Here is a 57,415-nt window from a genome sequence, read left to right as displayed (position 1 = left end):
AGCCTCGCTGAACAAGATTCGCGGCGACCGCATCGGCATGATCTTTCAGGACCCGATGACCTCGCTCAATCCGTTCCTGACGATCGAACGGCAGATGACCGAGACGCTGCAACTGCATCGCAAGATGTCGCGCCGCGAAGCGCGCCGCCGCGCCATTGAAACGCTCGAATCGGTGCGTATTCCCGACGCCGCGCGCCGCATCGGCATGTACCCGCACGAGTTTTCGGGCGGCATGCGCCAGCGCGTGATGATCGCGATGGCGTTGCTTTCGGAGCCGGAAATCCTGATCGCCGACGAGCCCACCACTGCGCTCGACGTCACCGTGCAGGCGCAGATCATCGAGTTGCTGCGCGAACTGAATCGCGAACGCGGCACGGCGATCATTCTGATCACGCACGACATGGGCGTGGTGGCCGGCCTATGCGACGACGTGATGGTGATGTACGCGGGCCAGACCGTCGAGCAGGCGAACGCCGCCGCGCTATTCGCCGCGCCGACGCATCCGTACACGCTCGGCCTGCTGAACGCGCTGCCGCGTCTCACCGACGATGACGACGAGCGTCCGCTGCAAACCATTCCGGGCAATCCTCCGTTGCCCGGCGAAGTCGGCGCGGGTTGTGCATTCGCGCCGCGCTGTGGGTATTGCACCGATCGTTGCCGTGAATCGCGGCCACCACTTGCCGCCTCCGCTGATCACGTCGACGCGCTGCGCGCGTGCCATCGCCCGGTGGTTGAAATTCTCGAGGCACAACACGTATGAACACCACTCCGTTTGCAAATCAGGACGCGGCAACGTTGTTGCGCGTCGACAATCTCAAGGTGCAATTCGGCGTGCCGCGCGGCGGCTATCCGTGGTCCGGCAAAGCGACGCTGCGCGCGGTGGACGGCGTGTCGTTCAACGTGCGGCGCGGCGAAACCGTGGGACTCGTCGGTGAATCGGGTTGCGGCAAGTCGACGCTTGCGCGCGCGATCATCGGACTCGCGCCGGTGGCGAGCGGCAGCGTGCGCTGGCTTGGCGACGAAACCGTGCTGCCCGCCGCACGCCGCGATACCTCGCGTTTGCGCCGCGACGTGCAGATGATTTTCCAGGACCCGCTCGCCTCGCTCGATCCGCGCATGACGATCGAGCAGATCGTTTCCGAACCGTTGACGACGCACGGCCAGGATGTCGCCCGTGCCGATGTACAGCGGCGCGTGCTGACCATGCTCGAACGTGTCGGCCTCAACGCGCAGCATCTGCGCCGCTATCCGCACGAGTTTTCCGGCGGCCAGTGTCAGCGCGTCGGCATTGCGCGCGCGCTGATCGGCGAACCGCAACTGGTGATCTGTGACGAGCCGGTGTCCGCGCTCGACGTGTCGATTCAGGCGCAAATCGTCAACCTGTTGCGCGATCTGCAACGCGAACTCTCGCTCTCGCTGCTGTTCGTCGCGCACGATCTGGCCGTGGTGAAAGCAATCAGCCACCGCGTGCTGGTGATGTATCTGGGTCGCGTGATGGAATTCGGCGACAAGCGCGAGGTGTACGGCACGCCGCGCCATCCGTATACGCGGGCGTTGCTCTCGGCCGTGCCGGTGCCCGATCCGGTGGTGGAGCGCGCGCGCCGTCATCTGCTGTTGCGCGGCGAAATTGCCTCACCGCTCAATCCACCTTCCGGCTGCGCGTTTCGCACGCGCTGCCCGGATGCAATCGACGCCTGTGCCCGGGAAATTCCGCAGCCCGTCACGCACGGCGCGAGGGCGACACGGGTCGCGTGTATTCGCGTGGAAGACACCGTGAGGTAAGTGCCGCCGGCGCACCGCCAGCACACCGAAGAAGCTGAAAGATTAAACCGTATTCCCGGCGCGGCGGGCCGTCGCGCCGCTGGATTCGTTCGTCCTGCCAACCGCGGAACGAGCGATAGGCATGGACTGGCTAACCGCCAGCCAAAGATTCACCACAATAATCAGAGACGTACTCAATGAAAGATACCCGATCAAAAAACCGGTCGAAAAAAACCGGAGCAGCAACGTTCTTTTACTGCGCATTCACGCTTCCCGCACTGACCTTTGCCGCAAACGCGTATGCCGACGACGGCGTCACGGAGCCCACCTCCGAGGCGTCTAAAACTCAAACGGTCGCGCAAACGTTGTCGTCCCCCGCGCAACTCGCGCAGACCGCGCAAAGCACAACGACGCAGCAAAACAACTCGTCCGGCAAGCGTCGCGCTGAACAAGGCGGCCAGGTGCGTAACGACCAGCCCGACACCACCAACGCCATCGTCAACGCCGAGGCCAGTCAGACAGTCACGCCGCCCGCGCCGCCGTCGAGCCAGGCGGCAAGCAAGGGTTTCATCGCGGACAGCCATCTGAATCTGCAGTTTCGCAACTATTCCGACTACTTCCAGGCGCCCAACACGATCTACCGTCACGCGTGGGTCCAGGGCGCGCAGGCCAACTTTGAATCCGGCTACACGCAAGGGCTGGTCGGCTTCGGCGTCGATGCATCGCTGTTCGGCGCGCTCAAGCTCGACGGCGGCAACGGCGCGGGCAACATGGTGCATGTGGGCAAGGACGGCGGCGGCTCGCAGCAACTCGCGTGGGCGTATCCCGGCATGTACGACATCAAGGGACGCATTTCGGAAACGGTCGTGAAGTACGGATTGCAGGACGTGACGAACCCGTTCCTCGAACCGCACGACAACCGCGCGTTGCCGCCAACCTTCCTCGGCGTCTCGCTGGTCAGCAACGATCTCGCGCACACCGAACTCCAGGCCGGCAGCTTCACCAAAGTCGACGCGCGCGGCCACACCAACCTGACCAATCTCACCACCTCGTACGGCGGCACGCGGATCGATCGCCTCACGTATGTGGGCGGCACGTGGCACTACGCAAAGAACGGCGAGATGGCGCTGTACGTCGATCAGGCCGACGATGTCTGGCGTCAGTACTACGGTTCTGTCGCCCAGTCGTTCGGCGATCCGACCACCATCAAGTGGAGCGGTCTCGCCAACATCTACTCGACGCACGACACCGGCGCGTCGCGTCAGGGGCACATCAACAGCAATGCGTACAGCGTGTCGGTCTCCGCGCAGCACGGCCCGCATGCGCTGCTGCTCGGCTACCAGCAGGTGCTCGGCGACCAGTTCTTCGACTACGTGAACGAGACCAACGGCATCTACCTGACCAACTCGATGGACGTGGACTACAACGCGCCACACGAGCAGTCACTGCAATTGCGCTATACGTTCGACGGCAAATACGCCGGCGTGCCCGGCCTCAAGGCGATGTTCTGGGGGCAATACGGCTGGGGCGCGGATGCGTCGGCGGGCGCGGCGGAGAATGCCTCGCCCTCGGCGCCGTTGCATGATCTCTACTGGAAGAACGGCGAGCCCGTGCATGGCCATCATCACGAGTTCGGTTTCATTCCGAGCTACACGCTGCAAAGCGGACGCTTCAAGGACACAAAGGTCACGTTCATCGCGATGTGGCACAACAGCCAGTATCACTACTCGGATGGCAACAACATGGAGTACCGGCTGGTCGTGAATGTGCCGGTGAAGGTGTTCTAAGCGGATCGAGGCGGCGCGGTTTGCGCACTGCCTCGTCATCGCGCACGCGCTCAGCCGGCGATCCGTTCAGTGGTTAACGCGCGCGACAAGCCATGCATCGGCCGGCGCAACGCGACATCGAACGGATTGGTTTGCGGGCCGATCGCATCGGCCTGCCGCCGCAGCAACTCGACCACCATCGGCAGACGATCGTCGCCGAGGCGCGCGGCCAGCGTGCCGACGCTCAACGCCGCCACCGCCACGCCCGTGCGGTCCAGAATCGGCACAGCCACGCCCGCCATGCCGTCGAGCACGCCGCTATTGCGGCCTGCGTAGCCCAACTGGCGCACGCGTTCGATCTCGGTGCGCAAATACACTTCGTCGAGCACGCCGTAGCCGCGAATGCGCGGGACGTTGAAGCGGATGATCTCCTCGCGCTCCGCCTCGGGCAAAAACGCGAGAATCGCCAGACTGCCCTGCCCGACACCCAAGGCGACACGCCCGCCGATATCGCCGGTGAACGAGCGGATCGGAAACGGCCCTTCGCAGATGTCGAGACATACCGCGTCGAAACTGCTTTTGACGAGCAGAAAGATCGTGTCGCCGAGACTCGCGCACAGACGCAATAACGCGGGACGGCACAGCGTGCGCATGCCGCTCGGATTGCCCGCCTGCGCCGCGAGCGCGAAAAAATCCACACTCAGCCGGTACAGCTTGGAGCTTTCGTCCTGTTCGACGATGCCCTCCGCGATCAACGCATGCAGGATGCGATGCACGGTGCCCTGGGTCAGCCCGACCGCTTTCGCGAGACGTGTGACGCGTCCGCCGTCCGGCTGCGCCTCGGACAATGCGCGGATAACCGCGAATGCGCGCTCCAGCATGCCGGGGCCGGGGGCGCTGCCTGTGTCGGCGATGTCGGGGTGAGTATCTCGTTTGGCGGCAGGATTCATTTCAATGGCTTTCAATTATTTCACTGATCGGAACACTATAAAGTGTTTTATCCGTCAGCGGAATCAGGACCGCGTTACCGAGTAGCAACGTTGTGCCGATGATTCATAGGGATTTTCCGGAGGTCATGCAGCGGAACACTTGCCATCGGTTTCAACAAATACATTTCGTTTACCGGAATTTTTTTTAATCTTATACCGGCAAACGGAATTTGAAATTGACTGACGGTAATTTGGCTAGCTAGAGTCGGCATCATCAAGGCAGTAGTCGGTTGAACCGGTGTCGAACCATCCAAAGGCCAGATCATGTCGTTCCTCACACTCACGGACGTAACGAAATCGTTCGGCGATCTGCAGGCAGTCGCCGACGTGAACCTGTCGGTGGAAAAAGGCGAGTTCGTTTCGTTGCTCGGGCCGTCCGGCTGCGGCAAGACCACCACCTTGCAGATGATCGCGGGCTTCGTCGAGACGACGCACGGACGCATCACGCTCGACGGCCACGACATCACGCACATGAAACCGAACAAGCGTGGTCTCGGCATCGTGTTCCAGAGCTACGCGCTGTTTCCGCACATGAGCGTCGCCGACAACGTCGGCTTCGGGCTGGAGATGCGCAACATCGACAAGGCCGAGCGCAGGGAGCGTATTCGCGAAGCGCTGTCGCTGGTGCGCCTCGATACGCTCGCGCATCGCTTTCCGCGCGAACTCTCCGGCGGTCAGCGTCAACGGGTGGCGCTTGCCCGCGCCATCGTGATCGCGCCGCCGGTGCTGCTGCTCGACGAACCGATGTCGAATCTCGACGCCAAATTGCGCGAAGACATGCAGTTCGAACTGCGCGGCATTCAACGCAAGATCGGCACGACCACCATCATGGTGACGCACGATCAATCCGAAGCGCTGTCGATCAGCGATCGCGTGGTGGTGATGGAAGCCGGCCGCATCACGCAGATCGACACGCCGTACGAAGCGTACGAGCGCCCGGAGAATCGCTTCGTCTCGCAGTTCATCGGCAAGGCCAACATGCTGCCGGGCACCGTGGTGGCGCGCGACGGCGACGCGATCCGCATCGACCTCGGCCACGATCTCGCCGAGACGGGACACACGGCGCAATTGCCGGCGCGCGAACGCGTGGTCGGCGTCGGCGATGCGGTGACCTTGTGCATCCGTCCGGAAAAACTGCGTCTGTGCGCACCGAACGCGGGACGTGTGCCAGCCACCGTAACGAGCCGCTTCTTTCTCGGCAGCCAGTGGCTGTACCGATTGGACAGCCGCCTGGGCGAAGTGCTGGTGTGCTGCCAGAACGAAGGCACGGAGCCGCTGCCCGAAGGCGCGACGGTCGGCGTCGACTGGAACAGCGAGGCGATCCGCTTCATTCAACGGGAAGCGCATCATGGCTAGTACGCTGCCCGCCGCCGACAACCGCGACATGAAATCCGGCAACGCCCGCCGCGCGCCGTGGCATGCATTTTTGCCGCTCTGGCTGATGTGCGCGCCGGCCTTCCTCCTGTTCGTGGCGCTCGTGCTGGTGCCGCTTCTCATGACGCTGGTGCTGACTTTCTATCGCTTCGATCCCGCCAGCGGACCGATTGCCGCGTTCCAGTTCGGCAATTACGCAGAAGTGCTGAGCTCGTCGTATTACCACACCATCTTTCTGCGCACCTTCGGCATTGCGTTTCTGGTGACGCTGCTGTGCATCGTGATCGGCACGCCGGAAGCGTACGTGCTCTCTCGAATGCGCGATCCGTATCGCTCGATGTTCCTGCTGGTGATTCTCGCGCCGCTGCTCGTTTCGGTGGTAGTGCGTGCGTTCGGCTGGAGCATGCTGCTCAATACCAACGGCCTCGTGAACCAGGCATTCGGTCTGGTCGGGCTCGGTCCGTACAAACTCGAGTACACGACCTTCGCGATCGTCATCGCACTTGTGCACGTGATGCTGCCGTTCATGGTGATTCCGGTGTGGACCGCGTTGCAGAAGCTCGACCCGCAAACGGAAAACGCCGCGCTGTCGCTGATGGCGTCGCCGGCCACCACGCTGCGCCGCATCGTCCTGCCGCAACTGACGCCGGGCATTCTGTCGGGCAGCCTGATGGTGTTCGGCTTGTCGGCGAGCGCCTTCGCGATTCCGGGCCTGCTCGGCGGACGACGCCTGAAAGTCGCCGCCACCGCCGTCTACGACGAATTCCTCGGCTCGCTGAACTGGCCGCTCGGCGCGACCATCGCGCTTCTGCTGCTGGTCGCGAATCTGATCGTGATGCTCACGTACTACCGGGTTCTGGAACGCAAGTACACCAGAAGCCTCGGTTAATTCATCGGCGCTCTCATCGGCACATTCAGTGAAAACATCATGAGAAAAAACGGCCCCATCGCGCTGATTTTCCACACGCTCGTGATTGCGTTCGTGCTCGCGCCGCTCGTGATCGTCGTGCTGGTCGCCTTCACGCCCGACGAAACGCTCACGCTACCCACGCACGGCGTCTCGTTGCGCTGGTTCCGCGCGATCCTCAACTACCCGGATTTCATCGGCGCGTTTTTCAACAGCCTGAAACTGGCATTCGCTTCGGCGACGCTGTCGCTGATCGTGGCGCTGCCCGCCGCGCTCGCCATCGGCCGCGCGCGTTTTCCGGGGCGCGGCTTTCTCAATGGCCTGTTGCTGTCGCCGCTCGTGATTCCCGGCCTCGTACTCGGTATCGCGCTGCTGCGCTTCTTCGCGTTGATCGGCGCGACCGGCTCGTTCGCGTGGCTCGTGCTCGCGCACATGATCATCATCACGCCGTTCGTGATGCGGCTCGTGCTGGCTTCCGTGAGCGGACTCGACCGCAGCATCGAGCATGCCGCGCACTCGCTCGGCGCCGACCCATGGACCACGTTTCGCCGCATCACCTTTCCGATGATTCTGCCGGGGATTACCGGCGGCTGGCTGCTGGCCTTCATCAACAGCTTCGACGAATTGACGATGTCGATCTTCGTCACCTCGCCGCAAACCGTCACGCTGCCGGTGCGTATGTACATGTACGCGACCGAATCGATCGATCCGATGATGGCCTCCGTCTCCGCGCTGGTGATCTTCATCACCGGTGGCGCGATGCTGCTGCTCGACCGCGTATATGGCCTGAACCGCATTCTGATCGGCCAGCACTGATGCCTTCTTCCGACCACACTTTCATGCCGTCCACGTTGCCGCCCACTCAAATCGCCGCATCGCAGTTCATCCGTTTGGCGGAAACGCGGCGTGAACCGTTGCACTTCTTTATCGACGGCCAGCAAGTCGCCGCACTGCAAGGCGATACGCTGCTGACAGCCGTGCTGATGCAGCAACGCCGTGTGCGCGAAAGCGAATTCAGCGGCGCGCCGCGCGCCGGCTTCTGCCTAATCGGCGCATGCCAGGACTGCTGGATGCGCACCGAAGACGGCAAACGTGTGCGCGCGTGCTCGACGCTCGTGACCGAAGGCATGCGCGTGCTCACCCGGCTCGCTGCTGTGGAAACCAGCGCCGGCGCCGCGAATGAAACCGGAGACGCCCGATGAGCGACGAACGCCGCATCGTGATCGTCGGCGCCGGGCCCGCAGGCGTACGCGCCGCCGAGACGCTGGTCGCGGCTGGCGTGAAGCCGATCGTGATCGATGAGAACGCGCGCTGGGGCGGTCAGATTTATCGGCAACCGCCGGTGAACGGCGGCTTTGAGCGCTCGAAAAAAACACTCTACGGTTTCGAAGCGCACAAGGCCGAAGCCGTGCATTCGACCATGGCCGCGCTTCTGCCTCATCTCGACTATCGCCTCGACACGCTCGCGTGGGCCTGCGAAGCCGGTCGCCTCGATACCTTGCATGCGGGACGCGAGCTGCGCGTGCCGTTCTCGCATCTGATCATTGCCAGCGGCGCGACCGACCGCGTGCTGCCCATACCGGGCTGGACCTTGCCCGGCGTCTACACACTCGGCGCGGCCCAGGTCGCGCTGAAGGCGCAAGGCTGCGCGATCGGCCGACGCGTCGTGCTGGCCGGCACCGGACCGCTGCTCTATCTCGTGGCGTATCAGTACGTGAAAGCCGGCGCGCAAGTCATCGCCGTACTCGACACGAGTCCGCTCTCGCAGCAGATCGCCGCGGCGCCGAAGCTCGCGCGCCTGCCGGGCACGTTCGCCAAAGGTCTGTACTACGTCGGCTGGCTAAAAACGCACGGCGTGCGGATCGAGCGCGATGTGACGCTGGTGGGAATTCGCGGCGTGGATGGTGTGCAGGCGCTCGAATGGCGCGCTTCGCGTGAAGGCTCGCCGACCGAAACCATTGCATGCGACGCGGTCGGCGTGAGCTTCGGCCTGAAACCCGAAACGCAGCTCGCCGATCTCGCGGGCTGCCGCTTCCGTTTCGATGCGACCAACCGATGCTGGCTGCCTGAAGTGGACCCGGCGGGACGCAGTTCCTTGCGCGGCCTCTATCTTGCCGGCGACGGCGCGGGCATCGCCGGTGCGGACGCCGCCGAACTGGCCGGCCGCCGCGCCGCGCTCGCCTTGCTCGACGACCTTGGCATCGCGCATCCGCGTGGTGCGGGAATGCCCGACGCGGCATCGATCGAGCGTAGCCTGAAACGTATCGCAGTGTTTCGCGAGGGCATCGAAACGGCCTTCGCGCCGCCGTCCAACTGCGCAGTGCAATGGCCCGACGACATGACCGTGTGCCGCTGCGAAGAAATCGACGCGGGTACCTTGCGGCGCTGTATTCGCAGCGGCGAAGCGAATGAAATCAACCGGCTGAAGGCGCTCACGCGCGTCGGCATGGGCCGCTGCCAAGGGCGCATGTGCGGCGAAGCTGCGCTCACTCTGCTCGCCGAAGAAACCGGCAAGCCGCTCGACGCCGTGGGCCGTTTGCGCAGCCAGCCGCCCGTCAAACCGATTCCGCTCGCGCCGGAAATGTATGCCGACGACGTCGCCGAAATTCCCGTGGAGGCGCGCGATGAGTAACACGCAGCACTACGACGTCGCGATTGCGGGCGGCGGCCTGGTCGGTTCATCGGCGGCATTGGCGCTCGCTAAGCGCGGCTTGCGCGTCGGCCTGTTCGAGCGGCGCTATTGCGGCGCGCAGGCAAGCGGCGTGAATTACGGCGGCGTGCGCTGTCAGGGGCGGCCGGTCGAACAGATGCCGCTCGCCATTCGCGCACGGCGCATCTGGGACCGCTTGCCGGAGTTGATCGGCATCGACGGCGAGTTCACGGTGTCGGGACATTTGCGCCTCGCTCGCAGCGAAAGCGATCTCGCCGCGCTGCAGACGTGGGCCGACATGGCGCGCGAGTTTGGACTGCACGCGCAACTGGTCAGCGGCGCGGCGTTCCGCCAGCGCTACCCGTGGCTCGGGCCGGCGGCCGTGGGCGGCTCGCTGTGCGCGAGCGACGGTCACGCGAACCCGCGGCTGGTGTCGCCCGCCTTCGCGCGCGCCGCGCGGGCCGCCGGTGCGGACGTGCGCGAGCAAACCGAACTCACCGGCATTCATCACGACGGCACGCGCTTTCAACTGCGCGCAGGCGACACGCGCATCAGCGCCGACTGGCTCATCAATTCGGCCGGCGCGTGGGCGAATACGGTGGCCGGTTACTTCGGCGAAACCGCGCCGATGAAACCAATCTACCCGAACATGTGGGTCACCGAACCGCTGCCGCTTTTCATCACGCACAACCTGGGCGTGTACGGCGGCGGCATCTACGCACGGCAAGTGGCGCGCGGCAATTGCGTGATCGGCGGCGGACGCGGACATGGCGACGGCGAATATGGCCAACCGTCGACGGACACCACGCGCGCCGTGATGCGCGACGCGTGCGCGCTGCTGCCCGCGCTGCGCGAGGCGCTGCTGATCCGCACGTGGAGCGGCGTGGAAGGCGAAACGCCCGACAGCAATCCGATCATCGGTGCGAGCCGGACCGTGCCGCGTCTGTTGCATGCATTCGGTTTTTCAGGCGGCGGCTTCCTGCTCGCGCCGGGCGTCGGCGAAGTGCTTGCCGATCTCGTCGTCGACGGTGCCACCGCCACGCCACTCGACGCTTTTTCGATTGGCCGCTTTGCTGCTGTCGCGACCTCACCGGTCGCTTAAGTTTTCGTATAGTGAACCTCAGGAGCCCCTCAATGAAATTGTTCAAGACGCTCGCGGCGCTGGCCGCATTGTGTGCATTCGGCGCGGCCGCGCCGGCTTGGTCGCAGACCAAGACGATCTACATCGGCATGAATGGCGGCCCGATGGAGAAAGCTTATACGAGCCAGGTGCTGCCCGACTTCGAGAAGGCCAACAATGTGAAGGTGGTCGTGGTACCGGGCACGTCGTCGGACATTCTTGCCAAGCTGCTCGCCAACAAGGCCAATCCACAGATTCACGTGGTGTTTCTCGACGATGGCGTGATGGCGCGCGCGATCAGCATGGGCGTGTGCAAGAAGCTCGACGATGCACCCGTGCTCAAGGAACTCTATCCGTTCGCGCGCATGAAGGACGACATGGGCGCGGGCGTGCAACTCGGCATGACCGGCATCGCGTACAACAAGAAGCTGTTCGCTGAAAAAGGCTGGGCGCCACCGACCTCGTGGATGGATTTCGCCGATCCGAAATACAAAGGCAAGGTGGTGTTCCAGTCGGCGTCTAGCAGCACTTTCGGCCTGCACGGCTTTCTCGCCATCAACCGCTTGATGGGCGGCAGCGAGCAGAACGTGGAGCCGGGCTTCACGAAATGGGCGAGCACGGTCGGCCCGAACGTGGTCGAGTACGTGCCGAATTCGGCGAAGATTTCCGAAATGGTCCAGACCGGCGAAGCGGGCCTGTTCCCGTTGACGCCGACCGCCGTGGGCGATCTGGCGGACAAGGGCATTCCGGTCGGCTATGTGAATCCGAAAGAAGGTCCGGTGCTGCTGCTCGTCGATCTGTGCGTAGTCAACAACAACCCCGATCCGCAACTGGCGCAGAAGCTCGCGCAATTCCTGCTGTCCGCGCCGGCGCAGACCAAGGCCGCGGAAGCCGGCCGTCAGATTCCCACCAACCGTCTCGCGAAGATGACGCCGCCGATGCAGCAAAGCCTCGGCAACATCGACGATCTGGTGCGCAAGGTGACGGTGGTGGATTGGGATACGATCAACGCACACCGCGCGCAGTGGGACACGCGCTGGAACCGGCAGATCGAACGCTAAGCGCTGACCGATTGCGCTTCAACGAAAACGCGCGCCTTGCAACTGTGCAAGGCGCGCGTTTTTTATGCGTGAGCATGGGTGTGGTTCTAGAAAATCACCGACATCGCCACCGCAAGCCAGATCCCCGCCACGCCGGCAAGAAACAGATGCCGCGCAATGCGAATCCGGCTATCGCTGCCTTCGGGTTCGACAGGACTCGTGGCGACCCACGGCACGAGCCCGAGACACCCGAAACCGATCAGCGCGAACACAAACACGAAGACGTCGGCCGCTCGCCACTGTATCGGCTCATACAAACCCCAGTAGCCGAGAAAGACGATGCCGATCGAGAAGATCGTGGCCGAAGCGGCACTGAGTGCGGGCACTGATCCGATGGGAGTCGGCATGCTTCACCTCTGAACGTTAGACTGTCCGCCATGCCCGCGAAGTCCCGATTCGTGCCCGTGGCAACGCTCAGGACGTGCGGGCCTGCCGCGCTTCATACGTCTTCAGATGACTATAGGCGATACGCAGCAACGACAGGCCGTGCTCGCCCTTTTGCGCGTCGCCGCCGCGAGAAATCAGATCGCCGAGAATATGATCCGCCTCGGTATGCGAGTGATTTTCCACGTCCCGCAACATGGACGCGGTGAGCGGCGAAGGCGTGAAGAGCGTTTGCGTGGCGCGTGCGTCGAAGTCCGGGCCCATGGTGAAGCCGTTGTGCTCGGCCACCGCGCGGCACTCGCCAAGCAAGTTCTCGATCACGCGCTTGCCGTCCGGCGCAGCCAGAATATCGCCGACCGAACCGCGCATCAAGCACGTGCCGGCCGCCAATGTGGCCAGGAACACCCACTTCTCCCACATGCGCAGCAAGATGTTGTCGCTGATCACAGCGTCGAAATTCGCATCGCTCATCGCTTCGGCGATTGCCTGAACACGTTCCGACGCGCCGCCGGCCTGCTCGCCGAAAGTGATCGCGTGGGTGTCGTTCAGATGCACGATATGCTGCTCGGCGTTGAGCGTGGCGGCGATCACACATTGGCCGCCCAGCACGCGCGCGGCGCCGAACTTTTCGTTGAGTACCTCGATATGGCGCATGCCGTTGAGCATCGGCAGAATCAACGTCGATTCGCCGACTAGCGGCGCGAAGGAATCGATCGCGTCGTCGAGACTGAAGGCCTTGCAGCTCAGCAGCACCAGATCGAACGGCTCGGCGCTGACGCCGGCGAGAATCGTTTGCGGATCGGGCAGCTTGAGATCGCCACGCACGCTGCTGATCACGAGCCCGTCACGCTTGAGCTTTTCCGCCCGGCCGGGACGCACGAGGAAGGTCACGTCCTGGCCCGCCGCTGCGAGACGCCCGCCGAAATAGCCGCCTACGGCGCCCGCCCCTACTACTAGAATTCGCATCTTTGGCCTCTTGATAGATTTCGGTCACGCGCTTGCGTCCACGAGCCGGGGTTTCAGGGGGCGCGAATGCAGTGCGTGTGCAGAATGTAGCAAAGATTGAAGATCGGCACCGGCCAGGATTACCGCGAACCGGCGTGTTGCATTGCACAGCGGCTTACCTCCGATCAAAGCAGGCAATGCCGCCAATGCGTCAGGTCAGCGTCGGCTCTTTCACAGCGTGCCGCAAATGGTGCGCTCGTAAAGCGCCAGCATACCCGGCACATCCACGCCGATACACACCGTGCAGTCCGGCCGGCTATCCCAGGCCGGCGCGGGCACGGGCATGGTCGACGGCTTCTGGATGGTCTGGCCCACCGCGATGCCGTCCGTCAAAACGCGCACGGGGCCGCTGCGCGTCGTATAGAGATGCGGCGCCAGCACATAGGCCACCGCCGACGAATCATGCACATAGATGCCCGCCAGCTGCGCGCTTTGCTCGTGAAACGCCTCGTAGTGCCGCGACACTTCCCATACGAACTGACCGGCTGCGCCGCCGCGCTCGCGCAGCGACGCCAGATACTCGCGGCTCATGATAGTGGACTGCGTGACGTCCAGCCCGACGATCGCGACCGGCCACGCCGCGCCGAGCACGATGTCGGCGGCGTGCGGGTCCGCCAGGATATTAGCCTCCGCCGCGGGCGTGACGTTGCCGAGCACGCCGTCCGTGCCGAACGCGCCGCCCATGATCACCACCTGTTTGACGAGCGTGGCGATCTGCGGATCGTCGGCGAGTGCGAGCGCAAGATTCGTGAGCGGGCCCACGGCGAGCAGCGTCACTTCGCCGGGATGCGCGCGCACCGTGTCGATGATGAAGCGGTGCGCGGGACGCGCATCGAACGGAGCCCCGTCCGTTGTATCCAACGCGATATTGCCGAGCCCGTTGTCGCCGTGAATCCATGCGAGCGGCTCGGGCGCGGTGCGCTCGAGCGGTGCCGCCGCGCCCTGCGCGACCGGCACGCCGGCGGCGAACCGCCCGGCGAGAAAGCGCGCGTTGCGTGTGGTCGTTTCGATCGCGGCGTTGCCGAATACGCTCGTCAGACCCAACAGTTCGATGTCCGGATGCAGCGCCTGAAATACGAGCGCCATGGCATCGTCCACGCCCGGGTCGGTATCGTAGATGACCTTGTGCCTGCTCATAGATAGAACGCGTCCGGCAATTGTTCGCGCGCGGTTGTGTCGCGCGTGGCGCCATGCAAGTTGCCGAGACGAATCGGCAGTTCGGGGCCGCCCAGTTCGATGATCACCTGGCGGCACGCACCGCACGGCGCGATCGGGCCGTCTGTATCGCCGATCACCGCGAGCGCGGCGAACTGGTCACGCCGATAACCCGCCGCAATGGCGCTGAAAAACGCGGTACGTTCCGCGCAATTGCACAAACCGTACGAAGCGTTCTCGACGTTGCAGCCGTCGAACACCTGGCCGTCTTTGGTCAGCAACGCCGCGCCGACCTTGAATTTCGAATAAGGCGCATAGGCCTTTTCTCGCGCGACGTCCGCGCGTTCCAACAGTTGTTCCATATTCATCCAGCAATCCTCGATTCAATTCAGCGTAATGAACATGCCCGCAATCGTGGCGCTCATCAGGTTCGAGAGCGTCGCGGCGAGCACGACACGCAGGCCGTAACGCGCGACTTCGGCACGGCGTCCCGGCGCGACGGCGCTAAAGCCGCCCGTCAGCACCGCGATCGACGAGAAGTTCGCGAAGCCGCACAACGCAAACGACAGGATAGCAATGGTACGCGGATCGAGCGCCGCCAGACCGGCGGCGGTCACGCTCGCGGCGTCTTTCAGATACGGCGACAGCGACGCATAGGCGACGAACTCGTTGAGAATGACTTTCTGGCCGAGGAAATTGCCGGCAATCGTGGCTTCGCTCCAGGGCACGCCGATCAGATAGGCGAGCGGCGCGAATATCACGCCGAGCACCGATTGCATCGACAGTTGCGGATGACCGAACCAGCCGCCCACGCCGCCGACAATTCCATTGAGCAACGCAATCAGCCCGACGAACGCGATCAGCATCGCACCGACCATCACCGCGATTTTGAGGCCGACAGTCGCGCCGGAACTCGCGGCTTCGATGATATTGGCGGGACGCTTCTCGTCGAAGTTGAGGTTCTCCAGATGCACACGGCTCGGTTCGGTGGAAGGGTGAATGATCTTCGCGAACAGCAAGCCGCCCGGCACGGCCATGAACGACGCCGCCAGCAGATACTCGATGCGTACACCGAGGCCCGCATAACCCGCCAGCACCGAACCGGCGACCGCCGCCATGCCGCTCGACATGACCGCGAACAATTCCGCGCCGGTCATCTCGGCCGTGAACGGTTTGACGACGGCGGGCATTTCGCTCTGGCCGAGAAAAATCGTGGTGACCGCGGAAAACGATTCGATCTTCGACACGCCGAGCAGCTTCTGAAATACCGTGCCGAGCACGATCACGATCCAGCGCATCACGCCGAGGTAGTACAGCACGGAGATCAATGCGGTCACGAAGATGATGGCCGGCAGCACGCGCACGGCGAATACGAAACCACCGTCGCCGAAGACCTGGAACATCTTCGCTTGCACGAGTCCGCCGAACAGGAACTCGATGCCCGCGTTGCCGTAGCCGAGCACATGATTGACACCGGACGCCGCGCCCGAGAGTATCAACTTGCCGACGGGCACGAACAGAATGAATGCGCCAATGCCTATTTGCGCCAGCAACGCGCTGATTACAGTCCGTAAGCGGATAGCGCGCCGATTAGTGGAAAAGATAAAAGCGATGAGCAGCAGTACCGCAATGCCGAGGATGTTTCTAACGATCAGTGCCATGTCTCGTGGTGTTCTTGTGAAAGTGGCAGTGATGCTAAACGAAACCGGTGCAGGAATAAAAACTTTAAATATGGGCCGGCACTCTAGTGCCCACGAATGCGCCACGGTTGATGCGCCGCGCATTTCAGGGATCGCAGTGAGGTGCATCGACATGTATTTCGCACGCCGACGCGCCCTGCCGCTATCGCTTCAAACTCACAGCATTTCCAATGCCAACGCGATGCCCTGACCGCCGCCAATGCACAACGTCACGATGCCGCGTTTGATCCCATCGCGCTGCATCGAATGAAGCAGGCGCGTGGTCAGCACGGCGCCCGTCGCGCCGATCGGATGACCATGCGCGATTGCGCCGCCTTGTACGTTGATCAACTCGTCCGCAATGCCGAGTTTGCGTGCGACCGCGATCGGCACGGCGGCAAACGCTTCGTTGATCTCGAAGCGCTCGACATCGCGCAGTTGCCAACCGGCTCGTGCCAATGCCATCTGCACCGCCGGAACGGGGCCGAGCCCGAACATGCCGGGTTCGACCGCGGCGACGCCATACGACACGAGACGCGCGAGCGGCGCGATGCCGCGTGCTTCCGCGAAACCCCGCTCGGCCACCAGCATCGCGGCTGCGCCACTGTTCAATCCGGGCGCGTTGCCCGCGGTGATCGTGCCGTCGGGGCGAAATGCCGGACGCAGTTTCGCGAGCGTTTCCACGGTCGTGTCGGGACGCGGCTGTTCATCGCGCGTGACATGCTGCGGGCCTTTGCGCCCGGCTATTTCCACGGCGACCAGTTCGGCGTCGAAATCGCCGCGCGCCTGGGCTTCGCTGAAGCGCTGCTGCGAACGCGCGGCCCAGCGGTCCTGAGTTTCACGCGTGATATCGAATTGCGCGACGAGGTCTTCCGTGTGCCAGCCGGAATGCTCGCCGGAAAACGCGTCGTTCAGGCCGTCGCGCAGCAGGCTGTCGTGGATTTGCGCGTTGCCCATGCGGTAGCCCCAGCGGCCGCCGTCGAGCAGATACGGCGCGCGGTCCATGTTTTCCATGCCGCCGGCCACGGCGGCATCGCCGAGACCCAGCAGAATTTCCTGGGCCGCCGACGCGATCGCCTGCGCGCCCGAGCCGCACACGCGATTGACCGTCAATGCCGGCACGGCCACCGGCACACCGCCGCCGATCGACGCCTGGCGCGCCGGATTCATCTTGTTGCCGGCCTGAATCACATTGCCCATCACGACCGACGCCAACTCGGCCGCGTCGAGCCCGCTGCGGCGCAACGTCTCGCGCACGGCGAGCGCGCCGAGCGCGGTCGCGGGCACGTCCTTCAATGCCCCACCGAATGCGCCGATCGGCGTTCTCACCGGATTGCAGATCACTACTTCTCGCTGATTCGCCATCGTTTCTCTCCAGTTGGTTCGACATCACATTGGCCGCGCCCGTACATCGGCCGCTCGCGTGTTCAAGTGCTCAGTTGCTCGACGACACCGCCGTGACCGCGCCGGGCGCATCCCAGCCGCCGCCGAGCGAGCGGTACAACGCGACCGCCGAGAGCGCTTGCTCGCGCCTGGCCTGGTTCAAGGACTCCGCGTCACGCAGATACGCCTCCTGCGCGGTGAGCACATCGAGAAAATCCGCCGCGCCGCCCTTGTACAGTTCGCTCGACAAATGCAGCGCCTGGTTCGACGCATCGAGCGCGCCGCCAAGACGTTGCACCTGCACCGCGCCGCTCACCAGATCGCTGCGGTTGTCCTCGATTTCCTTCAGCGCTTGCAGCATGGTTTGCTGCAAACCGAGTTGCGATTCGCGCATGCGGCTTTCGCTCGCGTCGATGTTCGCGGTGATGCGGCCCGCGTTGAAGATCGGACTCGTCGCGTTCAAGGCGGCGCTGAAGAGGTTGTCGGTCAGCGTCGGCAAGCCGAGGTACGACGAGGCCAGCAGACCGTCGGCGAGATTGAGCCGGAACTGCGGATAGCGCTGCGCTTTCGATACGCCCACTTCCGCCGCGCGCTGTTCGACCGTCGCGTACGCGGTACGCACATCGGGACGCTGCAGCAGCGCTTCTGAGGGCAGCATCTGCGGCACGCTTTGCGCGGGCACCGGAATATCGCGCGCATTGGCGAGCAGCAAGCTATCGACGCTTTCCGGCGTGCGCCCCGAATACACCGCGATCAGACTCAATTGATGCTGCACAGCCGATTGCACGCGCGGAATCTGCGCCTGCAAATCCTGGAGCTGGTTCTGCGCGCGCGCGACGTCGAGTTGCGTCGACAGCCCATAGTGCAGACGCTGCTGCGTGAGCTTCAACGCGCGTGCGCGGATCTGCTCGTTGTCGCTCAGAATCTGCAACTGCGCTTGCGCCCAGCGCAGATCGATATACGCTGCGGCGGTATTCGTCGCGAGCGCGAGGCGCACCTCGTTCAATGCCGACTGGCGTCCCGACACCTGCGCCTGCGCCGCCAGCACGGCAAGACGTTCGCCGCCGAATACATCGGGCGTCCAGCTCGCCGTCAAGCCGACGCCGGCCTGGCGCACATAACCGAGCGGCGGCGGCGTGTTCTGACGCGAGTCGGACGCCGTCGCGCTCGCGTTCAACTCAGGCAGCAGAGCCGCGCGATTCTGCTTCGCCAGATCCTGCGCCTGCTTGACGCGCTCCACGGCTGCCTGCACATCGAGATTGCCGGTCAACACGGTTTCGACCAGTTGATGCATGACCGGGTCGCCGAATTGGTCCCACCACGCGTTGGCGCTCACGCTGTCTTGCGGCGCGTCGACATTCCACGCGGCGGGCGCGACGCTCTTCACGGTTTGCGGCAAATCCGCGTGTGTTTCCGGTTGCACCGCGCAGGCCGCGAGCGTCAGCAAGGCGGCGCTCGCCAGGACTTTGACAAGGATCGGTTTCATGTTGAATTCCTCAATGGGCATCGGGCGGCGGTGCGGTGTTGCCGAACGGGCGCGAGAACAGCACGCTGAACAGACCGACCAGGAAACACAGCGACAAGGCGAAGAAGGTGTCGGAGAACGTGAGCACGAGCGCTTCACGCATCAGCAATGCATGAAGTTCACCGAGTCCGGCGTTGGCCGCGTTCAACACGTTGCCGCCCACTGTGGCGAAATGCGCGCTTTGCTGCTGCAGGATCGACTCGACCACCGGACGGCCCACGTTCAGATGTTCATCGAGCCGCTCGTAGTGCAGATTAAGACGGTCGTTGAGCATCGTGCTGCTTACCGCAATGCCGATCGCGCCGCCGAGGTTACGCATCAGATTGAACAGGCCGCTGGCGGAACGCAGCCTCGACATCGGCAACGAACCCAGCGCCATCGTCACGATGGGTGGAATGCAGAACTGCTGGCCGATGCCGCGCAACGCCTGCGGAATCAGCAACTCGTGCCAGCCCCATTGATTGGTCAGCGGCACATACAGATAACAGCCGACGCCGAACAGCACGAGGCCGAACACCAGCAAAATCCGCATGTCGATAAAGCGCGCGACCACCGAATACACCACCATCGCGACCAGTTGAAAACAACCGACCGACAGCAACGCCACACCGATCTGCAACGAATCGAAGCCACGCACACGAGACAGGAACACCGGCGTCAGAAACACCGCGCAGAAAATCCCGATCCCGGTGATGAACGACAGCAGACTGCCGATGCCGAAGTTGCGGATCGCCAGCGCGCGCAAATCGACGATCGGTTCTTTCGCGGTGAACGCATGCACGAGGAACAGAAACCCGCAGATCGCGGTGATCCACGCGCACGTCAGGATCACGTGATCGCCGAACCAGTTCTTGCGCGGCCCTTCCTCCAGCACGTATTCGAGGCAACCGAGAAAACCGGACATAAGAAGGATGCCCAGGTAATCGCCTTTCTTCAGCAGCGACAGATCGACGTTGTCGAAATGCACGTACTTCGGCACCAACAGCGTGACGGCGAGGCCCGGCACGAGGTTCAGATAGAACAGCCAGTGCCACGACCATTGCGACGTGATCCAGCCGCCGATCACCGGACCAATGGTCGGCGCGAGCGTGGCGAGCGCGCTGATGGTGGTGGAGGCGATCAGGCGCTGCTTGCCGGGGAACAGCACGAACGCCGTGGTGAACACCGTCGGGATCATCGCGGCGCCGAGCGCGCCCTGCAAACCGCGGAACAGGATCATCGAGTTGATGTCCCACGCGAGACCGCACAGCATGCTGGTGACCGTGAAGCCGAGCGCGGAAAACGCGAACACCCAGCGCGTGGAGAACACTCGGGTGAGCCAGCCGGACATCGGGATCACCAGAATTTCAGCGATCAGATACGAGGTCTGCACCCACGAGAGTTCGTCCTGGCTCGCGGACAAGCCACCGCCGATGTCCTTGAGCGACGACGCCACGATCTGGATATCGAGCGTCGCCATGAAAAACCCGACGCACATCAGCGTGAACGCCAGGACTTTGATTCGCGTCGGCAGGTCGGCGGGGTTGGCGAGAACTTGAGTCATGGTAGGTTCATCCGCGCGCCGGAGTGTTGCTATCGACATGCACCTTCACCGTGGCCGACAAGCCGGGGCGCAGCACGCCTTGCATGGACTTCGGCACATCCAGCCGCACACGCACCGGCACGCGCTGCACGATCTTCGTGAAGTTGCCAGTGGCGTTCTCGGCGGGCAGCACGCTGAACGTCGCGCCGGTGGCCGGCGCCAGACTTTCCACCACGCCGTGAATCGGCGTGCCCGATGCGTCGAGATCGACATCGACGCTGTCGCCCACGCGCATCTTCTTCAACTGGTCTTCCTTGAAGTTGGCGTCGATCCACAATCCGCTCGACGGCACCACGGTCAGCAGCGATACGCCGGTGTTCGCAAGCAGGCCGACACGCGCCGTGCGATTGCCGACATAGCCGTCGATCGGCGAGCGGATCGTCGTGTACTCCACGTTCAGCGCCGCGACACGCTGGGCGGCCTGCGCCGTCGCGATGCGCGCCTCGGCGTCGCCGATCTGCGCGTCGAGCACGGCGATCTGGCGTTGCGCCGCGATCAGCGCCGCGCTGCTGCGGTCGACCGCCGCGTGCGCTTTGGTCAAATCGGCGTCCGCGCGTTCGACGACCTGATTCGATACCGCGTCGTCCTTGACCAGTTCGCGGTAGCGCGTCTGGTCCGCGGCGCTGCGCGTCAATTCGGCGCCGGACGCGCGAACCTCGGCGGCCTGCTCGTTGATGGTGGCGAGCTGCAAGGACTTCTTCGCCTGCAGTTCAGTCACCGACGCTTGCGCGCTCTGCACTTCCGCCGTGGCCTGCGCGAGCCGCGCGTCGTAGTCGCGCGCATCCAGCCGGATCAGCACGTCGTTCGCGTGGACGAACTGGTTGTCGCGGACCAGCACGTCCGTCACGAAACCGTTCACCTTCGGCGCCATCACGGTGACATCGCCGCCCACGTAGGCATCGTCAGTCGTCTCGACGAAGCGGCCGACGAAGAACCAGTACGATGCCGCAAGCGCCAGCACGGCAAGGACCGTGATGACCGCGAGCAGCATCCACGGAATGCGGCGTGCCGGTTTGGCGGTCTGCGCCGCGCTCGGCGGAGCGATTGTCGATGGAGTAGTGGACATGATGTCGATATGTGCGTATGCACTCGTTGCGTTGAAAAAAAAGCGCGTGGATCGCGCCGGCCGTACGTCGCCGTATCCGCGACTTCAGATTGAATCCCGTGTGATGGCGAACAATTCGCCTCGCAACGCCGCCGCGCGCCGTTCGCCGAAACGATGCTCGAATTCGGCTTGCGCAGCATGCCAATGTTCACCGCCTGCCTTGAGACGCTCTTCGCCTGCCGGCGTGAGCGTAATGGTCAGCGCGCGCGCGTCGGCGCCGAGTGCCTCGCTCGACACGAGGCCGTTGCGGCGCAGCGGCTGGATCGTGCGGACCAGGGTGGTGCGTTCCATGCGCATGGCTTCAGCCAGTTGCTTCATCGTCATGGGGCCGGTGCGTTTGAGCCGTCCCAGCAGCGAAAACTGCGTGATGGTCAGCCCGACATTCGCCAGGTGCCGGTCGTATATCTGCGAGACATAACGCGCGGCCTGGCGGATGGCAAAGCAGTCGTCGTCGAAGAATCGTTCCATTGCTGCACTTCCTCGTTTGTGAGTGCGTATGCACACAAGCGGGCGGACCGATGCTCGCCGGAACGAGCGGGTACGCCTCAACTAGCCGGTGATGCTGAAGAGTTCGGCGCGCAGCGTTTTGGCTCGCGCAGGGCCGAACTTCTTTTCGAACTCGTCCTGCGCGGCGCGCCAGGCAATGGCGGCCTGATCGAAGGTGGCTTCGCCCTTTTTCGTCAGGCTGAACAGGAATGTGCGGCCGTCGTGCTCCGCCGCTTCGGCCGCCACCAGACCGTCGCGCTGCAACGGTTTCATGGCGCGGACCAGCGTGGTGCGCTCCATCACCATCGCGTCCGCCAGATCCACCATGGGCAGATTCGGCACGCGCGCGAGCTTGGCGAGAATCGTGAACTGCGCGGCTGTCAGGCCTACTTCGCCAAGGTGGCGTTCGTAGATTTGCGTGACGTGCCGGGCCGCCTGGCGCAGCGCGAAGCAGTTGCATTCGTCGGAGGAGATGGGGCGGTTCATGAAGTGGAGTCTATATGTGCATACGCACAGCGTCAAGGTTGGCGGGGTTGAACACAGTGTTGCTGGATCTGCTCTTACGCTCGCACCGGCGGCGCAATGTGGCCGTTCCGACACCCATTTCCGGGTTGCGGCACCCACCTAACCGCCAGTTGCCGCCATGCAGATGCTTCCTTAGAGCAGGCGGTAAGCCAATCGCGCCGCCGCCCTCGCGGTGCGCCCGTCCTGATCGAGCGACGGGTTGTACTCCGCGATGTCCGCCGCACGCAGTTTGCCCGAGCCATGGACACGTCGCACCATCTGCTCGACCACGGAGAGAGGCACGCCCAGCGTCGCAGGCGCCGAGACGCCCGGCGCGGTGGCCGCGGAAAGTACGTCGAGATCGATGGTCAGATAGACATCGTCCGCTTCGTCCAGCATCAGATCGAGTTCTTGTAAACGTAGCGGCAGTTGCGCTTCCTGCATATCGACGTCGAGTACGTAGCGAGCGCCGAGCCGCTGCGCGTGCCCGAACAGCGAAGCCGTGTTGCCCAGATCGCTGATGCCGAAGCAGACGTAATTGAATGGCAGGCCGCGCTCCGCGCAGTCGTTCGCGATCTGATCGAACGGCGTGCCTGAATTCGCGGGGCGCTTCCGGCGCAGGTCGAAGTGCGCATCGAAGTTGATGATGAGCAGTTTGCGAGGCGTAGCGGATTCGTCAGCCTCACGCCGATCTTGATGCCGATGCTGGTGCAAGCGCAAACCACAATACGTTGCCCACGCCACCTCGTGCCCGCCACCGAATACCAAGGGCCGGCTACCGCTAGCCAGCACGTCGCTGATCACGTTGGCCAATTCGGCTTGCGCGCCTTCGAGGTCGCCGTCGTCGCACGCAACGTCGCCCGCGTCGGCAAGCATCGCGATCGAATTTTTAGCGGGCAAGCCCGCCAGCGCGCGCCGCAATTCCTTTGGCGCATGCGCCGCGCCGGTGCGGCCTTGATTGCGGCGCACTCCTTCATCGGAGCCGAAGCCGACAATCACCGTCGTATCGCCATGGCCACGAAGCGAACTGTCAAACGGCACGATCTGATTGAAAACTCGCCGCGTGTCGCCGGACTCGCCGTCGTCCGAGCGGCCCGCCCACACCTTGTCATCGAACGGAACTCTCATGCGCGCGACAACACCGCCTGCAAGAAAGCTCGCGTGCGCGGCTGTGAAGGCGCGGAGAAAATCTCTGCCGGTGGACCTGCTTCGACGATCACGCCGCCGTCCATCACCACCACTACGTCGGCGACTTCTTTCGCGAAACCCATCTCGTGTGTGACGACCACCATCGTCATGCCCTCGCTCGCAAGCAGCTTCATCACCTGCAGCACTTCGCCGACCAGTTCGGGATCGAGCGCCGAAGTCGGCTCGTCGAACAGCATTACGCGCGGTTGCATGGCTAGCGCGCGGGCGATCGCAACGCGTTGCTTCTGGCCACCCGACAAGCTCGCCGGCATCACATGCGCCTTGTGCGCAAGTCCGACTTTCTCCAGCAACGCGAGCGCGACTGCTTCAGCCTCAGCCTTGCTGGCGCCGCGCAACATGCGCGGGCCGACCGTAATGTTATGGAGCACCGACAGATGCGGAAACAGATTAAACGACTGAAACACCATGCCGACTTCGGTGCGCAACTCGTTCAACGAGCGCTCCTTGAGCATCTCCCCCTGATCGACCAGCCGATGCCCGCAGATATCGATTGTGCCGCCCTCCGCCTGCTCGAGCCCGTTGCAGCAGCGCAGAAACGTGCTCTTGCCCGAGCCGCTCGGTCCGATCACCACCACAACCTGCTGCGGTTGAATATCGAAGTCAATGCCGTTGAGCACCGTATGCGAGCCGAACGACTTTGTCAGTCCGCGAATGCTGACGATAGGTTCATTGAGGTTGGTCACGGTATTCATTGCACCATCCCTCCCGCGCGCAAATGGCGCTCGACACGATGCAGCGCGTAATTGGTCGCCTGCGTCAACACCAGATACACCAGCGCGATAGCCAGATACACTTCGAGCGAGCGGTACGACACGCTGATGATCTTCTGCCCTTCATGCATCAGATCGTCGATGGTCAGCAGCGACACCAGCGCCGAGTTCTTGATCAACGCAATGAACTCGTTGCCGAGTGGCGGGATCATTCGCACGATGGCTTGCGGCAGAATGATCGCGCGCATGGCTTGTCCCGACGACATGCCGATGGAGCGCGCCGCTTCCATCTGCCCGCGGTCTACCGACTGAATCGCGCCACGCACGATCTCCGAAACGTAAGCCGCCGAATACAAGCCGAGTCCCAACATGCCGCACACAAACGCCGGCAACAGAATGCCGAATTGCGGCAAGCCGAAGAACAACAGAAAAAGCTGCACCAGCAGCGGCGTGCCGCGGAAAAACGTCAGGTACGCCGTGCAAAAGCCGTACACGATGCGCCGTTTCGGCGTGAGCCGGCCGATGCCGATCAGAAGGCCCAGCACGCAACTCAGCGCGAGCGAGGCGGCGGTCACTTCGACCGTCACCACGGCGCCGTGCAAGATGTCCGGCAAGCCGGCAATGACCGGCGAGAAATCAAGTTCCATTGGGTTCGCTTAGCCGGTTATTGCGCCGTTGCGCCGAACCACTTCTTGACGATCGCGGCATACGTGCCGTCAGCCTTGATTTTCGCGAGCGCTGTATTGAACGCGGCCTTCAGTTGCGGCTCGTCCTTGCGCACGGCAATGCCATACGCTTCGGTCGTAAGCGGTTTGTCGAGCACACGAAAACCGCCGCGCGTCTTCACGAGTTGATAGGCGGCCGGCTTGCCGGTTACGGCGGCGTCAGCGCGGCCAATGCCCACGAGGTCGAACATTTCTTGATTCTTTTCGACTTCCACGCGATTGATCTGCGGGAAGTTGTCGCGCAGGAAGTTGACCGATTTGGTGCCCACCTGGACCGAGACTTTCTTGCCGTTCAGTTCTTCCACCGACTTGATAGGCGAATTGCTCTTCACCAGCACGACGAGGCCCCCGGCATAGTAGGAGTCGGTGAAGTCGACCACCTTCGCGCGTTCGTCGGTGATGTAGATGCCGGAGATCGCCGCGTCGAAACGGTGAGCGATCAGGCCCGGAATCAGACCTTTGAAGTCGATGTCGGTCCATTGCACCTTCTTGCCCATCGCCTTGGCGAGCGCATTCAGCAGGTCCACGTCGAAGCCGGTGCGTGCGCCATTTTCGGTGTACTCCAAAGGCGGGAAGGTAGCGTCGGTGGCCACGTTCAGCACGTCCGGCGTTTGCGCCGACGCGGCGCCGGAGAAGCCGGCGAAAGTCACGGCAACCGTGACGCAGGCGAGAGACAACAGTCGTTGCAGCTTCATTGAATAGGCTCCTTGTGGTTTTTTCATTTCGTTCGGAATCCGGATTGAATTCCGGTCGCAAGCGGCTTCGTCCAGTCAATCGGTTTGCATACGCTCGGAAATGGCGCGGGCCGTACGTAGCGTCCCGTCGATGAATTGGCTTTCGCGGCCGATGGCGCGCGTGGACGGCGCCATCAGCGTGATCGACGCGCCGCTGCCGGCGCCGCGTCCGCTGCGATGAAATATCGGGGCGCTCACACCCCACACACCCGGATCCACTTCACTGTCGCTGACCGCGTAGCCTTGGGCGCGAATCTGCTCCAACCGGGCTTCGATTGCCGCGCGGCCGGCAGGGTCGTCATCGAACAGGTTGTCGAGTACTTCGGTGCGTGCCTTGTCGGCCATGAACGCGAGCAGCGACTTCGCCGACGCACCCGCCTTGAGCGCCACGGCGCGTCCTTTCTCGAACGAACAGCGCAGCGAGTGCTGGCTGTCGACCATCTCCAGACACATCACCTGATGTTTAACGGCGACCACCAGTCCAATGCTTTCCTGCGACGCTCGCGCGAGCCGCTGCATCTCGCTGCGGCTCGCTTCGACCAGCAGCGAATTGACGTCGAAGCCCAGCGCCAACTGCAAGCTAATTGGGCCCGGCGCGTAATGCCCCGCGTTCTCCGCGACGAAGCCCCAGCGCTTGAGCAAGGCGATCTGCCGGTACAAAGTGCTTTGCGCGAGTCCGGTGACAGTCAGCAGCTCTTTCACCGACATGGCCTTACCGTGACTGGCGAGCGCCGCCAGCACGAGCAGCACCCGTTCAGCACCTGTCACACCTTGTTCCGTATTCACGATGACACCGGCCCGCAACTCATCACGGACTCAGAATGCCAGAACGCTCTCAGATTGCAAAAACTCAATTCCCGCTGAGTGGGAATAAGTCACGAGGGTTTTCCCCGAACAGGGTTGGATAGTGGCCGTGGTGCCCACGATAAGTCGAGCACATTCTTTGGGACAGAAAAGGCCTTGTCAGATGATGTCAAAGCGCAAGCACCGTCACCCCCACTTCCACCCGATGCGCCCCACCACCCAGAATCATCCCGCGCAGCAACGACACATCGCTGTAATCGCGGCCGATGGCGAGCGTCACATGATCCATATCGGCGAGCACGTCGTTGGTCGGATCGAGATCGATCCAGCCGCTGCCGGGGCAATACACGGACACCCACGCGTGCGACGCATCCGCGCCAATCAGCCGCGGCTGTCCCGGCGGCGGATCGTTGCGCAGATAGCCGCTCACGTAGCGCGCCGGCAAACCCAGCGAGCGCAAGCAGCCGATCATCACCTGCGCGAAGTCCTGACACACGCCGCTTTTCAATTCGAAGGCGCGTTCGGCCGGCGTATCGAACATCGTCGCGGAAGGCTTGTAGGCGAAGTCTTCGTGAATGCGGTGCATCAGATCGATCGCGCCCGCGGCGACCGGCATGCCGGGCGGAAAACTCGGCAACGCGTAGTCGCGTAACGACGGCCGCGGCACGATATTCGGCGACGCGAAACAGAACTCCGCCTCGGGCCGGAACTGGCCGCCGACGCGAAAGCGCAGCGCATCGGCCACATCGTCCCATGCGGGCGTCGCCTCGGGATCGAGATCGGTCCAGCGCGGCATGAGCGCGACCGTGGTCTCGCTGACGAGTTGCAGGCGCTCATGCGGCGCATCCAGCGCGAAATACAGCACGTCGTTGCCGAATGCGTCGAACCGGCTATTCATATACGACGGTTCGGGTTCGATCTTTTCGCTGTGCGAGACCACACGCTGCCACGAACAGGCAATCGGCCGGATCGTCGCGAGATGCTGCGCGGTTTCCACATAGGTGGAGTAGCGATAAGTGGTGCGATGCGAAACGGACAGCACGGTCGGCGTGTGCTTCATGACCACACCTGCGAGGCAACCGTGCTGGCGTGGCTGAAATAGCGCGCGCTGATCTCATGCCCGGCCGCGCCGACGAATCCGGCGATCTGATCGCATACCGCAATCAGATTGGCGTACGTGCCGTTTTCGTCAACCTCGCATAGCGATTCCAGCGTCGGCAACACATCGGTCGGCGCCATCAATTCGGCAAACGGACGATGCCGCGTGCTGCCCGCCGCCACGGCGATCTCGTCGAGCTTCTTGCGCAGACGCTCATATACGCCATAGATGCCACGCGGATTGGTCGGCTCGATGACCAGCAAGTCGAGCAAGGCCGGCACTTCGAAACGGCCCGGATAGAGTGAGCGATACGTCAGCGTGCTGTCGAACAACTGCAGCAGCAGATCGAAACCGGCGGGCGTCGAAAGCTGGCCTTTGTCGGCGACCACGCGCACAAACGAGGTCATCGCCGACACGCGTTCGATGTGGCGGCCCACGAACAGCAGACGCCACGCTTCGTCGCGCGTCATGCGATCGCCCTGCGCGCCGCTGATCGCAGACAATTGCACCGACAGGTGTTCGAGCGCGCTCATCAGCGTGACGCGGTCGTAACGCTCGTAGCGTTCGCCGCGGCCGTTGCCGCTACCTTGTGATAAAGATGAACCATTACCGTAGCCCGGCGCAGGCATCAACATCTGCAACGCGTCGCGGAAGTCGTTGCGCGCCGCGAGAATCGTTCGCCAGTGATCATTCGACAGACGCCCGCGCACTTCGCCATTGGATCGCGCCTGCGAAGTCAGATTCTGGCCGATGCTCGCGGCGCCGGTGCTCTCGATCAGGTTAGCGACCAGCGCGCGCTCGAAAGCTTGCGGCGAATGCGGCGCGAACATGTCGCCGGACTGCACGAGCCCGCAATGCAACGCGAGTTCGACGAGAGTCGGAAACATCGCGTCGGCATCGTTGCCTTCCAGCGAACCGAGGATCAGGCGCAACAGCCGCACATTGTTCTCAGCGCGTTCGCCGTAACGTCCGGCCCAGAACAGGTTTTCCGCCGCGCGGCTCGACACGGTGCGATGCTTGCGCGCGAGGTCGGCGGGCTGCATCGGCGAGGGCAGCAGCGTGAAGGTCGAAGTCGGCTGGCTCGACAGCACCCACGTATCGACGCTGCTGCCGCCGTACTGCATGGACACCGTGGCCTGGCGTTCGGCGGCCATGCGGGTGAAGCCGCCGGGCATGACGTGCCAGCCGCCATTGACGTCCGCGATCGCATAGACGCGCAGCACCGACGGACGGCGGCCGACGGTGCCATCCTCATAGCGCGGCGTGCACGAAAAGCGCTGCGCCTGCTGGATCGTGTAGGTGTCGGGCATGGCTTCGATCCGCTCGCGCCACGTCGACAGGCGCTGGCGTCCCTGCTCCACGCCGGGCGGCGTGTCGCGCCCGGTGACTGGCCACGTCGGCACGATGAACGCCTCATCAAGCCGCCGGAATGCGTGCTCGCGCGCCGCCTCCTCGCCGCACCACCATGTCGCCACGCTTGGCAACACGAGGTCTTCGTCGAGCAGCACTTCGGCGATGCCAGGCAGAAACCCGTGCAACGCCGGCGATTCGACAAAACCCGAACCCGGCACGTTCGAGACGACCACATTGCCCGCGCGCATCACCTGCAACAAGCCGGGCACGCCGATGCTCGAATCGGCGCGCAATTCGACCGGATCGCAGAACGCATCGTCCAGACGCCGCAGCACCACGTGCACGCGTTCGAGACCTGCCAGTGTCTTCAGGTAGAGCTTGTCGTCGCGCACGGTCAGGTCTTTGCCCTCGACCAGCGTCACGCCGAGGTAGCGTGCCAGAAACACGTGCTCGAAATAGGTTTCGCTGAACGGTCCCGGCGTGAGCAAGGCGATATGCGGCGAATGGTCGGTGCCGTCGCTCTCGTGCCGCATGGTGGCCTGCGCCGCCTGCACGAGTGTCGCGATCAGCTGCGAGTAGGTCGGCGCGAGCCGGCTCACGCGCAGGGCGCGGAACGGATCGGCGAACAGCGTTGAGACGATCAGGCGGTTTTCCAGCGCGTAGCCGAGACCGGACGGCACCTCGGTGCGATGCGCCATCACGGTCCAGTCGCCGTTGGGCGTACGCGCCAGGTCGACCGCGACCACTTGCAGAAACTGGCCGCCCGGCGGCGCGTAGCCCTTCACCGAGCGCAGATAGCCGGGGTGGCCGAACACCAGTGCGGGCGGCAATTGCCCGCGCTCCAGCAAGGTTTGCGGCCCGTAAATATCGGCGACGATCGCATTGAGCAGATGCGCGCGCTGCGTCACGCCGCGCTCGATATGCGCCCACTCTTCCTCGCTGATCAGGAACGGCAGCAGGTCGAGCGCCCACGGCCGCGGCTCGCCGTTGTCCGCGTAGACGTTGTAGCTGATGTCGTTGTCGCGGATCTGCTGCGCGACCGAGGCGAGGTGATCGTCGAGCCGCGCAATGCCGTCCTCGCCGAGCCGCTCGAAGAATTGCCGCCACGGCTCACGCAGCGCGCCCGAGGCGTCGCGCAACTCGTCCCAATGTCCCTCGTGGGCCGGCAGCAGGCGCAACAGGGACGAAGCGTCCGCGCGCGCCGCAGACGTCTCGAAGGGAAAAGTCGATTGAAAGGCCAAGGTCGTGTCGTTTTAAGAGTGTGCGGGTTTCACCAGTAGCGCAGATCCAGTGTGAACGGAAACTCCAGACTGCGGTGCGGTGCATCGACCGTGAGCGGCCCCGGCGTATGTCCCGACGCGAAGAAGCGCGCGCGCCGCCGGCTTTCCGCCTCATAGGCGTTCACCGGGAAGGTCTGGTAATTGCGCCCGCCCGGATGAGCGACATGATACTGGCATCCGCCCACCGAGCGGCCGGCCCATGTGTCGACCAGATCGAAAGTGAGCGGCGCGTCCACCCCGATGGTCGGATGCAGCGCCGACGGCTGCGACCATGCGCGAAAGCGCACACCGGCCACATATTCGCTGACGCGGCCGGTCGGCTGCAACGGCACCGGCACGCCGTTGACGGTCAGCACATGGCGATTGTCGTTCAGGCCCAGCGCGCGCACTTCGAGCCGCTCCACCGACGAATCCACGTAACGCACCGTGCCGCCCGGCGAACCCTCCTCGCCCATCACGTGCCACGGTTCGAGCGCGTTGCGAATGGTCAGCGAAACGCCGTTCACCGTGGTTTCGCCGACCAGCGGGAAGCGGAACTCGAAGTGCGGCGCGAACCAGCCGCTGTCGAACGCGTAGCCCGCGCGGTTCAGCTCGCCGAGTACGTCGTCGAAATCCATCTTCACGAAGGTGCCGAGCAGGAAGCGGTCGTGCAGTTCGGTGCCCCAGCGCGTGAGCCGCTGCGTGTAAGGCGTGTGCCAGAAACGCGCCACCAATGCGCGCAACAGCAATTGCTGCACGAGACTCATGCGCGCGTGCGGCGGCATTTCGAAGCCGCGCAATTCGAGCAGGCCGAGACGGCCGGTCGGGCCATCGGGTGAATAGAGTTTGTCGATGCAGAACTCGGCGCGGTGCGTGTTGCCCGTCACGTCGATCAGGATGTTGCGCAGCGAGCGGTCGATCATCCATGCCGGCAGGCTCGCGCTGTCGCGGCCGCCGAGCATGTCGATCTGCCGCTGCAACTCGCGGAACGCCACTTCGAGTTCGTAGACCTGATCGTTGCGCGCTTCGTCGATACGCGGGGCCTGGCTGGTCGGCCCAATGAACAGCCCGGAAAACAGATACGACAGCGACGGATGGTTATGCCAGTACGCGATCAGGCTCGCGAGCAGATCGGGACGGCGCAGGAACGGACTGTCGGCGGGCGTCGCGCCGCCGAGCACGAAGTGATTGCCGCCGCCGGTGCCGGTGTGCCGGCCGTCGGTCATGAACTTCTCGCTGCTCAGATAACTTTGAGCCGCCGACTGATACAGGTACTCCGTGTGATCGACCAGTTGATCCCAGTTCGCCGCGGGATGAATGTTGACCTCGATCACGCCCGGATCCGGCGTGACCTGCAGTATTTTCAGGCGGGCATCGCGCGGCGGCGGATAGCCTTCGAGCACCACCTGCATGCGCAACTCGGCCGCCGTTGCTTCGACGGCGGCGAGCAGATCGAGATAGTCGTCCAGTTCGGTGAGCGGCGGCATGAACACATGCAGCAGCGTGCGGCCACTGCCGAATGCTTCGGTTTCGGCCTTCGGGCCGGCCGCGCGTTTCGGGTCGCGCGCCTCGACGCAAATCGCCGTGCGGAGCGTTTCTTTCGACGATTGCCCGCGTTCGGGCAGCGCCTCGTCACCCGGTTGGCGCGCATAGGCCAGCACGCCGCTGCCGGGCATGCCGCTCAGCAAGTCCGCCGCAGAGGACGACAGTGCCGCCGCGCGCCGCGCATCGGCGGGGCTCATGCTGCGCTGCTCGCCATCGTATTGCATGCGCAACTGCGCGGCCGGACGCAACGGCACGGGCGGTGCGAACGGATCGTGCGCGTGCTGGTACGGATAGTCGGTCTTCGAGACCCACGGCAGCGAATCGAGCGGCAAGCGGTAACCCATCGGCGAATCGCCGGGAATCAGAAACATGCGCTCGTCGCGGAAGAACCAGCGGCCGCTGACCCATTGCGGCGCTTCGCCGGGCACGTCGCGTTCGCGCGCGAGCGGCAGGACGTAGCCGGTCGCGCCGCCCAGGCCCGCGTCGAATACGCGGCGCAGGCGCACGCGCTCCAGTTCGTCGTCCAGCCGCGCGTCGAAGGGATCGACGTTGACCGGCAGACGCCGCTCGCGCCACAGGTAGTACCAGACGTCCTCGAAACCGGGCTGGATGCAGTCCGTGTCCAGCGAGAGCTTGTTCGCGAGATGCGCGAGGAAGCGTTGCGCGTCGGCCGCGGTGTAGGTGCCGGGCTCGCGTTCGTCGGCGAACAGAGACGGATCGTGCCAGCAGGGCTCGCCGTCGGCGCGCCAGTACAGCGACATCGCCCAGCGCGGCAATTGCTCGCCCGGATACCACTTGCCCTGGCCGATATGCAGGAAACCGTTCGCGCCGTAGCGCGCACGCAGCTTGTCTATCAGCGCGACCGCGTAGCCGCGTTTGGTCGGGCCGAGCGCGTCGGTGTTCCATTCGGCGGCGTCGCGGTCGCGCACCGAGACGAAAGTCGGCTCGCCGCCCATCGTCAGCCGCACGTCCATGTTTTGCAGTTGCTGGTCGACCTGCGCGCCCATCTTCAGCACGTCGGCCCAGACCGCTTCGCTGAACGGCTTGGTGACGCGCGGCGTCTCCAGAACCCGCTCGATCGACATCGTATGTTCGAACTCGACCTCGGATTCGTCGACGGCGCCGGAGATCGGCGCCGCGCTGCCCGGTTCGGGCGTGCAGGCGACGGGGATATGCCCCTCGCCCGCCAGCAGCCCGGAGGTCGGATCGAGACCGATCCAGCCCGCGCCCGGCAGGTAGACCTCGCACCACGCGTGCAGGTCGGTGAAGTCGACTTCGGTCCCGCTCGGGCCGTCGATCGATTTGACGTCAGGCGCGAGTTGCAGCAAGTAGCCGGACACGAAGCGCGCCGCCAGCCCTAACTGCCGCAAGGTCTCGACCAGCAGCCAGCCGGAGTCGCGGCACGAACCCGCGGCACTCACGAGCGTTTCCTCGGGCGTCTGGACGCCCGGCTCCATCCGGATCAGGTAGCGGATTTCGCGCTGCAGCCGCTGGTTCAGCCCGACGAGGAAGTCGGCGGTGGCGGCCGGCGTGCGGTCGATACTCGCGACGAACTCGGCGAAGCGCGGCGTCATCGGCCGCTTGACGCGGTAGGGCGCGAGTTCCAGCGCGAGGCCGGGCGAATACTCGAAGGGAAACTGCTCGGCCGAGGGTTCGAGAAAGAAGTCGAACGGGTTGTAGACGGCCATTTCGGCGACCAGATCGACGGTCACCTTGAATTCGCGCGTCTTCTCAGGGAAGACGAGCCGGGCCTGATAGTTGGCGAACGCGTCCTGCTGCCAGTTGATGAAGTGTTCGGCCGGCTCGACCCGCATTGAATACGACAGGATCGGGGTCCGGCAATGCGGCGCAGGCCTGAGACGCACGACCTGGGGCGACAGTGAAACCAGCCTGTCGTAACGGTAATGTGTGACATGATGCAACGCGACGCGTATGGACACACCGGACTCCTGGACGAAGGATGGCAGCCCGCCAAAAAGCAAGCTTCATGCCGTCGATTGAACGCTTGTTGCATAAGTGCGAAAAACCGCTCGCACTGCCTGTACTGCCCGGATCTTCGCCTGCCGTGAAGTTTGCCGCGCTTCGCCGAGCGTCCGGTCGATCGAACCAAGGGCCGTTTCACTACCGTTTTCAAGGCCGCGCACCAAAGCGGCGCAGCGCCGATGCACGATCATGCACGTAATGTGCGTTAAACCAGTGACGTCTGGCAAATGCGGCATAAAGATTGCGGAGTAGCGTCTTCCACAACCGCCGTTCCACCTGCCAGGCTCCGCCGATGAAAACCTTCCACTGCAACCATTGCTCGCACCTCGTCTTTTATGAAAACGTTCGCTGCGAACGTTGCGAGTCGTTGCTCGGCTATGTACCCGAAGTGGCGGAAATCAGCGCGTTCGAAGATGCCGGCGAAGGCCGCTGGCGCAGCCTGCATCCAGGCGCCGAAGGCGCGCTGTTCCGCCAATGCCACAACTATGCGGTCGAAAACGTCTGCAACTGGATGATCCCCGCCGACTCGCCGGACCAGTTATGTCGCGCCTGCCAGTTGACCCTCACCATTCCGAATCTGAGCGCGCCCGACAACCGGCTCTACTGGTATCGGCTGGAAATGGCCAAACGCCGTCTGCTCTACACGCTGGCCGAACTCGGCCTCGACGTGAAGTCGCGCCAGGCCGATCCTGAGCATGGCCTCGCGTTCGAATTCCTCGAGGACGGCGGCGACGGGTCGCGCGTCATGACGGGCCATGATAACGGGCTCATCACGCTAAACATCGCCGAAGCCGACGACGCCCACCGCGAGAAAGTGCGTACCGCGATGGGCGAGCCCTACCGGACCTTGCTCGGCCATTTCCGGCACGAGACCGGACACTACTACTTCAGCCAGCTGGTGGAGAACAACCCGCGCTGGCTCGAGCCGTTTCGCAAACTGTTCGGCGACGAAAGCGTCGACTACGGCGAGGCGCTGAACGCCTACTATCGCGACGGCGCCCCGGCCGATTGGCAGGCGTCGTTTATCAGCGCGTATGCCACGATGCATCCCTGGGAGGATTGGGCCGAAACGTGGGCGCATTACATGCTGATCGTCGACGTGCTGGATACGTCGACCTCATATGGCGTGGCGCTCCTGCCCGACGATCCGAGCGAGCCGACGCTGACGGACCGCACGCCGGTGGAGGACGCAAGCTTCGAGAATCTGATGAAGCGCTGGTTCCCGCTCACTTATGCGCTGAACAGCCTGAATCGCAGTCTCGGCATGCCGGACGGGTATCCGTTCACGCTGCCCGCGCCGGTGGTGGAGAAGCTGCGCTTCGTGCACCGGGTGATTGAAGCGGCTGGGGATAAGTCGCGGCCGAGGGAAGCGGCGGCGCCAGGTCAGGAGGTGGTGGTGCCGGTGCAGCAGCCCGTTGCGTCCGAGCCCCCGCCACTACAGCCCGCGCCCGTCACTGCTCAGACAGCCCCGGCCAAACGAGCCACGAGACGACGCTAACCGGTCCCTCGGAAACAAACCGGCGTGGTCGGGGATCGGCTCTTAAAACCGCATCCCTGACACAATCGGCGCGCGCATATCCCGGTTTTCGATTGATCTCACTCAAAAACCCTTTCTCAAAATAAGACTCTTCCTAGATGCAGCCCGGTCGAATTCTTTGACAATCGGATTCAGTTGGCGACACACGCAGCACGCGCATAACGCCTCAGTCGGCGCGCCGTGCTTTGAATCACGCGTCACAACCCGCCACGGGTTGCAAACGCCCTGCCGCCTCCCTGTCATTGAACATAACGCGCATGCGGAACATCGCAAGCCGTTCACCATCGACCCAAGCCATGAGCACCGAATTTTCCCTCGATCGATTCGAATCCCAGATCCAGTCCCGTGACTACGATGCCGCGCACGAGGAATTCTGCACGCTACTCAAGACGCTGTCCGACAAGCGCGGCAGGCTCGGCGCCGAACACTTCGCCCGCAGCACGCCGAACTCGCCCAGTGACGAAAAATCGCGGGACACTTTGCAGCGCATCGCCGACGGTTTCACCACGCTGTTTTCCGCCCCCGAGTATCCGCTCGAGGCGGAGAAGATGAATATCATGTTCTGGGGGCGCCCGTGGATCAACATGATCTTCGCCGTGACATCGTATGGATCGACGGACCACATCGTCCGCAAGCTCCTCGAAACCGTGCAGGACAACGATGATGCGCGCGCCATCTTGACCCGCAAGCAACTCGTGCTTTACACCGCAGGCTCGCAATACGATATCGATTTCGCCGACCTCCACCAGCGCGACCCGGTGCTCGCGACGAGCCTTGGCGTTTCGATGGTCAGCGCGGCCGTGCATATCTCGCCCGCCGCGCACGAAAAACGCGAACGTCTGCTCGAATGGCTGCCGGGCGCGCTCGACACGATCGAGGACCTCGACGAGTTGCCGACCGCCGCCGTCTGCGGCGCCTACATGCATTGCAGTTATTCGACATCGCCTGACCGGCATGAGATCAAACGCAGCATCAACAGGCTGGTGCGCAAGAAGCTGGACACGCTCGGCCTGCTCGGCCACGAGGCCAGCGTCGCCCGAGCAGGAATCAAAGGACGCAAGCCGCTGATGCTCGTGGTGCTCGAATGGTTCTCGGGCGGTCACTCGATCTACCGGACCCATTCGCGCACCATGCTCGCCGCGCGCGAGCATTTCGAAGTGGTCGCGTTCGGCGAGGCGCAGAACGTGGACGAAGCGGGACGCGCGATTTTCGACCGCTTCGTCGAATTCGAGCATCCGGAATATGTCGGCGACTGCATCCGCCAGATCCAGGCGTTCGCCACGCGCGAGCAACCGGACGTGCTCTATATGCCAAGCGTCGGCATGTTCTCACACACGATCTTTCTGTCGAACCTGCGCGTCGCGCCGCTGCAGATCGCAGGCCTCGGCCATCCCGCAACGATGCACGCGGAGCATATGGACTACGTGAGCGTCGAAGACGATTTCGTCGGCGACCCGGCCTGCTTCAGCGAAAAAATGCTGCGTCTGCCGAAGGACGGCCAACCGTACGTGCCGTCGAAACTGCTCACCAATGTCGTGCCGTCCGTGCCGGAGCGCGGCGACGTGGTCAACATCGGCGTAACCGCCAGCGCGATGAAAATCAATCCGCACTTTCTCGAGACCTGCCAGGCGATCGTTCACACCGCGCGCGTGCCGGTCAAATTCCATTTCATGACATGCTGGAACGAAAGCATCGATCTCGCGTACGTCAGAAAGTCGATCTACGCGACGCTGCCGGAATCGAGCGTGGACGTCTACGGCTCGCTCAGCTACCCCGAGTATCTGAGGATCCTCAACACGATGGACATGTTCCTGAGCCCGTTCCCGTTCGGCAATACCAACGGCATCGTCGATTCGTTCACGATGGGCCTGCCCGGCGTCAACCTGTGCGGACGTGAAGTGTTCGAGCATATCGACAGCGGGCTTTTCGAACGCGCTGGCCTGCCGTCCTGGCTCACAACCCACTCGACCGACGAATACGTGCGCGCCGCCGTCCGGCTCGCCGAACAGCACGGCGAGCGCGAAGCGCTGCGCCGGCGCCTGATCGACGGGAAAGCGGTCGAGCGGATCTTCGAGGGACGCCCCGAGGCGTTCGGCGAAGGCGTGTTGAAGTTGCTGAACGCTCTCGGCGAAACGTAAGCCATTCGAGCGCGTCAAAACGGACGGGCCGCGACGGAAAATATTCCGTCGCGGCCCGTTTTCACATCTGTCAGCTGCCTTGCTCAATACGCGACGTAAGGGCCCATGCCGCCGGGCGTCGGCTGCTGCTCGACGGCGGCGTACACATTGCGGCCGTAGAAAAACGGCAAACCCCAGTCGAAGATCGCGGACTGTACGAACGCCGGTCCCGCCAACAGCGGCAGCACCGAATCGCCGCTATACGTCTGGGCAATCGTCGTGGCGTTGCCGACGCTGAAATTCACCGCGCTCGTGGTGCCGTTCACGCCCTGGATCATCGCGCTCAATTGCTCGGTCGATCCCGGGCAGTAGTAGGAATTGTTCGGGCTCGCGCAGACAGGCAATGCACTGGTCTGGAAGAACAGCCCCGTCGAGCCGCTGTCCAGAATACTGCGCGAATACGTGATGCCGTTCTGCACGGTCGTGAAAGTGCCATTCGACGGACTCACGCCGATTACCTGCGCGCCGGCCAGCGTATTGTTGGTCTGCGTGCCGATGCCGAATATCAGTTGCCCGCTGACCGACTGCGCGCCGCCCGATACCGTCGGCAGACTCAGCATCGAACCGTTGTTGTCGGTGGCGAAGTACGGAACCGGATTGGCCACCTGCAGTGCTTCGGCGAGCGGAATCGACGTGCATGTCGCGCCATTGCACCCATAGTACGTGCCGGCCAGCGCCTGCTGCACGCAGTTCGCGCCGCAATCGTGCTTGAACACGCCGATGCCGAGAATGCCGTTGGCCTGCAACGTGGCCGGCGTGTTGCGCGCCGCGCCGAAGTTCGCGCAATCGGCGGGCAGCGTTGCGTAGTTCGGGTCGATCACCTGAATTGGCAGCGACGCCGCTCTTTCGCCGGCAATCTGCAAGTCGGCGAGCTTGACCGGACCCCACGTGTAGCCGTCGAAAAACTGCATGCACTCGGCGACCAGATGGCCCAATGCGTCCTTCTGTTGCGGCAGCGTCATCGAAGCAGGCAACTGTGACGCGAACAGGCGCACGCCCCACGACCCGGTATCGACCAGCACATGATCGATGGTTTGACATTGCGTCGTGCCCGGCGCGCAGATGGTGAGGCTGACGAACGGCATGTTCGGCACATCGCTCACGCCGGAATCGACCGTCACGCGCACCGCGTTCGCAGCCAGCGTTTGCGACAACGGCGAGGTGTTGGCCACTGACGGACCGGGCGAAGCACTGGTCGAACCGTTCGTGCCGGCCGCGCTGCCCGAACCGCTGGACCCGCCGCCCCCGCCGCCGCACGCACCGACGAGCAACGCGAGCAGCGCCGCGCACAGCAAAGTTTTGAACGAAGACATAAGGCGCATGGTCCGCTCCGTTATTGAATGACGCCGGCATCGACGCCCGCGGGCACCGCTTGCGGCAGATAGGCATGACCGGAGAACGCCCGCAGATGACCGCCGGAGTACACGACCAGGTCACTGTTGGAAACCGCGAGCGGCGTACCGCGGCGCGTCGTGGTGGCGGCGACATACGCGTCGAATGAAGTCCCGAGCATGGATTTCAGATCCGGCAGCGTCGGCCCTTCCCACGCGACACCGAACACGATGCCGCTACGCGCGACGTACTCGCGCACCAGCGTGCCGGAGGGCAGCGTCATCAGGTGCACTGAATACGCGTTTTGTGTAGTGGCGGTGTGAGTCACGGCGCGCAAGCGGGACTGATCGCCGTCGACGGTGCTGACGTTCTGGCCGAGCGTCGCGTGCGCGGCAAACGACAGCGCGCAGCTTGCCCCGAGCATTGCGTGAGCAATGCGGGAATAGAGCATCGGTTTCAAGTGAGTTCCTTCGAGGTGAAACGCTCGTGACCCGGCATCGAGCCGGTCACGAACGGGAAACTAGGGGAGCACGCTTCGCCGGTGGTGCCGTGTTGCATTCGCACTGGTTGGGCTGCGTGAATGCGTCTACGGAGTGGCGGCGCGAAACTTTAGGCATCGCGGCGAAACGCGCCAATCGTTTGCGGAGGGATTTAAACCTTTGTGCCGCAGAGCGTCGTTTGGGTCTGTTTGATATTTCCGGACCCGATCACCAATGGGCGGTGCTTGAGCGCGCGTTTTTGCTTCGCGGCTCGTTTAGAGCGAACAGTGAAGCGCACCGCGCAAGGTCGAAGGAGAAAAAATTCATGCGCGCGGCATTACTGCGGCGGATGTAAACGAGCGCTGAAAAACGCGAATGAAATTCAGCTTTTTGTCCGACAATACAAGGCCTTAAAAGGCTTTTTGTATGACCAGATAATCGACGCGTTAATCGTGATTTCGAGGACAAAAAAATGCCGCGGACAACTCGAGGGTTATCTGCGGCATTGGCGGTTGAAAGTAACGCGTCAGCATTCAACGCATCATCGTCTGTTACTTTTTCTGCTGTTGCAAAAGCGATTTAAGCTCCTGCACGTTTTCTTCTACGCGTTTTGCGATCACCGCATATGACTCAGCTTGCGTCTGATATGCCGCTTGCGCCAGTTGCTGCATATCGGCAAGCGACTTGTGCAGACTCTGCTGGATCAACTCGGCAGCTTTGCCGGAAGGCGCCGTGCCGCCGGCCGACAACTGGCCCGTCAGCGACTGCAATTCGCTCAAGGTCGAGCGCAGCATGTCGGCCTGTTTCTGCGCGAGCGACTGCATCCCCTGGAAAGCCGTCTGATTCGCCTGAACCAGTGCTTCCATGTCCTTGCGTCGCGCTTCCATGATGGCGGGTACGTCGAAGCCGGGGAGCTTGAACTGCTCCAGCATTTTGGTGAAATCGCCAAACGGATTGGCGGCGTCAGGTCGGTCCATGCGAAATCCTCCTTAACGGTTGAATACTCGCCGGCGGTGCATCGCCGCGTTATGTCTGCGTGACGCATGCACTGGCGGCATCGCGTGTGCCGTGCGTCCGCAGGAACGGACAGGTACTGGGGTCGGACGGCACATCGTTCAATCATGCGCCATCCGGAAACAATGCGCCAGCGGGCGCACCCTGGCTCCCGCGGTGCCGTCGGCGGAACTTGCCGGACGCCGGCCGCGCGTCGGGAAAGGCGGGGTAAGTTACAAGGCGGCTTCAGTAACCCTACGAATCGGCAGGTCGACTATCGTTGCTCATGTGCCGGCGCACTGTAGCGCCCGCCCTGTCTCGATGGGAGCGAGTTCATGAAAAAATCGATTTTAAGCGCGGCGCTGAGCGCCGTTGTGACTCTGGCCGCGACGGCCGCGTTTGCCCAGGAAGCGCCGCCGCCCGCGGCCCCTCAGTCGCACGGCGAGCCGCAGCACGGCGACGGGCCGCCGCCGCATGGCCGGATGGGTCCGATGGGCCCCGGCTTCGCAGTGATCAACGATCTGGAGCAGTTGCGCCGCCTTTATGCCATGAGCGGACATCAAGGTGAAATCATCGCCGTGTATCACGACGTGCTGAACAAGACGCAAGATCCGATGCTGCGTCACTACGTGTACGACTCGCTGGCTCGCGAGCAGTTGAAGCCCGCCAATCCCGATCAGGCGATCGCGACGCTGCGCACCAGTCTGTCGGAAGACCTCGCCGCCGCGAACAAGGCGCCGCACGGCGGTCCCGGCGGCATGCCGCCGCCGGCTCAGGCGCAGTAATTCTCGCGACGGCGTCACGGCGCAAGTCTCGCCGTGACGCCGGCACATGTAAGACGTGGCCGATCCATGCCGTTCTTCACTAGCGCGTGGCCCGCCAACTGAGTGACCGCTCGACACGCACGCCGGTCCGCTTCGCGCGCGGGGTTTTTTCCGGCAGACGACAAGCGCACGGCAACTTGCACGAGGCGTTTCTGACTGGAAGCGCTCCCGCCTGCGCGCCGTCTAACCATTCAACACGCTGCGTTAGCTTTCCCACATTGCCGCTTCACTGACCACTTCTCATCTTCCGTCAGGTGATTAGGATATGAGCACTGCAACACTGGTGCCCTGGTGAAGAATGCGCTACCCGCTGAATCTGGCCGTCGCCGCCGTCCTGCTGGTTTTTGTCCTCGGCTGCATCATCAAGCTTGCCTTGAACTGATGGCCGATACGTACGGCGTCACTCGTACCGTTGCACGACCTCGCGCCGCTTGCCGGCGAGGCCGATCCCCATCCGCACATCCTGCTTTTTGCCGTCACGTCCGCTGAGTCTCGCGACCCGCGAAAGCCCCGCGCGACACCGCTTCGCGCCATGACATAGGACGAAATAATTGTTGAATGGAGTTCGGGAAGTCACGCGCCCATACTTCGTTTCGCTGCCGGTGCGTACGAAACAAAACGCATGAGATCAAGGGTGCTTCACGTGCGAGACGCTTCGCCGATGATCAACGATCCTACGGTTGCCCGATCATCGAGAGAACCGTTCGAACATTCCGGCACCGCGTGCCGACGACAGGATCAACAATGTTGCCTACTTCAATGAAATTCCTCAGAAAAAATGCCGCCCGTCTGGCCTGCGTGACGATGGTCTGTTGCAGTGCGCTGCTGACCGGATGCGCCGGCAGCAGCATCAAGGATGCGAGCGCCGCGAGCACGCCGGTCCAGGTGCGCCCGGACAACATTTATGTCTACACCTTCGACGCCAATCCGGACCAGGTCAAACTCGACGGCGGCATGATGCAGAAAGTGAAGACGCAGCTCGAAGGTTCGTCCGTGGCGCAAAAGCAGGCCGCCGATGCCGCCGAAGTCCGCGAGCAGGTCGCCAACGAAATCGTGCATCAATTGCAGTCGATGGGTCTGCGCGCGATCCGCTCGGATATTCCCGCACCCGCCGATCAGAATGTGCTGCTCGTGCAAGGCAGCTTCAATACGATCGACTCGGGCAATCGCCGTCGCCGTATGTTGATCGGCCTCGGTGCGGGTAAGAGCCAGGTAAGCAGTTCGGTGCAGATTCTGTATAAGCCCGCGGGCGGCACGCCGCGTCTGGTGCAAACCTTCACTGCCAACGCCGACAGCGGCAAGGCGCCGGGCATGGTCGAGACGGCGGGTGTGGGCGCGGCGGCCGGCAGTATCGCGACATCCGCGGCGGTGGGTGGCGGTCTGCACGCGGTATCCGAAACCAAACGCGCCGGAGTGTCAGCGGATGCGAAGCGCCTCGCCGATGCAGTGGCCAAGCAGATTGGCGAGATCGGCGTGAATGGCGGATGGCTCTCGACGGAACACATCAAAGGTTGATAACGGATTAGCCGGCGTGTTGAACCGGAAGAATCATGAACAGCGCGGCAGAGTTGGAATTCGATCCGACTCTGCCGTTCGGTTTTCAGGCCTTCGTTCCAAGCCTTCGTTCCAAGCCTCCGCTTCAAGCCTCCGCTTCAAGCCTTCGTATAACGCAGCCACACTGCGCCGTGTTCCTTTTGTCCGACGGACGTGAGCTTCAGATACGCGGGCGCTTGCCACTTCTCCATGGCCACTTCGAACGAGGAAGGATGTTCGCTGCGGCCATCCACCAGCGGCAAAATCAGCACGCTCACTTCGTCGACGAGACCCGCGTTCACGAACGCGCCGCTCACATGCGAACCGCCCTCTACGATCAGCTTCTTCACACCGAGTTCACGTGCCAGTGTTTGCACGACCTTGCCGAGATCGAGTTCGGTTTTGCCGCCGAACACGTATGACACGCCGATCGATTGCAGGTAAGCGAGGTAGTCGTCGGCAACCTGTTCGGTCAGCACTTCGATCACGTGCGACTTGAGCGCGGTGTTGCTCTTCCACGCCACGCGTCCCTGCGGATCGATGGAAATCGCGTACTGATCCGCTTTGCGTTCGACGAAGTGATCGGTGCGCGGCACGGCGCCCTTGGCGAGCCCTTTCGGATAATCCGTGCCGTGCGCGATTTCCTGCATGGTGACGCGTCCGCAGACCCAACCGTCGGCTTCGAAAGTGGCTGCCGTGTCTTCGTACAGGTCCGAGGCATAGTCGAGATGCCAGCCGTCCGTCAGACTGCGGCCGTCGAGCGAGGACATCATGTGAGCGACGATATATGGGTTCATGCGTCAAGCCTCCGTGTCAGGTCAATAAAGTGACTTTGCAGCAAGGGCCGTTCCGCAAGCGCTTTGATTGCTTGCTGACAATGCACATGAGGTCGGTCGCGCGGCAAGCGGGCAATTCATCGGTGACCATGCGAGAAGAGCCGAAGCGAAATGCGAGAAGCGGAGCGACGGGAAGCGACGTGGCGCGGCGCGGCAGGCGGATCAGTAAAGGCCGCCGTGATGCGGCGCAGGTCGCGCATCGGCCATCGCGCGCAGCGACTCCAGTCCGCGGCTGATCCAGCTCTTGACCGTGCCGACCGGTGCATCGAGGGTATGCGCGATCTCCGATTGCGACTGGCCCCGGAAATAGGCGAGCGCGATCGCCTGACGCTGAACCGGAGCCAGGCGGCCGAGATAGGAGGACAGACGCTCGGCATCCAGCGCGAACTCCAGCCAGAAGTTCACGTCGGCGTCGCTCGCGGCATTGCGCTCGTCCAGCTCGTCGACATACACGCCGGAGTACGGATTGCGCCGCAAATAATCGAGCGCCTGATTCTTCACGATGGTCGACATCCACGTCGACGGCGAAGCCTTGCCGGGGTCGTACGACCCGGCGAAGCGCCAGATCTTGATGAAGCCGTCCTGCACCACTTCTTCGGCCGATTCACTGGTGCGGGTGACGCGCACCGCGAGGCCGAACAGCGACGGCGCCGACGCCCGGTACAGCGCCTCGAACGCGCCGGCTTCGTGCCTTGAAACGCGCTCGAGCAGCGCCGCGAGATACGCGCTCTTCTGATCCAGTGCAGACGCGCCGATGGTCGCGTCGGTCGAAGCATCCTGTGACATTGCAGATCCTCCGGGACGGGGCGCGCGCTATGCCTGACCGGCCCGCGGCGACTGCGCTCCGGCAAACCAGCCCTCTTCCCGCGCGACACGTTCGAGCGCCGCCTCGACCATCGCGCAAGCGCGGTTGCTGACGTCGCCCAGATAGCGGTGCAGCGCGGCGTCCTGCGCCGAGCGCGACGTGCAAGCGTCGCTGTAGCGCTCGAACGCCGAGAGCTTCATGACCAGTTCCGCGAGGTGACGCGGGCACTCGCACGCGATCGTCGAAGAACGGCCGGCAATCGCTTCCAGCTCGCGGTCGTCGTAGCGACGGCGCACGCGCGACCACACGGCGTCGTCGCCGATGCGTTCCTGAATGCGCACGCGTTCGCACAGGTCGCCGAGCATCTGGCGGAATTCTGTCCGGCTGTCGGGCTCGCGATAGAGACGCACGCCCGCCACGCGCAGAATCTCCGCCGCCGGGCCGGTGCCGAAGCTGTAGACGACCGCGATGGCTTTCGCGCGAACCGCGTCGCCGAGCGCGACGATCTGCGACGCGATGTCTTCCTGCAGTGAGTCGACGCTGACCAGCAAGGCGTCGATCGGCGCGCCGCGCTCTCCGCTCGTGCCGCCGCCTGCCGCGGCGAGGGAAAGATCGGCAAACGTGATCAGTTCGTTCACGCCATAGGGCCGCAAATCGACGCCCGACGCCCGAAAACGCTGCGCAAGGCTGCCGCCCACGAGGGCGAGCCGGAGATCGACGGACTCGACCAGCGGGAGGTCAGTCGCGCCGCCGCTTTCGCGCCCGCTGCGCGCAGCGAGAAATTGCAATTGTTCGCGATCGAGCCGCGCGATCGCGCCGATCGCATGGCCGCGGCTCACCAGCAGTTTGATCAAAGTGAGTCGCCTGACGTCGTCTTCGGTGTAGAGACGCTGGCCTGACGCGGTTTTAGCCGGCCCGACCACGCCGTAACGGCGCTCCCAGATCCGCAAGGTCGTCACCGGCATCTTGGCGAGGCGCGCTGCCTCGCCGCTCCTGTAGCCCTGTTGAGCCGGTTGTTGCTCATCAGACGAAGTCATCATGAAACCCCAAACAATTCATTGTCGATTCAAGCATAGTTCATTTTGGGTTATGTGAAACGATTTATCGACTCATAGCCTATTATTGAAACGATATTTTGGATTCGATATCACTGTTGACATCGCTCGCGCGGTACATCTCCTCAGCCCGACGACTGCTCAAGACGCCCGTGAAGCGCGGCCAGCGCCGCGCAGCCATCCAGTCAGTGCATCGTGAACACTTCTGACTCGCGCCCCTTATCGCGCTCGTCGGCGCGGGCATTGCCGGTCTGTCATGCGCCACGACTCCGCGCGCGGCAGGCTGCCGGCTGTGCCTGTTCGACCGCAGCCGCGGCCCGGCTCGGCCCGCTGGAAGCCTTTCAGCGTTGCGACGGACCGAGGCCGGCCGCGTGCACCGCGCACCGCGGACGCAACGCGGATGCCGCGCCGGACGGCGAACCCGCGCCAGGTGACGCATGGCGCGACGTGGACGGCTTGGATCTATACGGCGACTGGCTGAACGGCGGCCGAGTGGAAGGCGCGTGGCCGAGCGGGAGAGCGTGAGCGTTAGGGCAGGAGATGCTGCGGGCACTGCAGCCGGTCTAGCGATTGGGGACGCCAGGCTGACCGGCAGAACATTCCGCGCGGAATGGCTTGGGCGCGCTGTGGCCAGTCTAGCGCGTGAAGACGCAGCGCTGAGCGGCCGAACATTCGGCGCGAAATAGCGCGGGCGCTGCAGTCGGTTTAGCGATTGGAAGCGTGGCACAAAGCGGCTGCGCATTCCACGCGAAATGCTGCGAGCGCTGTAATCGGTCTAAAAGTCGGAAATGCGGCGCAGGGGTGCAGCGCACCCAATGCAAAATATCGCACGCGCAGCAGTCGGTCGAGTGCGCGTGCTCCTGTACGCGGAACCGGCGCAGAGCGAGCCAGCTTGACGTCAGGCTCCGGCGTCGCGCGCGACGATCCGCGCCTCTATTCACGCCAAAGTTTCCGCATCAGCGCGAGCAGCGCCGTCGGGGCCGTGCCTTTTTGACAATAACCGTCGAAATTGTGACGTGCCTTGCCGGTTTCCTTCACGTGATCCTCGTCGAGCGACGTGAACGCGACAATGCCCAGACTCTGCGTCGGCAGATAGCTGCGTAGCGCGCTCGCGGTTTCGTAGCCGTCGCGCTCCGGCATCATGATGTCGAGCACCACTACGTCGGGCACCCAGTCCCGCACGCAGCGCAGCGCCTGCTCGCAGCCGTCGGCGGCGCGAGCTTCGACGCCTTCGTAGGAGAGATACGTGGCGAGCGCTTCGGCCGCGCCGACGTTGTCGTCGACGACCAGCACGCGCGGTAATTCGTGCAATACCCGGATCTCACGGGCGCTCCACCTTTGGCAAGTAGCGGGGTTTCGGGGCATAGGCGTGACAGCTTGCGATAGAAACATTAGCTGACAGCAAACCGCGTACCAACAGGCTGGGAACAGGCGTCGCGACAGCGGAGACACCGCCTCGACCGCATTGCGCGCCGCTCCTTCGCGCGCTGCGCACACATGCCTGACGGACGGCGGCACGCAGGCGTGACGGACGGGATTGCAACAGCATCGTCATCAAGCCGGAAATGACGACCAGACTGCGTTTATGGCGCGTCTTGTCGACCGGCGCGCCTGCGGGGTTTCACGACGCATTCCGCACGGTCGACCGCCAGCGCTCGTCGCGCGGCGAACGGTTCGGGCGTACCGGCTTCAACATGCGGACAAGCCCACTGGTGACAAACCGGAACGGACGCCAGCCTTGTCAACCCGTATGCCGCATACGCGACGCCGCAGCGTCATCACGGATGGCTGTACATCGCATTCCAATCCGCACTGGAGCCAGGCGCGCGCCCCGATTCCGACGAATCGCTCGCGCTGCCGCCAAAACCCGTCGCGGCATGCCGCGCCGCCACCCGTGCTTCGGCGGCCTGAATATCGGCGGGATAGTTCGGGTCTTCACCGCGGCCCGGGTTATAGCCGGCCTGTTCGAGTTCGATCAATTCGGCACGCACTTGCGCACGAGTGACAGGCGAGTTGGTTTGGGCAAACACCGCAACCGGGGTTGCAAGCACAGCGGCAACCACAACGGCTTGAATAAGGGACTTCATGACGACAACCTCCAGACTTCGCTTCGTTCTGCTACGAACAGCCCTGTTCGTAATTCAGTGACGACAGTCTAGAAAAATCGGTGCTTGAGAATAAGTGCCATGCGTGGAGAGGATTGTTCTCGAATGTGGATAAAGCGCGGCTGGGCCTTTTTATGTCGAAACGAAGGCCGGCACGCACGCAGCGCTATCGGCGTGGAAAAAGACACAGATGCGTCTTCACATGGAGATTTGGATTTCCGCACCGATGGCCGGCGTAGTCGATCTGCTCGCCAAGTGCGAGGCCCGTCGGCGACTTATGCGTGGACGTCGATGGTTTAACAGCATCCGCCGGCTTGCCACTGCTGCTTGCACATCCCGCGAGACTTGCGGCAAGGACCGCCATCAAGGCAGATTTTTGCAGTAACGTGCGCATGTCGCCGCCCCATCATTCGTGGAGAAAGATGAGTCATCCTGCTCCGCGATGGTCGCCGCCAGCATCACGCGAATATGACAAAAATCTCATGCAGGCGCCCGCCCGATTGCCGCTTCGTCGCCACCGTATGTCCTGACATTTTTCTCATGTTTCGGTCACGATGACACACCACCGGCAATTCACACTGGGCTCACGAATCGCCAAACGGGCGGTCGTTACCCAGGAGATTTCAACATGAATGCTGCAAGACTCTTCACTCTGTCAGTCGCCGCACTGACGGTATTCGGCACGGCCTCGCAGGTTGCGCAGGCACAAGGCAAGTCTCGCGCGGAGGTGAAACAGGAACTGGTTCAAGCGCACCACACCGGCGTGATTCCATCCAGCAAGACACAATACCCGCCAGACGCCAATACGATTGCCCGCAACAAGCAGACACACGCCATTGCGTGGCATAGCGGTGAAAAGACGCCTTCATTGGACCAGCATGACAAGCTCGCCGCGAAATAACGACATGTGCCGCCGGGACCAACATGCCCGGCGGCACGCGCGCGCCAGTTGCCGTTGAGCGGGGCGTCCTCACGCTTTGCGTACGGCGTCGCGCCTTGGGCGCGTCGCCATAGCGTGACTTGAGCAACCATGGTTGGGAAAGCGCAGCCAGAAACAGGTGCGCACATGTGGCCGGCTTTCGCAGCCGCACTGCCCTCCGTGGCTGGTCATGATGGACTTCACGATGGCAAGGCCCAGCCCCGTGCCCGATGCCGAACCGTGCCGCGAAGGGTCCACACGATAGAACCGCTCGAATACGCGTTCGAGATGGCGAGCTTCGATTCCCGCTCCCGAGTCCGACACACTCACCGTGGTCGAGTCCTGCTCTTCCTCGCAGTCGATGGTAATGGTCGTCCCTCGCGGCGCCTGCGCGAGCGCGTTCGAGAGCAGGTTGCTGAGCGCGCGTTGAAAGAGCAGCAGATCGGCCTGCACTGTGCCCTCGCCCTTCACCTTGATCTTGACCTGCGCATCTTCGGCCACGGTCTCGTAATAGCCGGCGACGCGCTCGGCCTCCGCGACCACGTTCAGTGAACGCAAGGACGGGGGCGCATCCGCCTGATCGGAACGCGCGAGGAACAGCATGTCTTCGATCATGCGCGACAGCCGCCGATACTCGTCCACACTGGATTCGATGACGTCCCGGTAGTCCTCCGCGCTGCGACGTTGTGACAATGCCACCTGAGCAGCGGCAAGCAGATTGGTAAGCGGCGTGCGCATATCATGCGCGAGATTGGATGAGAATTGACTCAGCCGGGTGAACGATTCGTCGAGCCGCGCGAGCATGCCGTTAAAGGCCTGCTCCAGTTCCCTCAACTCGCCCGACGCATGCAATTCCGGCAGCGGTTGCGCGAGACCACTCGTCGACATCGCCTCTGCCCGGGCCACCAGCCTGCGCAGAGGGAGCAGTCCCACCAGGGCGATACCGTATGCGAACACGGCGGCTAAAAGCACACCCAATACTTCGATGGCCACCGTTGTGTGGGCGTACACGCGCAACAGCGCTTCATCGCCGGTGCCGTCGTACTGAATGGCAACCAGCACCGGCGGTCCGATCCCGCCATTGAGCGCTACGCTCTGCAGCAGGTATCGAAGATTCGAACCGGCGCGCGTGAGCGCCACGGGCACACCCTTCAGCATGATTGCAGCAATCGGCTCAAAGGGCTTAAACCCCGCCGTGCTCAACAGGCGCTGGCCCGCTGCATCGTAAATGGCAAGCGCCATGTGCGGATGCCCATGCAGGTGGTCCATCACTGTCTGCGCATTGCCGGCAATGGCATGCACGGTCGGAATTCCCGACAGATGCGTGCGTAACGCCGCCATCGTGCTGGACATCTGCTCGGTCGAGCTCGACTCGAGGCGGGTGCGCAGCGCGTGATATAGCGCAAGTCCGCTGAGCGCGAGGATCGCCGACGTAGACAGGATGATGAGAGCAGTAAGCCTTGCACGCAGCGTCCGGGGTACCATGCGCCAGATCAATTGCCGGCACCCCGGTTTTCCAGTACATACCCCATGCCTCTCACGGTGTGAATAAGCTTGGGTTCGTAGGCGTCGTCGATCTTGGAGCGCAGTCGCCTGATTGCCGAATCGACCACGTTCGTATCGCTGTTGAAGTTCATGTCCCACACTTGCGACGCGATCGTTGCGCGCGGAAGGATTTCCCCTTCCTTGCGCATGAGCAGCCACAGCAGCGTGAATTCCTTGGCGGTGAGCAGGATCACGTCGTTCTGCCGGGTCGCCTTACGCCGCGTCAGATCCAGTTCGAGATCGGCGACCTTCAGCAACGCGGGTTCGCGTGGCTTGCCGCGCCGCAGGATCGACCTCACGCGCGCGATCAGTTCGACGAAGTCGAACGGCTTCGCCAGGTAGTCGTCGGCGCCGAGTTCCAGGCCTTTGACGCGGTCTCCCACGGCGTCGCGCGCGGTGAGAAACAGCACCGGCGTGCACCGTTTGCGACGCAGGTTTTGCAGCAGCGTCCAACCGTCCTGTCCCGGCAACATCACGTCGAGGATCAGCAGGTCGTAGTCTTCCGTCTCTGCATGATGCTGGCCCGTCACACCATCTTGCGCCCAGTCGACAACGTATCCCGCCTCCGACAAGCCCTTTCGCAAATAGGCGCCGGTCTTCGGCTCATCTTCCACCAGCAGAATCCGCATTGCCACTACCTCGAAAAAATGCCCAACCGGCGCAGCAACTGAGCGGGCGAAGTCTTCACTAGCCAGTTCCCTGCAACAGCGCGCCACGACGACGAATGAGCGGCCCGGTACAGCACGGGCAGGACCAGCAATGTCAAGGCCGTGGACGACAGGATCCCGCCAATGACCACCGTTGCCAACGGACGCTGTACTTCGGAGCCCGTGCCGGTTGCGAACGCCATCGGCAAAAAGCCGAGCGACGCGACGAGTGCCGTCATCAGCACGGGCCGCAGCCGGGTCAAGGCGCCCTCGCGGACGGCCGCGTCCAGCGCCATGCCTTCATCGCGCAGATTCCGGATAAAGGAAATCATGACGAGTCCATTGAGCACAGCGACACCCGACAGCGCGATGAACCCGACCGCCGCGGTAATGGACAGCGGAATGCCCCTCAACCAGAGTGACAGCACGCCGCCGCTCAATGCGAATGGAATACCTGTGAAAACTAGCAAGCCATCCTTAGCATTATTAAACATAATGAACAGCAGGACAAACACCATGAAGAGCGAAAGCGGCACGACCAGCTTCAGGCGCTCGCTCGCGCTTTGCAACTGCTCGAACTGTCCGCCCCACGACAACCAGTAACCGGAAGGCACCTGGACGTCCTGACGAATCTGCTCACGCGCGTCCGCCACGAACGAGCCGACATCGCGCCCACGAACATTCGCGCTCACCACCACGCGCCGCTTGCCGTCTTCGCGACTGATCTGGTTGGGACCAGGCGCGACATCGACCGTGGCCAGTTCGGCAAGCGGCACGTAAGGCGCCTGCCCGAGCGGCGCGCTGCCACCCGCCGCCGAGGCAAACGGCAACGCGATCGGCAAGCGCTTGATCGCCTCGATGTCCGAGCGAAGTTCGTCCGGCAAGCGCACGACGATATCGAAACGCCGGTCGCCCTGGAAAAGCGTGCCGGTTTTCTGGCCGCCGACCGCGGCCGCGACCGTGTCCTGAATGTCGCCTACCGTGACGCCATAACGCGCCAGTTTGTCGCGGTCCACGTTGATGGTAAGAACCGGCAAGCCGCTGGTCTGTTCGACTTTGACCTCAGCAGCGCCTGGCACTTTCTGCAAGGCCGCCGCGATCTTTTCGCCCGTGTCGCTGAGCACCGTCATGTCGTCGCCGAAGAGTTTTACCGCAACATCGCTGCGCACGCCAGAGATCAACTCGTTGAAACGGAGTTGAATCGGCTGGGAAATTTCGTAACTGTTTCCCGGCAATTCCGCAAGAACGGCTTCGACCTCAGCAACGAGTGTGTCGCGGGACTTGTTCGGGTCCGGCCATTTGTCCTTCGGCTTGAGCATGATGTAGCCGTCGGACAGGTTGGGCGGCATCGGATCCGCCGCGATTTCCGCAGTCCCCGTACGGGCAAAAACGCGCTCGATTTCCGAAAACCGTTGCTTCAGCATTTTCTCAATCGACTTTTGCATGTCGACCGATTGGGAGAGACTCGTACCCGGGATGCGCAATGCAGCGACCGCCAGGTCGCCCTCGTTCAGACTCGGGACGAACTCGCTGCCCAGACGCGCCGCGAGGCCGATACTCAGCGTGACGATCAGGGCCGCGCCGGTCAACACGCGTTTCGGGCGCGCCACACAAGCGGTGAGCAGCGGTTCATAGACGCGCCTCGCCCAACCCATCAAACGGTTTTCCTTCTCTTTCACGCGCTTGCCGATAAACAGCGCCACCGCGGCGGGGATGAAGGTGACAGTCAACAGCATCGCGGCGGCCAGCGCCATCACGACCGTCACCGCCATCGGGTGAAACATCTTTGCCTCGACGCCGGTGAGCGCGAAGATCGGCAGATAGACCACCATGATTATCAGTTGACCGAATATCAGCGCGCGCCGCGCTTCCTGCGACGCGCCGAATACTTCGGCGAAACGCTCCTCGCGGCTCAGCGGCCGGCCGGCGAGCGTCTGCGCATGAGCGAGGCGCCTGACGCAGTTTTCGACAATCACGACCGCCCCGTCGACGATGATCCCGAAGTCGAGCGCGCCCAGACTCATGAGGTTCGCGCTCACCTTCGCATTGACCATACCGGTGAAGGTCATCAGCATCGACAGCGGAATGACGAGCGCCGTGATCAGCGCCGCGCGCAGGTTGCCGAGAAAGAGGAACAACACAACGATCACGAGCACCGCACCTTCGAGCAGGTTCTTCTTCACTGTCTGCACGGCTTTTTCAACCAGCACGGTGCGGTCGTAAACAGGAATCGCGCGCACGCCTCGCGGCAAGGTACGGTTGACGTCCTCCATCTTGACGGAAACCGCTTTGGCGACGGTGCGGCTGTTCTCTCCGATCAGCATGAACACGGTCCCGAGCACGACCTCCTCGCCGTTCGACGTCGCGGCGCCCGTGCGCAATTCACGACCGATATCCACCTCTCCGACGTCCTTGATGCGGACCGGCACACCGCCCACGTTGGTGAGCACGACATTGGCGATGTCCTCGACCGAGCGAGCCTGACCCGGCACCCGCACGAGATACTGCTCGCCGCGTTTTTCGATATAGCCCGCGCCGACGTTGGCATTGTTACGGTCGATCGCACGCACCACATCCGCGAGCGTCAAGCCGTGCGACATGAGCTTGGCGGGATTCGGCGCGATCCGGAACTCCTTGACATAGCCGCCTATGGAATTCACCTCGGTGACACCCGGAACATTGCGCAGCTGAGGCTTGACGACCCAGTCCTGAAGCTCGCGCAGATCCACGGGCGTGTAGCGGGTACCGTCCGGCTTGACGGCCGAAGCGTCGGCTTCCACCGTCCACAGATAAATCTCGCCGAGACCTGTGGAGGTCGGCCCCATCGCCGGCGTCGCGCCGGGCGGCAGCTTGTCCCTGGCTTCCTGAATCCGCTCGTTGACGAGCTGACGCGCGAAGTAGATGTCGGTGCCGTCCTTGAAGATCACCGTGACCTGAGACAGGCCGTAGCGGGAGATGGAGCGCGTCTGCGCCAGATTGGGCAGACCGGCCATCGCGGTCTCCACCGGATACGTGATGCGTTGCTCGGCTTCGAGCGGCGAATAGCCCGGCGCCGAGGTGTTGATTTGCACCTGAACGTTGGTGATGTCGGGCACGGCGTCGATGGCCAGCTTCTGATAGCTGTACACGCCCCATCCCGCGATGGCGGCAATGGCCAGCATGACCAGCCAGCGGTGCGCGATGGCGAAGCGAATCAGTCTTTCAAACATGCGAAGGATCCTCGGAAACCGGGGCTCGGGAAAGCGGTCTGCCAAGGGCAGATCACCGAAGCTTCATGGCGACGGGGCGTCAATCTTCCTCGGCACTGCCTTTGCCGAGTTCGGCCTTGAGGACGAAGCTGTTCGCCGCGGCGTACTGTTGACCAGGCCGAAGTCCTTTCACTACTTCGACGACCTTATCGTCACGCCGTCCCGCCTCGACAGGCTGCGCAACAAACCCCTTGGGCGACTGAACGAAGATCGCGGTCGCGCCGTCGATCTCCTGCAGCGCGTCGCTCGCCACCGCGAGCGGCACGTTTTGCTTGCCGGCGTCCACCGACACATTGACGAACATGCCCGGCCGCCATGCGCCGTCCGGATTCGGCAGCACCACGCGCGCCGGCGCGGTACGGGTCTGCTCGCCGAGCAGCGCGCCGACATAGCTGATCGAACCGCTCGACTTCGAGTCGAACGCGGTGGCGCTGACCGTCGCTTCGCGGCCGACACGCACATCGTTCAGGCGTTGCGCGGGCACTGCCATTTCGGCCCACACGGACGAGAGGTCGGAGAGAACGAATACCTTGGCATCCGCCGCGATCGCCTCGCCGGGCGTGACGTGCTTCTCGACCAGCGTTCCGGCAAACGGAGCGCGCAATTCGTAACGGTTCAACGCGCCGCCCGATGGTGGCGCATTCAGCGCGGCGAGCTTCGCACGGGCGTTCTGCGTGGCGATCTCGGCTTCGCGCAACACGACCTGCGCCTGGAGATAGTCCTGCTCGGCCGAGATACGCTCCTCCCACAAGGTCTTTTCGCGGCGATACGAGGTTCGCGCGGCGGCGAGCCGGCGCTCCGCGCTCAGCAGCTCGCTTCGGCGATCCGCGAGATCGGTGCTGGCGATGACCGCCAGCACTTGCCCTTGCGCGACTTTCTCGCCGATCGAGACATTCACTCGCTCGACGATGCCCGCCACACGCGGCACGACATGTGCTGTCCGATCCTCATTGAACCTGATCTCACCGGGAAGCTGGAATGTCGTGAGAATCTGCGCGGGACCGGCGCGGTCGAGACGAATTCGCGCCGCCTCGATTTGCGCGGCGCTGAGCGCGATTGCCCCATCAGCCCGCGAAAACAGGATCGATGCGGATTGCCCACGCCACTTGAGTTCAATGGATGCGTCGAAGACATGGGGCTTCGCGATCGGCTCCGCGGAAGTCAGCTTCTGCCCCGCCGGCACGAATCGCAATGGCTGTATCGAACCGTCGTAGCGCTTGAGCAGACCCGACACGGCCAGATCCTTGTCCGCGGGTTTGCCTTCGACAAAAGGATAGACGACGAGCCGCGCGTCGCCCGGCTTCTCGGACAGGACGACTTCGACGGCCAGCACGCCGTGTCGGAAAACGGTGCCGCCGTGCTGGCCCAGGGCAGCCGGCGCGCTTGCCGATGTTTCAATAGCGCCCGAAGCTCCCGCGGTTGTCGACGACACCCGTGTCAACGCGAACACGGCGAGCGCGCCGCTCACGCCGCTGAGGGTCAACGCCGTGGCGATAACAAGTTTTCTGCTCAGCATGAGAAATCCTTCAAGGTAGACGGGGTGCGCTGCCGCGCAGCGGAACGCCGACGAGCCGGCCGATTTCGGCGTACGCCAGGTGCGCATCGGTCAATGCCTGCACGTATTGCGACTGCCCCTGAAACAGCGTGCGCTGCGCATCCAGCACGTCGAGGAAGCTGAACTTGCCAAGCTCGTAGCCGCGCGACATCGCGTCGAGCGCCTCGCGTGCGGCCGGCAGGACATCGGTTTTCAGACGCCGCGCTTCCAGGTTCGAGCGCTCGTAGTTGGCGTATGCCTGGGTCAGATCGAGTTGCAGACTCGCCTGTTCACTCTCGAAGTCGGCACTCGCCTTCTCGGCTTTGTGAACCGATTCGATCAACGCACCCTGGTTGCTGTCGAACAGCGGAAGCGGAATGGAAACGCCGACCACCGCCTGGTTGCCGGGCACCCCGCCGGTCACGACCCGCTTCATGCCCGCACTGAACGTGATATCGGGGATTCGTTTCGCGCGCTCGACGTCAATCGCGGCGTTGCTGCGCAGCGTCTCAGCCTGGGCGGCGCGCGCGAGCGGTGCGTCGGACAGTTGGGGCAACAGTTCGGCAAGCGGTTCGAGCGCAGGCACTTTTTCGATGTCGCCTGTCACAGGGCGTCCCCGCACGAGCGGACTGCCCATCACGTTCGAGAGCTTTTCCACGGCAACGGTGAGCCGCGAAGCCGCGTTGGCCTGTTCGATTTGAACGCCGGTCGCCGCGACACGCGCTTTGGTCGCCTCGACCGGCGACACCTTGCCCGCCCGCGCACGTTTGTCCGCCAGCTCCGCCGATCTCGTCGCGATATCGGCCGCTTCACGCGCCACTTGCAACTGGCGCTGCGCCGCGAGCAATCCGTAAAACGCGGCGATGACGTCCGAGCGCAGGGCCGCGCCGCGCGCATCGAGCGAGGCCAGCGCCACCTCGCGCCCATAAGAGGCGACGTCGAGGCGCGCCTGGCGCTTGCCGCCGAGTTCGACGGTCTGGTTGACGAGCGCCGTCGACGTGCGCTCGATGCGGCCGAACCCTTCCTGCAGCAGCGAAATCTGTGGATTGGGGCGGGCGCCTGCCTGCATGAACGTGCCGCGCGACGCATCGGCTTCGGCGCGCGCGCCGCGCAGCAGCGGGTTGTTCTCGGCGGCGATGCCGAGCGCCTCGTCGAGCGACAAGGCGGCGCCTTCGGGCGGCGCAGCGTGTGGAGTTAGTGGTGAAGATCGATTGTCTTGCGCCAGCGGCGCGGCGGATTGCGCGAAGGCCGGATTCGCCGCGGCGATCGCAAGTGCGACAGCAAGGTTGCGGGTAAGCATGGCGACCTGACATGTTGACGAGGTGCGACCAATGCTACGAGCCCGCCGCCGTGCCAACATGGTGGAAGAATGAGATTTCCGTCATCTTCTGCGGCAGCGCGGATGAGGTCGGCGGCATAAACGGGCGTGACGACTAGAAATGTCCGGCCCGTCCTGATGTTCGCCCAGTCCAAACGCGCCCGCACCACGCAAGATTTGAACAGCGAGGTCGGCCGTCTGGTGCGGTGCTGCTCCCGCGCCGGCAATCGGGCGTTGCAACTGTGCGGCCTGCACGGGCGGCTCGGCCCGTCATCACTGATAGGCCGCACCTGCGCCAGACGATGTATTCGCTCACACGCCATGCGCGGCTCACTGCCCGCGCAGGAAAGCCCCGAAGCCCCGCCATCCGGCGCGCTCCTCGACAACTGCCCCCAACTGCCGGCACTCGACCTGAATGCCTCGCGCGGGAGCGTTCTTCACAAATTCATCGATCAGTTCGCGCGCGTCGGGGTCGATGAAATCCGCGCGGCTGCCATCGAGTATGACCGTTGCCCGATCGGGAATCGCCTTCAGATGTTCCTTGAGGCTGACCTTCGCGAGAAACGACACGTCCTTGCGCAAGGACAGCAGGAAGTGGTCGTCATGCTGCGCCATGGTGATTGGCCGCCGCA

Annotated in this window: 51 protein-coding genes (2 of these 51 only partly in view); 17 read left to right on the top strand and 34 right to left on the bottom strand. The window is 63.4% G+C overall.

Annotated elements, in window-relative coordinates:
• The 3 genes from ACFSNN_RS06710 to ACFSNN_RS06700 all read left to right on the top strand — a co-directional run.
• Positions 1-760 carry the 3' portion of an ABC transporter ATP-binding protein gene (locus ACFSNN_RS06710; protein WP_134459700.1) on the top strand. Its footprint begins 239 nt before the window's first position, so the window shows 760 of its 999 coding nt (coding positions 240-999); its start codon lies off the left edge, out of view; it ends in the stop codon at positions 758-760.
• Positions 757-1,782 carry an ABC transporter ATP-binding protein gene (locus ACFSNN_RS06705; protein WP_134459703.1) on the top strand — a complete coding sequence of 342 codons (1,026 nt, stop codon included), beginning with the start codon at positions 757-759 and terminating at the stop codon, positions 1,780-1,782. The genes ACFSNN_RS06710 and ACFSNN_RS06705 overlap by 4 nt, the downstream gene beginning before the upstream one ends.
• A 176-nt stretch (positions 1,783-1,958) precedes the next feature.
• Positions 1,959-3,548 carry an OprD family outer membrane porin gene (locus ACFSNN_RS06700; RefSeq protein WP_134459706.1) on the top strand — a complete coding sequence of 530 codons (1,590 nt, stop codon included), beginning with the start codon at positions 1,959-1,961 and terminating at the stop codon, positions 3,546-3,548.
• Between the two features lie 50 nt (positions 3,549-3,598).
• Here ACFSNN_RS06700 and ACFSNN_RS06695 read toward each other — a convergent pair whose 3' ends face one another.
• A complete protein-coding gene (locus tag ACFSNN_RS06695) occupies positions 3,599-4,477 on the bottom strand; it encodes an IclR family transcriptional regulator (protein ID WP_134465467.1) in 879 nt (292 codons plus the stop codon).
• 303 nt (positions 4,478-4,780) lie between these two features.
• On the opposite strand from ACFSNN_RS06695, the gene ACFSNN_RS06690 reads away from it, so the two are divergent.
• From ACFSNN_RS06690 to ACFSNN_RS06660, 7 genes are read left to right on the top strand one after another with little or no spacing between them, the layout of a single operon-like run.
• The gene (locus ACFSNN_RS06690) at positions 4,781-5,872 is read left to right on the top strand and encodes an ABC transporter ATP-binding protein (protein ID WP_134459709.1); all 1,092 of its coding nucleotides are present in this window, start codon (positions 4,781-4,783) and stop codon (positions 5,870-5,872) included.
• On the top strand, positions 5,865-6,779 hold the full coding sequence (locus ACFSNN_RS06685; protein ID WP_134459712.1) for an ABC transporter permease: 915 nt from the start codon (positions 5,865-5,867) through the stop codon (positions 6,777-6,779). The genes ACFSNN_RS06690 and ACFSNN_RS06685 overlap by 8 nt, the downstream gene beginning before the upstream one ends.
• A 39-nt stretch (positions 6,780-6,818) precedes the next feature.
• Entirely contained in the window at positions 6,819-7,613 is a 795-nt protein-coding gene (locus tag ACFSNN_RS06680; RefSeq protein WP_134459716.1) for an ABC transporter permease, read from the top strand.
• Positions 7,613-7,999 (top strand): (2Fe-2S)-binding protein, encoded by a 387-nt coding sequence (locus ACFSNN_RS06675; protein WP_208949532.1) that lies wholly within the window; start codon positions 7,613-7,615, stop codon positions 7,997-7,999. Before ACFSNN_RS06680 ends, ACFSNN_RS06675 begins: the two co-directional genes overlap by 1 nt.
• On the top strand, positions 7,996-9,429 hold the full coding sequence (locus tag ACFSNN_RS06670) for an FAD/NAD(P)-dependent oxidoreductase (protein ID WP_134459719.1): 1,434 nt from the start codon (positions 7,996-7,998) through the stop codon (positions 9,427-9,429). The genes ACFSNN_RS06675 and ACFSNN_RS06670 overlap by 4 nt, the downstream gene beginning before the upstream one ends.
• Positions 9,422-10,549 (top strand): NAD(P)/FAD-dependent oxidoreductase, encoded by a 1,128-nt coding sequence (locus ACFSNN_RS06665; protein WP_134459722.1) that lies wholly within the window; start codon positions 9,422-9,424, stop codon positions 10,547-10,549. The genes ACFSNN_RS06670 and ACFSNN_RS06665 overlap by 8 nt, the downstream gene beginning before the upstream one ends.
• Before the next feature lie 32 nt (positions 10,550-10,581).
• Positions 10,582-11,628, top strand: coding sequence for an ABC transporter substrate-binding protein (locus ACFSNN_RS06660; RefSeq protein ID WP_134459725.1), 1,047 nt, complete (start codon positions 10,582-10,584; stop codon positions 11,626-11,628).
• 86 nt (positions 11,629-11,714) lie between these two features.
• On the opposite strand, the gene ACFSNN_RS06655 is transcribed toward ACFSNN_RS06660, so the two are convergent.
• The 19 genes from ACFSNN_RS06655 to ACFSNN_RS06565 form a co-directional block, all read right to left on the bottom strand.
• The gene (locus ACFSNN_RS06655) at positions 11,715-12,014 is read right to left on the bottom strand and encodes a hypothetical protein (RefSeq protein WP_012426316.1); all 300 of its coding nucleotides are present in this window, start codon (positions 12,012-12,014) and stop codon (positions 11,715-11,717) included.
• A 67-nt stretch (positions 12,015-12,081) separates the two neighbouring features.
• Positions 12,082-13,017, bottom strand: coding sequence for a 2-dehydropantoate 2-reductase (gene panE, locus ACFSNN_RS06650; RefSeq protein ID WP_134459728.1), 936 nt, complete (start codon positions 13,015-13,017; stop codon positions 12,082-12,084).
• A gap of 210 nt (positions 13,018-13,227) precedes the next feature.
• Positions 13,228-14,193 (bottom strand): nucleoside hydrolase, encoded by a 966-nt coding sequence (locus ACFSNN_RS06645; RefSeq protein ID WP_134459731.1) that lies wholly within the window; start codon positions 14,191-14,193, stop codon positions 13,228-13,230.
• A complete protein-coding gene (locus tag ACFSNN_RS06640) occupies positions 14,190-14,579 on the bottom strand; it encodes a cytidine deaminase (RefSeq protein ID WP_134459735.1) in 390 nt (129 codons plus the stop codon). The genes ACFSNN_RS06645 and ACFSNN_RS06640 overlap by 4 nt, the downstream gene beginning before the upstream one ends.
• Positions 14,580-14,594: 15 nt before the next feature.
• Positions 14,595-15,872 carry a NupC/NupG family nucleoside CNT transporter gene (locus ACFSNN_RS06635; protein WP_134459738.1) on the bottom strand — a complete coding sequence of 426 codons (1,278 nt, stop codon included), beginning with the start codon at positions 15,870-15,872 and terminating at the stop codon, positions 14,595-14,597.
• Positions 15,873-16,067: 195 nt separating this feature from the next.
• A complete protein-coding gene (locus ACFSNN_RS06630; protein ID WP_134459741.1) occupies positions 16,068-17,255 on the bottom strand; it encodes a thiolase family protein in 1,188 nt (395 codons plus the stop codon).
• A 70-nt stretch (positions 17,256-17,325) separates the two neighbouring features.
• Complete coding sequence (locus ACFSNN_RS06625; protein ID WP_134459743.1) at positions 17,326-18,759, bottom strand: efflux transporter outer membrane subunit; 1,434 nt, start codon at positions 18,757-18,759, stop codon at positions 17,326-17,328.
• Between the two features lie 10 nt (positions 18,760-18,769).
• Positions 18,770-20,341 (bottom strand): DHA2 family efflux MFS transporter permease subunit, encoded by a 1,572-nt coding sequence (locus tag ACFSNN_RS06620; RefSeq protein WP_134459746.1) that lies wholly within the window; start codon positions 20,339-20,341, stop codon positions 18,770-18,772.
• 7 nt (positions 20,342-20,348) lie between these two features.
• Positions 20,349-21,446: an HlyD family secretion protein gene (locus ACFSNN_RS06615; RefSeq protein ID WP_208949533.1), complete on the bottom strand. Its 1,098-nt coding sequence runs from the start codon at positions 21,444-21,446 to the stop codon at positions 20,349-20,351.
• A gap of 84 nt (positions 21,447-21,530) precedes the next feature.
• Entirely contained in the window at positions 21,531-21,953 is a 423-nt protein-coding gene (locus tag ACFSNN_RS06610; protein WP_134459749.1) for a MarR family winged helix-turn-helix transcriptional regulator, read from the bottom strand.
• A gap of 81 nt (positions 21,954-22,034) precedes the next feature.
• Complete coding sequence (locus tag ACFSNN_RS06605) at positions 22,035-22,457, bottom strand: MarR family winged helix-turn-helix transcriptional regulator (protein ID WP_134459752.1); 423 nt, start codon at positions 22,455-22,457, stop codon at positions 22,035-22,037.
• 171 nt (positions 22,458-22,628) lie between these two features.
• Positions 22,629-23,603, bottom strand: coding sequence for a formimidoylglutamase (hutG, locus tag ACFSNN_RS06600; RefSeq protein ID WP_134459755.1), 975 nt, complete (start codon positions 23,601-23,603; stop codon positions 22,629-22,631).
• Complete coding sequence (locus ACFSNN_RS06595; RefSeq protein WP_134459758.1) at positions 23,600-24,376, bottom strand: amino acid ABC transporter ATP-binding protein; 777 nt, start codon at positions 24,374-24,376, stop codon at positions 23,600-23,602. The genes hutG and ACFSNN_RS06595 overlap by 4 nt, the downstream gene beginning before the upstream one ends.
• Positions 24,373-25,041, bottom strand: a complete 669-nt coding sequence (locus tag ACFSNN_RS06590) for an amino acid ABC transporter permease (RefSeq protein ID WP_012426303.1) — start codon at positions 25,039-25,041, stop codon at positions 24,373-24,375. Before ACFSNN_RS06590 ends, ACFSNN_RS06595 begins: the two co-directional genes overlap by 4 nt.
• 17 nt (positions 25,042-25,058) lie before the next feature.
• A complete protein-coding gene (locus ACFSNN_RS06585; RefSeq protein ID WP_134459761.1) occupies positions 25,059-25,814 on the bottom strand; it encodes a transporter substrate-binding domain-containing protein in 756 nt (251 codons plus the stop codon).
• A 75-nt stretch (positions 25,815-25,889) separates the two neighbouring features.
• Entirely contained in the window at positions 25,890-26,639 is a 750-nt protein-coding gene (locus ACFSNN_RS06580) for an IclR family transcriptional regulator (RefSeq protein WP_134459764.1), read from the bottom strand.
• A 187-nt stretch (positions 26,640-26,826) separates the two neighbouring features.
• Positions 26,827-27,717, bottom strand: a complete 891-nt coding sequence (locus tag ACFSNN_RS06575; RefSeq protein WP_134459767.1) for a transglutaminase family protein — start codon at positions 27,715-27,717, stop codon at positions 26,827-26,829.
• A complete protein-coding gene (locus tag ACFSNN_RS06570; protein WP_134459770.1) occupies positions 27,714-30,350 on the bottom strand; it encodes a circularly permuted type 2 ATP-grasp protein in 2,637 nt (878 codons plus the stop codon). The genes ACFSNN_RS06575 and ACFSNN_RS06570 overlap by 4 nt, the downstream gene beginning before the upstream one ends.
• Before the next feature lie 29 nt (positions 30,351-30,379).
• Positions 30,380-33,853 (bottom strand): transglutaminase family protein, encoded by a 3,474-nt coding sequence (locus ACFSNN_RS06565; RefSeq protein ID WP_134459773.1) that lies wholly within the window; start codon positions 33,851-33,853, stop codon positions 30,380-30,382.
• 335 nt (positions 33,854-34,188) lie between these two features.
• Between ACFSNN_RS06565 and ACFSNN_RS06560 the strand changes: the two genes are divergently transcribed.
• Entirely contained in the window at positions 34,189-35,394 is a 1,206-nt protein-coding gene (locus ACFSNN_RS06560) for a zinc-binding metallopeptidase family protein (protein ID WP_134459776.1), read from the top strand.
• 335 nt (positions 35,395-35,729) lie between these two features.
• Complete coding sequence (locus ACFSNN_RS06555) at positions 35,730-37,571, top strand: adhesin (RefSeq protein ID WP_134459779.1); 1,842 nt, start codon at positions 35,730-35,732, stop codon at positions 37,569-37,571.
• Positions 37,572-37,654: 83 nt separating this feature from the next.
• Here the strand turns inward: ACFSNN_RS06555 and ACFSNN_RS06550 are convergent, their stop codons facing one another.
• Both ACFSNN_RS06550 and ACFSNN_RS06545 read right to left on the bottom strand, forming a co-directional pair.
• Positions 37,655-38,932, bottom strand: coding sequence for a DUF3443 domain-containing protein (locus ACFSNN_RS06550; protein ID WP_134459782.1), 1,278 nt, complete (start codon positions 38,930-38,932; stop codon positions 37,655-37,657).
• An 11-nt stretch (positions 38,933-38,943) separates the two neighbouring features.
• On the bottom strand, positions 38,944-39,393 hold the full coding sequence (locus tag ACFSNN_RS06545; protein ID WP_134465470.1) for a DUF2844 domain-containing protein: 450 nt from the start codon (positions 39,391-39,393) through the stop codon (positions 38,944-38,946).
• Between the two features lie 98 nt (positions 39,394-39,491).
• Here ACFSNN_RS06545 and ACFSNN_RS06540 point away from each other — a divergent pair, with 98 nt between their 5' ends.
• A complete protein-coding gene (locus ACFSNN_RS06540) occupies positions 39,492-39,776 on the top strand; it encodes a hypothetical protein (protein WP_134459785.1) in 285 nt (94 codons plus the stop codon).
• Positions 39,777-39,972: 196 nt separating this feature from the next.
• On the opposite strand, the gene ACFSNN_RS06535 is transcribed toward ACFSNN_RS06540, so the two are convergent.
• Entirely contained in the window at positions 39,973-40,398 is a 426-nt protein-coding gene (locus tag ACFSNN_RS06535) for a phasin family protein (protein ID WP_134459787.1), read from the bottom strand.
• 351 nt (positions 40,399-40,749) lie between these two features.
• Between ACFSNN_RS06535 and ACFSNN_RS06530 the strand changes: the two genes are divergently transcribed.
• Positions 40,750-41,199 carry a hypothetical protein gene (locus ACFSNN_RS06530; RefSeq protein WP_134459790.1) on the top strand — a complete coding sequence of 150 codons (450 nt, stop codon included), beginning with the start codon at positions 40,750-40,752 and terminating at the stop codon, positions 41,197-41,199.
• A 783-nt stretch (positions 41,200-41,982) separates the two neighbouring features.
• Positions 41,983-42,753 carry a DUF4410 domain-containing protein gene (locus tag ACFSNN_RS06525; protein ID WP_377765122.1) on the top strand — a complete coding sequence of 257 codons (771 nt, stop codon included), beginning with the start codon at positions 41,983-41,985 and terminating at the stop codon, positions 42,751-42,753.
• 137 nt (positions 42,754-42,890) lie between these two features.
• Here the strand turns inward: ACFSNN_RS06525 and ACFSNN_RS06520 are convergent, their stop codons facing one another.
• From ACFSNN_RS06520 to ACFSNN_RS06510, 3 genes are all read right to left on the bottom strand, one after another.
• Entirely contained in the window at positions 42,891-43,568 is a 678-nt protein-coding gene (locus tag ACFSNN_RS06520) for a dihydrofolate reductase family protein (protein WP_134459793.1), read from the bottom strand.
• A 201-nt stretch (positions 43,569-43,769) separates the two neighbouring features.
• Positions 43,770-44,393, bottom strand: a complete 624-nt coding sequence (locus ACFSNN_RS06515; protein ID WP_134459795.1) for an RNA polymerase sigma factor — start codon at positions 44,391-44,393, stop codon at positions 43,770-43,772.
• 27 nt (positions 44,394-44,420) lie between these two features.
• Positions 44,421-45,452 carry a MerR family transcriptional regulator gene (locus tag ACFSNN_RS06510; protein ID WP_134459798.1) on the bottom strand — a complete coding sequence of 344 codons (1,032 nt, stop codon included), beginning with the start codon at positions 45,450-45,452 and terminating at the stop codon, positions 44,421-44,423.
• A 236-nt stretch (positions 45,453-45,688) separates the two neighbouring features.
• Here ACFSNN_RS06510 and ACFSNN_RS06505 point away from each other — a divergent pair, with 236 nt between their 5' ends.
• Positions 45,689-45,901 carry an NAD(P)-binding protein gene (locus ACFSNN_RS06505; protein WP_134465472.1) on the top strand — a complete coding sequence of 71 codons (213 nt, stop codon included), beginning with the start codon at positions 45,689-45,691 and terminating at the stop codon, positions 45,899-45,901.
• Positions 45,902-46,400: 499 nt separating this feature from the next.
• Here ACFSNN_RS06505 and ACFSNN_RS06500 read toward each other — a convergent pair whose 3' ends face one another.
• Positions 46,401-46,832 carry a response regulator gene (locus tag ACFSNN_RS06500; RefSeq protein WP_208949534.1) on the bottom strand — a complete coding sequence of 144 codons (432 nt, stop codon included), beginning with the start codon at positions 46,830-46,832 and terminating at the stop codon, positions 46,401-46,403.
• A gap of 413 nt (positions 46,833-47,245) precedes the next feature.
• The gene (locus tag ACFSNN_RS06495) at positions 47,246-47,554 is read right to left on the bottom strand and encodes a DUF4148 domain-containing protein (protein ID WP_134459800.1); all 309 of its coding nucleotides are present in this window, start codon (positions 47,552-47,554) and stop codon (positions 47,246-47,248) included.
• A gap of 646 nt (positions 47,555-48,200) precedes the next feature.
• On the opposite strand from ACFSNN_RS06495, the gene ACFSNN_RS06490 reads away from it, so the two are divergent.
• The gene (locus ACFSNN_RS06490; RefSeq protein ID WP_134459806.1) at positions 48,201-48,473 is read left to right on the top strand and encodes a DUF4148 domain-containing protein; all 273 of its coding nucleotides are present in this window, start codon (positions 48,201-48,203) and stop codon (positions 48,471-48,473) included.
• A 69-nt stretch (positions 48,474-48,542) separates the two neighbouring features.
• Here the strand turns inward: ACFSNN_RS06490 and ACFSNN_RS06485 are convergent, their stop codons facing one another.
• The 6 genes from ACFSNN_RS06485 to ACFSNN_RS06460 all read right to left on the bottom strand — a co-directional run.
• A complete protein-coding gene (locus tag ACFSNN_RS06485; RefSeq protein ID WP_134459809.1) occupies positions 48,543-49,988 on the bottom strand; it encodes a heavy metal sensor histidine kinase in 1,446 nt (481 codons plus the stop codon).
• On the bottom strand, positions 49,985-50,665 hold the full coding sequence (irlR, locus tag ACFSNN_RS06480) for a heavy metal response regulator transcription factor IrlR (protein WP_134459812.1): 681 nt from the start codon (positions 50,663-50,665) through the stop codon (positions 49,985-49,987). The genes ACFSNN_RS06485 and irlR overlap by 4 nt, the downstream gene beginning before the upstream one ends.
• A 5-nt stretch (positions 50,666-50,670) precedes the next feature.
• The gene (locus ACFSNN_RS06475) at positions 50,671-53,892 is read right to left on the bottom strand and encodes an efflux RND transporter permease subunit (RefSeq protein ID WP_134459815.1); all 3,222 of its coding nucleotides are present in this window, start codon (positions 53,890-53,892) and stop codon (positions 50,671-50,673) included.
• A 79-nt stretch (positions 53,893-53,971) separates the two neighbouring features.
• The gene (locus ACFSNN_RS06470; RefSeq protein ID WP_134459818.1) at positions 53,972-55,447 is read right to left on the bottom strand and encodes an efflux RND transporter periplasmic adaptor subunit; all 1,476 of its coding nucleotides are present in this window, start codon (positions 55,445-55,447) and stop codon (positions 53,972-53,974) included.
• Positions 55,448-55,457: 10 nt separating this feature from the next.
• Positions 55,458-56,765: a TolC family protein gene (locus ACFSNN_RS06465; protein WP_134459821.1), complete on the bottom strand. Its 1,308-nt coding sequence runs from the start codon at positions 56,763-56,765 to the stop codon at positions 55,458-55,460.
• Between the two features lie 348 nt (positions 56,766-57,113).
• Positions 57,114-57,415, bottom strand: partial view of a SulP family inorganic anion transporter gene (locus tag ACFSNN_RS06460; RefSeq protein WP_134459824.1) — the end only. It continues 1,258 nt past the right edge of the window; only the last 302 of its 1,560 coding nucleotides appear in the window; the start codon falls outside the window, past its right edge; it ends in the stop codon at positions 57,114-57,116.

The organism is Paraburkholderia dipogonis (genome assembly GCF_042680985.1).
GTDB lineage: Bacteria > Pseudomonadota > Gammaproteobacteria > Burkholderiales > Burkholderiaceae > Paraburkholderia > Paraburkholderia phytofirmans.
The sequence above is the reverse complement of the archived record's forward strand: the minus strand, read 5'-3'. Positions and strand labels throughout refer to the sequence as shown.

What these genes read in the sequence shown, in the direction of transcription:
- ACFSNN_RS06705 (WP_134459703.1), top strand. Translation starts at nt 757, where the DNA reads ATGAACACCACTCCGTTTGCAAATCAGGACGCGGCAACGTTGTTGCGC.
- ACFSNN_RS06700 (WP_134459706.1), top strand. Translation starts at nt 1,959, where the DNA reads ATGAAAGATACCCGATCAAAAAACCGGTCGAAAAAAACCGGAGCAGCA.
- ACFSNN_RS06695 (WP_134465467.1), bottom strand. Translation starts at nt 4,477, where the DNA reads ATGAATCCTGCCGCCAAACGAGATACTCACCCCGACATCGCCGACACA.
- ACFSNN_RS06690 (WP_134459709.1), top strand. Translation starts at nt 4,781, where the DNA reads ATGTCGTTCCTCACACTCACGGACGTAACGAAATCGTTCGGCGATCTG.
- ACFSNN_RS06685 (WP_134459712.1), top strand. Translation starts at nt 5,865, where the DNA reads ATGGCTAGTACGCTGCCCGCCGCCGACAACCGCGACATGAAATCCGGC.
- ACFSNN_RS06680 (WP_134459716.1), top strand. Translation starts at nt 6,819, where the DNA reads ATGAGAAAAAACGGCCCCATCGCGCTGATTTTCCACACGCTCGTGATT.
- ACFSNN_RS06675 (WP_208949532.1), top strand. Translation starts at nt 7,613, where the DNA reads ATGCCTTCTTCCGACCACACTTTCATGCCGTCCACGTTGCCGCCCACT.
- ACFSNN_RS06670 (WP_134459719.1), top strand. Translation starts at nt 7,996, where the DNA reads ATGAGCGACGAACGCCGCATCGTGATCGTCGGCGCCGGGCCCGCAGGC.
- ACFSNN_RS06665 (WP_134459722.1), top strand. Translation starts at nt 9,422, where the DNA reads ATGAGTAACACGCAGCACTACGACGTCGCGATTGCGGGCGGCGGCCTG.
- ACFSNN_RS06660 (WP_134459725.1), top strand. Translation starts at nt 10,582, where the DNA reads ATGAAATTGTTCAAGACGCTCGCGGCGCTGGCCGCATTGTGTGCATTC.
- ACFSNN_RS06655 (WP_012426316.1), bottom strand. Translation starts at nt 12,014, where the DNA reads ATGCCGACTCCCATCGGATCAGTGCCCGCACTCAGTGCCGCTTCGGCC.
- panE (WP_134459728.1), bottom strand. Translation starts at nt 13,017, where the DNA reads ATGCGAATTCTAGTAGTAGGGGCGGGCGCCGTAGGCGGCTATTTCGGC.
- ACFSNN_RS06645 (WP_134459731.1), bottom strand. Translation starts at nt 14,193, where the DNA reads ATGAGCAGGCACAAGGTCATCTACGATACCGACCCGGGCGTGGACGAT.
- ACFSNN_RS06640 (WP_134459735.1), bottom strand. Translation starts at nt 14,579, where the DNA reads ATGAATATGGAACAACTGTTGGAACGCGCGGACGTCGCGCGAGAAAAG.
- ACFSNN_RS06635 (WP_134459738.1), bottom strand. Translation starts at nt 15,872, where the DNA reads ATGGCACTGATCGTTAGAAACATCCTCGGCATTGCGGTACTGCTGCTC.
- ACFSNN_RS06630 (WP_134459741.1), bottom strand. Translation starts at nt 17,255, where the DNA reads ATGGCGAATCAGCGAGAAGTAGTGATCTGCAATCCGGTGAGAACGCCG.
- ACFSNN_RS06625 (WP_134459743.1), bottom strand. Translation starts at nt 18,759, where the DNA reads ATGAAACCGATCCTTGTCAAAGTCCTGGCGAGCGCCGCCTTGCTGACG.
- ACFSNN_RS06620 (WP_134459746.1), bottom strand. Translation starts at nt 20,341, where the DNA reads ATGACTCAAGTTCTCGCCAACCCCGCCGACCTGCCGACGCGAATCAAA.
- ACFSNN_RS06615 (WP_208949533.1), bottom strand. Translation starts at nt 21,446, where the DNA reads ATGTCCACTACTCCATCGACAATCGCTCCGCCGAGCGCGGCGCAGACC.
- ACFSNN_RS06610 (WP_134459749.1), bottom strand. Translation starts at nt 21,953, where the DNA reads ATGGAACGATTCTTCGACGACGACTGCTTTGCCATCCGCCAGGCCGCG.
- ACFSNN_RS06605 (WP_134459752.1), bottom strand. Translation starts at nt 22,457, where the DNA reads ATGAACCGCCCCATCTCCTCCGACGAATGCAACTGCTTCGCGCTGCGC.
- hutG (WP_134459755.1), bottom strand. Translation starts at nt 23,603, where the DNA reads ATGAGAGTTCCGTTCGATGACAAGGTGTGGGCGGGCCGCTCGGACGAC.
- ACFSNN_RS06595 (WP_134459758.1), bottom strand. Translation starts at nt 24,376, where the DNA reads ATGAATACCGTGACCAACCTCAATGAACCTATCGTCAGCATTCGCGGA.
- ACFSNN_RS06590 (WP_012426303.1), bottom strand. Translation starts at nt 25,041, where the DNA reads ATGGAACTTGATTTCTCGCCGGTCATTGCCGGCTTGCCGGACATCTTG.
- ACFSNN_RS06585 (WP_134459761.1), bottom strand. Translation starts at nt 25,814, where the DNA reads ATGAAGCTGCAACGACTGTTGTCTCTCGCCTGCGTCACGGTTGCCGTG.
- ACFSNN_RS06575 (WP_134459767.1), bottom strand. Translation starts at nt 27,717, where the DNA reads ATGAAGCACACGCCGACCGTGCTGTCCGTTTCGCATCGCACCACTTAT.
- ACFSNN_RS06560 (WP_134459776.1), top strand. Translation starts at nt 34,189, where the DNA reads ATGAAAACCTTCCACTGCAACCATTGCTCGCACCTCGTCTTTTATGAA.
- ACFSNN_RS06555 (WP_134459779.1), top strand. Translation starts at nt 35,730, where the DNA reads ATGAGCACCGAATTTTCCCTCGATCGATTCGAATCCCAGATCCAGTCC.
- ACFSNN_RS06550 (WP_134459782.1), bottom strand. Translation starts at nt 38,932, where the DNA reads ATGCGCCTTATGTCTTCGTTCAAAACTTTGCTGTGCGCGGCGCTGCTC.
- ACFSNN_RS06545 (WP_134465470.1), bottom strand. Translation starts at nt 39,393, where the DNA reads ATGCTCTATTCCCGCATTGCTCACGCAATGCTCGGGGCAAGCTGCGCG.
- ACFSNN_RS06535 (WP_134459787.1), bottom strand. Translation starts at nt 40,398, where the DNA reads ATGGACCGACCTGACGCCGCCAATCCGTTTGGCGATTTCACCAAAATG.
- ACFSNN_RS06530 (WP_134459790.1), top strand. Translation starts at nt 40,750, where the DNA reads ATGAAAAAATCGATTTTAAGCGCGGCGCTGAGCGCCGTTGTGACTCTG.
- ACFSNN_RS06525 (WP_377765122.1), top strand. Translation starts at nt 41,983, where the DNA reads ATGTTGCCTACTTCAATGAAATTCCTCAGAAAAAATGCCGCCCGTCTG.
- ACFSNN_RS06520 (WP_134459793.1), bottom strand. Translation starts at nt 43,568, where the DNA reads ATGAACCCATATATCGTCGCTCACATGATGTCCTCGCTCGACGGCCGC.
- ACFSNN_RS06515 (WP_134459795.1), bottom strand. Translation starts at nt 44,393, where the DNA reads ATGTCACAGGATGCTTCGACCGACGCGACCATCGGCGCGTCTGCACTG.
- ACFSNN_RS06510 (WP_134459798.1), bottom strand. Translation starts at nt 45,452, where the DNA reads ATGATGACTTCGTCTGATGAGCAACAACCGGCTCAACAGGGCTACAGG.
- ACFSNN_RS06500 (WP_208949534.1), bottom strand. Translation starts at nt 46,832, where the DNA reads ATGCCCCGAAACCCCGCTACTTGCCAAAGGTGGAGCGCCCGTGAGATC.
- ACFSNN_RS06495 (WP_134459800.1), bottom strand. Translation starts at nt 47,554, where the DNA reads ATGAAGTCCCTTATTCAAGCCGTTGTGGTTGCCGCTGTGCTTGCAACC.
- ACFSNN_RS06490 (WP_134459806.1), top strand. Translation starts at nt 48,201, where the DNA reads ATGAATGCTGCAAGACTCTTCACTCTGTCAGTCGCCGCACTGACGGTA.
- irlR (WP_134459812.1), bottom strand. Translation starts at nt 50,665, where the DNA reads ATGCGGATTCTGCTGGTGGAAGATGAGCCGAAGACCGGCGCCTATTTG.
- ACFSNN_RS06475 (WP_134459815.1), bottom strand. Translation starts at nt 53,892, where the DNA reads ATGTTTGAAAGACTGATTCGCTTCGCCATCGCGCACCGCTGGCTGGTC.
- ACFSNN_RS06470 (WP_134459818.1), bottom strand. Translation starts at nt 55,447, where the DNA reads ATGCTGAGCAGAAAACTTGTTATCGCCACGGCGTTGACCCTCAGCGGC.
- ACFSNN_RS06465 (WP_134459821.1), bottom strand. Translation starts at nt 56,765, where the DNA reads ATGCTTACCCGCAACCTTGCTGTCGCACTTGCGATCGCCGCGGCGAAT.